This is a genomic window from Pseudomonas sp. MPDS (assembly GCF_013283895.1).
Classification (GTDB): Bacteria; Pseudomonadota; Gammaproteobacteria; order Pseudomonadales; family Pseudomonadaceae; genus Aquipseudomonas; species Aquipseudomonas rhizophila.
On record NZ_CP054128.1, the window covers coordinates 2,029,456 to 2,084,713 of the forward strand.

General features: G+C 61.5%; 54 protein-coding genes, 4 tRNA genes and 1 pseudogene (1 of these 59 cut by a window edge). 45 read left to right on the plus strand and 14 right to left on the minus strand.

Translation table 11 applies throughout. The features are described 5' to 3' along the window. From HQ912_RS08885 to HQ912_RS08915, 7 genes are all read left to right on the plus strand, one after another. Positions 1-138 carry the 3' portion of a DUF4389 domain-containing protein gene (locus HQ912_RS08885; protein ID WP_047230342.1) on the plus strand. The gene continues 210 nt to the left of window position 1, outside the view, so the window shows 138 of its 348 coding nt (coding positions 211-348); its start codon lies beyond the left edge, outside the window; it ends in the stop codon at positions 136-138. Further along, entirely contained in the window at positions 135-587 is a 453-nt protein-coding gene (gene sixA, locus HQ912_RS08890; protein WP_047230343.1) for a phosphohistidine phosphatase SixA, read from the plus strand. The genes HQ912_RS08885 and sixA overlap by 4 nt, the downstream gene beginning before the upstream one ends. A gap of 54 nt (positions 588-641) precedes the next feature. Continuing rightward, positions 642-1,085 (plus strand): hotdog fold thioesterase, encoded by a 444-nt coding sequence (locus tag HQ912_RS08895; RefSeq protein WP_047230344.1) that lies wholly within the window; start codon positions 642-644, stop codon positions 1,083-1,085. Between the two features lie 296 nt (positions 1,086-1,381). After that, on the plus strand, positions 1,382-2,176 hold the full coding sequence (locus HQ912_RS08900; RefSeq protein WP_047230345.1) for an alpha/beta fold hydrolase: 795 nt from the start codon (positions 1,382-1,384) through the stop codon (positions 2,174-2,176). After that, positions 2,173-3,024 carry an alpha/beta hydrolase gene (locus HQ912_RS08905; protein ID WP_047230346.1) on the plus strand — a complete coding sequence of 284 codons (852 nt, stop codon included), beginning with the start codon at positions 2,173-2,175 and terminating at the stop codon, positions 3,022-3,024. Before HQ912_RS08900 ends, HQ912_RS08905 begins: the two co-directional genes overlap by 4 nt. 143 nt (positions 3,025-3,167) lie before the next feature. Continuing rightward, on the plus strand, positions 3,168-3,974 hold the full coding sequence (locus tag HQ912_RS08910) for a DUF4892 domain-containing protein (RefSeq protein ID WP_047230358.1): 807 nt from the start codon (positions 3,168-3,170) through the stop codon (positions 3,972-3,974). 61 nt (positions 3,975-4,035) lie between these two features. Continuing rightward, a complete protein-coding gene (locus tag HQ912_RS08915) occupies positions 4,036-5,073 on the plus strand; it encodes an AI-2E family transporter (protein WP_173406681.1) in 1,038 nt (345 codons plus the stop codon). A gap of 117 nt (positions 5,074-5,190) precedes the next feature. On the opposite strand, the gene xopAW is transcribed toward HQ912_RS08915, so the two are convergent. The 3 genes from xopAW to HQ912_RS08930 all read right to left on the minus strand — a co-directional run bounded on the left by xopAW (position 5,191) and on the right by HQ912_RS08930 (position 7,863). Further along, positions 5,191-5,916, minus strand: a complete 726-nt coding sequence (gene xopAW, locus HQ912_RS08920) for an EF-hand domain-containing protein (RefSeq protein WP_139049443.1) — start codon at positions 5,914-5,916, stop codon at positions 5,191-5,193. Between the two features lie 145 nt (positions 5,917-6,061). Then, positions 6,062-7,105, minus strand: a complete 1,044-nt coding sequence (locus tag HQ912_RS08925) for a HAMP domain-containing sensor histidine kinase (RefSeq protein ID WP_173406682.1) — start codon at positions 7,103-7,105, stop codon at positions 6,062-6,064. Further along, the gene (locus HQ912_RS08930) at positions 7,105-7,863 is read right to left on the minus strand and encodes a response regulator (protein ID WP_047230350.1); all 759 of its coding nucleotides are present in this window, start codon (positions 7,861-7,863) and stop codon (positions 7,105-7,107) included. Before HQ912_RS08930 ends, HQ912_RS08925 begins: the two co-directional genes overlap by 1 nt. Before the next feature lie 291 nt (positions 7,864-8,154). Between HQ912_RS08930 and pyrF the strand changes: the two genes are divergently transcribed. Further along, positions 8,155-8,853, plus strand: a complete 699-nt coding sequence (gene pyrF, locus HQ912_RS08935; protein ID WP_160893102.1) for an orotidine-5'-phosphate decarboxylase — start codon at positions 8,155-8,157, stop codon at positions 8,851-8,853. 121 nt (positions 8,854-8,974) lie between these two features. Here pyrF and HQ912_RS08940 read toward each other — a convergent pair whose 3' ends face one another. Beyond that, a complete protein-coding gene (locus HQ912_RS08940; protein WP_047230351.1) occupies positions 8,975-9,979 on the minus strand; it encodes an NADP-dependent oxidoreductase in 1,005 nt (334 codons plus the stop codon). 226 nt (positions 9,980-10,205) lie between these two features. On the opposite strand from HQ912_RS08940, the gene HQ912_RS08945 reads away from it, so the two are divergent. The 4 genes and pseudogenes from HQ912_RS08945 (at position 10,206) to HQ912_RS28075 (ending at position 14,646) form a co-directional block, all read left to right on the plus strand. Beyond that, entirely contained in the window at positions 10,206-10,967 is a 762-nt protein-coding gene (locus HQ912_RS08945) for an SDR family oxidoreductase (protein WP_160893097.1), read from the plus strand. Positions 10,968-11,173: 206 nt separating this feature from the next. Further along, positions 11,174-12,571 (plus strand): PLP-dependent aminotransferase family protein, encoded by a 1,398-nt coding sequence (locus tag HQ912_RS08950; protein WP_173406683.1) that lies wholly within the window; start codon positions 11,174-11,176, stop codon positions 12,569-12,571. Positions 12,572-13,560: 989 nt separating this feature from the next. Beyond that, positions 13,561-13,785: pseudogene (locus HQ912_RS28070) on the plus strand (HAMP domain-containing protein); the annotation flags it as partial. Continuing rightward, complete coding sequence (locus HQ912_RS28075; RefSeq protein WP_371264151.1) at positions 13,783-14,646, plus strand: methyl-accepting chemotaxis protein; 864 nt, start codon at positions 13,783-13,785, stop codon at positions 14,644-14,646. The pseudogene HQ912_RS28070 and the gene HQ912_RS28075, both read left to right, overlap by 3 nt. A 79-nt stretch (positions 14,647-14,725) precedes the next feature. On the opposite strand, the gene HQ912_RS08960 is transcribed toward HQ912_RS28075, so the two are convergent. Beyond that, positions 14,726-15,484 carry a hypothetical protein gene (locus HQ912_RS08960; protein WP_076383820.1) on the minus strand — a complete coding sequence of 253 codons (759 nt, stop codon included), beginning with the start codon at positions 15,482-15,484 and terminating at the stop codon, positions 14,726-14,728. 371 nt (positions 15,485-15,855) lie between these two features. On the opposite strand from HQ912_RS08960, the gene HQ912_RS08965 reads away from it, so the two are divergent. The 4 genes from HQ912_RS08965 to HQ912_RS08980 all read left to right on the plus strand — a co-directional run bounded on the left by HQ912_RS08965 (position 15,856) and on the right by HQ912_RS08980 (position 16,269). Further along, positions 15,856-15,931, plus strand: a tRNA-Glu gene (locus HQ912_RS08965). Positions 15,932-15,933: 2 nt separating this feature from the next. Beyond that, a tRNA-Gly gene (locus tag HQ912_RS08970) sits at positions 15,934-16,009 on the plus strand. A 105-nt stretch (positions 16,010-16,114) separates the two neighbouring features. After that, positions 16,115-16,190, plus strand: a tRNA-Glu gene (locus tag HQ912_RS08975). Positions 16,191-16,193: 3 nt separating this feature from the next. After that, positions 16,194-16,269 (plus strand) — tRNA-Gly (locus HQ912_RS08980). Between the two features lie 58 nt (positions 16,270-16,327). Here the strand turns inward: HQ912_RS08980 and HQ912_RS08985 are convergent. Continuing rightward, entirely contained in the window at positions 16,328-17,197 is an 870-nt protein-coding gene (locus tag HQ912_RS08985; protein ID WP_047228158.1) for a DNA-binding response regulator, read from the minus strand. 292 nt (positions 17,198-17,489) lie between these two features. Here HQ912_RS08985 and HQ912_RS08990 point away from each other — a divergent pair, with 292 nt between their 5' ends. The 12 genes from HQ912_RS08990 to HQ912_RS09045 all read left to right on the plus strand — a co-directional run bounded on the left by HQ912_RS08990 (position 17,490) and on the right by HQ912_RS09045 (position 27,774). Next, positions 17,490-17,684: a Flp family type IVb pilin gene (locus HQ912_RS08990; RefSeq protein WP_008070254.1), complete on the plus strand. Its 195-nt coding sequence runs from the start codon at positions 17,490-17,492 to the stop codon at positions 17,682-17,684. A 156-nt stretch (positions 17,685-17,840) separates the two neighbouring features. Further along, positions 17,841-18,035, plus strand: coding sequence for a Flp family type IVb pilin (locus HQ912_RS08995; protein ID WP_047228300.1), 195 nt, complete (start codon positions 17,841-17,843; stop codon positions 18,033-18,035). 26 nt (positions 18,036-18,061) lie between these two features. Next, positions 18,062-18,592 carry a prepilin peptidase gene (locus HQ912_RS09000; RefSeq protein ID WP_047228159.1) on the plus strand — a complete coding sequence of 177 codons (531 nt, stop codon included), beginning with the start codon at positions 18,062-18,064 and terminating at the stop codon, positions 18,590-18,592. A 2-nt stretch (positions 18,593-18,594) separates the two neighbouring features. Continuing rightward, positions 18,595-19,923, plus strand: a complete 1,329-nt coding sequence (locus HQ912_RS09005; protein WP_047228160.1) for an ATPase AAA — start codon at positions 18,595-18,597, stop codon at positions 19,921-19,923. A 15-nt stretch (positions 19,924-19,938) separates the two neighbouring features. Further along, a complete protein-coding gene (gene cpaB, locus HQ912_RS09010; protein ID WP_047228161.1) occupies positions 19,939-20,751 on the plus strand; it encodes a Flp pilus assembly protein CpaB in 813 nt (270 codons plus the stop codon). Positions 20,752-20,827: 76 nt separating this feature from the next. Next, on the plus strand, positions 20,828-22,165 hold the full coding sequence (locus HQ912_RS09015; protein WP_218575714.1) for a TadE/TadG family type IV pilus assembly protein: 1,338 nt from the start codon (positions 20,828-20,830) through the stop codon (positions 22,163-22,165). An 8-nt stretch (positions 22,166-22,173) separates the two neighbouring features. Further along, complete coding sequence (locus HQ912_RS09020) at positions 22,174-22,653, plus strand: TadE/TadG family type IV pilus assembly protein (RefSeq protein WP_047228162.1); 480 nt, start codon at positions 22,174-22,176, stop codon at positions 22,651-22,653. Further along, the gene (locus tag HQ912_RS09025; RefSeq protein ID WP_173406684.1) at positions 22,653-23,147 is read left to right on the plus strand and encodes a TadE family protein; all 495 of its coding nucleotides are present in this window, start codon (positions 22,653-22,655) and stop codon (positions 23,145-23,147) included. The genes HQ912_RS09020 and HQ912_RS09025 overlap by 1 nt, the downstream gene beginning before the upstream one ends. After that, a complete protein-coding gene (locus HQ912_RS09030; protein ID WP_047228164.1) occupies positions 23,141-24,361 on the plus strand; it encodes an AAA family ATPase in 1,221 nt (406 codons plus the stop codon). Before HQ912_RS09025 ends, HQ912_RS09030 begins: the two co-directional genes overlap by 7 nt. Positions 24,362-24,364: 3 nt before the next feature. Then, positions 24,365-25,798 carry a CpaF family protein gene (locus HQ912_RS09035; RefSeq protein WP_173406685.1) on the plus strand — a complete coding sequence of 478 codons (1,434 nt, stop codon included), beginning with the start codon at positions 24,365-24,367 and terminating at the stop codon, positions 25,796-25,798. After that, positions 25,795-26,781, plus strand: a complete 987-nt coding sequence (locus tag HQ912_RS09040) for a type II secretion system F family protein (protein ID WP_047228166.1) — start codon at positions 25,795-25,797, stop codon at positions 26,779-26,781. The genes HQ912_RS09035 and HQ912_RS09040 overlap by 4 nt, the downstream gene beginning before the upstream one ends. A 27-nt stretch (positions 26,782-26,808) precedes the next feature. Next, entirely contained in the window at positions 26,809-27,774 is a 966-nt protein-coding gene (locus HQ912_RS09045) for a type II secretion system F family protein (protein ID WP_173406686.1), read from the plus strand. A gap of 585 nt (positions 27,775-28,359) precedes the next feature. Here HQ912_RS09045 and HQ912_RS09050 read toward each other — a convergent pair. The 4 genes from HQ912_RS09050 to HQ912_RS09065 form a co-directional block, all read right to left on the minus strand. After that, the gene (locus HQ912_RS09050) at positions 28,360-28,629 is read right to left on the minus strand and encodes a DUF3613 domain-containing protein (protein ID WP_092400089.1); all 270 of its coding nucleotides are present in this window, start codon (positions 28,627-28,629) and stop codon (positions 28,360-28,362) included. A gap of 22 nt (positions 28,630-28,651) precedes the next feature. Continuing rightward, entirely contained in the window at positions 28,652-29,362 is a 711-nt protein-coding gene (locus tag HQ912_RS09055; protein WP_173406687.1) for a tetratricopeptide repeat protein, read from the minus strand. Positions 29,363-29,418: 56 nt separating this feature from the next. Beyond that, positions 29,419-30,642 (minus strand): type II and III secretion system protein family protein, encoded by a 1,224-nt coding sequence (locus HQ912_RS09060; protein ID WP_047228170.1) that lies wholly within the window; start codon positions 30,640-30,642, stop codon positions 29,419-29,421. 408 nt (positions 30,643-31,050) lie between these two features. Next, positions 31,051-31,689, minus strand: a complete 639-nt coding sequence (locus HQ912_RS09065) for a LysE family translocator (RefSeq protein ID WP_173406688.1) — start codon at positions 31,687-31,689, stop codon at positions 31,051-31,053. Between the two features lie 163 nt (positions 31,690-31,852). Here HQ912_RS09065 and HQ912_RS09070 point away from each other — a divergent pair, with 163 nt between their 5' ends. Further along, positions 31,853-32,809: a LysR family transcriptional regulator gene (locus tag HQ912_RS09070; RefSeq protein WP_047228172.1), complete on the plus strand. Its 957-nt coding sequence runs from the start codon at positions 31,853-31,855 to the stop codon at positions 32,807-32,809. A 30-nt stretch (positions 32,810-32,839) separates the two neighbouring features. Here the strand turns inward: HQ912_RS09070 and HQ912_RS09075 are convergent, their stop codons facing one another. Beyond that, the gene (locus HQ912_RS09075; protein WP_047228173.1) at positions 32,840-33,247 is read right to left on the minus strand and encodes a PA2817 family protein; all 408 of its coding nucleotides are present in this window, start codon (positions 33,245-33,247) and stop codon (positions 32,840-32,842) included. A gap of 88 nt (positions 33,248-33,335) precedes the next feature. Beyond that, the gene (locus HQ912_RS09080) at positions 33,336-35,783 is read right to left on the minus strand and encodes an acyl-CoA dehydrogenase (protein ID WP_173406689.1); all 2,448 of its coding nucleotides are present in this window, start codon (positions 35,781-35,783) and stop codon (positions 33,336-33,338) included. 382 nt (positions 35,784-36,165) lie between these two features. Here HQ912_RS09080 and HQ912_RS09085 point away from each other — a divergent pair, with 382 nt between their 5' ends. The 4 genes from HQ912_RS09085 to HQ912_RS09100 all read left to right on the plus strand — a co-directional run bounded on the left by HQ912_RS09085 (position 36,166) and on the right by HQ912_RS09100 (position 39,336). Continuing rightward, entirely contained in the window at positions 36,166-36,825 is a 660-nt protein-coding gene (locus HQ912_RS09085; RefSeq protein WP_173406690.1) for a transglutaminase-like domain-containing protein, read from the plus strand. 45 nt (positions 36,826-36,870) lie between these two features. Then, positions 36,871-37,494 carry a glutathione S-transferase family protein gene (locus HQ912_RS09090; protein ID WP_047228176.1) on the plus strand — a complete coding sequence of 208 codons (624 nt, stop codon included), beginning with the start codon at positions 36,871-36,873 and terminating at the stop codon, positions 37,492-37,494. A gap of 133 nt (positions 37,495-37,627) precedes the next feature. After that, positions 37,628-38,560 carry an ABC transporter ATP-binding protein gene (locus tag HQ912_RS09095; RefSeq protein WP_047228177.1) on the plus strand — a complete coding sequence of 311 codons (933 nt, stop codon included), beginning with the start codon at positions 37,628-37,630 and terminating at the stop codon, positions 38,558-38,560. After that, the gene (locus HQ912_RS09100; protein ID WP_047228178.1) at positions 38,557-39,336 is read left to right on the plus strand and encodes an ABC transporter permease; all 780 of its coding nucleotides are present in this window, start codon (positions 38,557-38,559) and stop codon (positions 39,334-39,336) included. Before HQ912_RS09095 ends, HQ912_RS09100 begins: the two co-directional genes overlap by 4 nt. A 101-nt stretch (positions 39,337-39,437) precedes the next feature. Here HQ912_RS09100 and HQ912_RS09105 read toward each other — a convergent pair whose 3' ends face one another. Continuing rightward, positions 39,438-39,953, minus strand: a complete 516-nt coding sequence (locus tag HQ912_RS09105; protein ID WP_047228179.1) for a DUF2062 domain-containing protein — start codon at positions 39,951-39,953, stop codon at positions 39,438-39,440. Positions 39,954-40,098: 145 nt separating this feature from the next. On the opposite strand from HQ912_RS09105, the gene HQ912_RS09110 reads away from it, so the two are divergent. The 12 genes from HQ912_RS09110 to HQ912_RS09165 all read left to right on the plus strand — a co-directional run bounded on the left by HQ912_RS09110 (position 40,099) and on the right by HQ912_RS09165 (position 51,583). Then, positions 40,099-42,339, plus strand: a complete 2,241-nt coding sequence (locus HQ912_RS09110; RefSeq protein WP_173406691.1) for a DNA internalization-related competence protein ComEC/Rec2 — start codon at positions 40,099-40,101, stop codon at positions 42,337-42,339. 102 nt (positions 42,340-42,441) lie between these two features. After that, a complete protein-coding gene (locus HQ912_RS09115; RefSeq protein ID WP_160893079.1) occupies positions 42,442-43,077 on the plus strand; it encodes a MotA/TolQ/ExbB proton channel family protein in 636 nt (211 codons plus the stop codon). Continuing rightward, positions 43,074-43,502 (plus strand): ExbD/TolR family protein, encoded by a 429-nt coding sequence (locus tag HQ912_RS09120; RefSeq protein WP_047228182.1) that lies wholly within the window; start codon positions 43,074-43,076, stop codon positions 43,500-43,502. The genes HQ912_RS09115 and HQ912_RS09120 overlap by 4 nt, the downstream gene beginning before the upstream one ends. Then, a complete protein-coding gene (gene lpxK, locus HQ912_RS09125; protein WP_076383825.1) occupies positions 43,502-44,512 on the plus strand; it encodes a tetraacyldisaccharide 4'-kinase in 1,011 nt (336 codons plus the stop codon). The genes HQ912_RS09120 and lpxK overlap by 1 nt, the downstream gene beginning before the upstream one ends. 23 nt (positions 44,513-44,535) lie before the next feature. Continuing rightward, positions 44,536-44,721, plus strand: coding sequence for a Trm112 family protein (locus HQ912_RS09130; RefSeq protein ID WP_003179363.1), 186 nt, complete (start codon positions 44,536-44,538; stop codon positions 44,719-44,721). Beyond that, on the plus strand, positions 44,718-45,482 hold the full coding sequence (gene kdsB / locus HQ912_RS09135; protein ID WP_076383826.1) for a 3-deoxy-manno-octulosonate cytidylyltransferase: 765 nt from the start codon (positions 44,718-44,720) through the stop codon (positions 45,480-45,482). The genes HQ912_RS09130 and kdsB overlap by 4 nt, the downstream gene beginning before the upstream one ends. Beyond that, positions 45,482-45,946: a low molecular weight protein-tyrosine-phosphatase gene (locus HQ912_RS09140; RefSeq protein WP_092400061.1), complete on the plus strand. Its 465-nt coding sequence runs from the start codon at positions 45,482-45,484 to the stop codon at positions 45,944-45,946. Before kdsB ends, HQ912_RS09140 begins: the two co-directional genes overlap by 1 nt. Continuing rightward, positions 45,943-46,962, plus strand: a complete 1,020-nt coding sequence (gene murB, locus HQ912_RS09145; RefSeq protein WP_173406692.1) for a UDP-N-acetylmuramate dehydrogenase — start codon at positions 45,943-45,945, stop codon at positions 46,960-46,962. Before HQ912_RS09140 ends, murB begins: the two co-directional genes overlap by 4 nt. 256 nt (positions 46,963-47,218) lie before the next feature. Continuing rightward, positions 47,219-47,689, plus strand: coding sequence for a (2Fe-2S)-binding protein (locus HQ912_RS09150; RefSeq protein WP_047228187.1), 471 nt, complete (start codon positions 47,219-47,221; stop codon positions 47,687-47,689). After that, on the plus strand, positions 47,686-50,001 hold the full coding sequence (locus HQ912_RS09155) for a xanthine dehydrogenase family protein molybdopterin-binding subunit (RefSeq protein ID WP_173406693.1): 2,316 nt from the start codon (positions 47,686-47,688) through the stop codon (positions 49,999-50,001). Before HQ912_RS09150 ends, HQ912_RS09155 begins: the two co-directional genes overlap by 4 nt. Next, on the plus strand, positions 50,001-50,972 hold the full coding sequence (locus HQ912_RS09160) for an XdhC family protein (RefSeq protein WP_047228189.1): 972 nt from the start codon (positions 50,001-50,003) through the stop codon (positions 50,970-50,972). The genes HQ912_RS09155 and HQ912_RS09160 overlap by 1 nt, the downstream gene beginning before the upstream one ends. A gap of 20 nt (positions 50,973-50,992) precedes the next feature. Further along, positions 50,993-51,583, plus strand: a complete 591-nt coding sequence (locus tag HQ912_RS09165) for an NTP transferase domain-containing protein (RefSeq protein ID WP_047228190.1) — start codon at positions 50,993-50,995, stop codon at positions 51,581-51,583. A gap of 308 nt (positions 51,584-51,891) precedes the next feature. Here HQ912_RS09165 and rne read toward each other — a convergent pair whose 3' ends face one another. Further along, entirely contained in the window at positions 51,892-55,086 is a 3,195-nt protein-coding gene (gene rne / locus HQ912_RS09170) for a ribonuclease E (protein WP_173406694.1), read from the minus strand. Positions 55,087-55,258: the final 172 nt, after the last annotated feature.

Here is a 55,258-nt window from a genome sequence, read left to right on the forward strand (position 1 = left end):
CGTTTTGGCACCTTCCACAGCGACCAGAAACCCTGGCCATTCGCCGACTGGCCCACCCCGCGCACGCCGGAAGGTGAAGCGCCTCACGTGGTGGCGCCGGCTCCGCATCCGGTCCGGGACGAGGAGCCCAAGCTATGAAATTGTGGGTATTGCGTCATGGGGAAGCCGAGCCATACGGTGCCCGTCCCGACCCTGAGCGGGCGCTGACCGCTCACGGTCGCGAAGAAGCACTGCGCAGTGCCGCCGCGCTGATCGGCCAGCCGCTGAGCGCCATTTATGCCAGCCCGTACCTGCGCGCCCAACAGACCGCCCAACTGGTGCGCGAAGCCTTGGGCTTCGCGCCTGAGTTGATCACTGTTGATTGGCTCACGCCGGAAACCCGCCCGCAAAAAGTCCTGGAACAGCTGGTTGATCAGGGCGACGTGCTGCTGGTCAGTCATAACCCGCTGGTGGGCAGCCTGCTGGGCTTTCTGCAACACGGTCACCTGCAACAACCCGAACAGGTTAAAACGGCTGGCCTGGCCGAGCTGGAGGGTGACCTGCCGCTGGCCGGGGCGATGCAGCTCAAGGGCATTCAGCATCCCTGAGAGGTCTCTGGTCGCAGGGTTGAGCACAACAAAAAACATAAAGGAAGGACAACGATGAGTCTGTGGCGCACCACCCCCAACATCGAGCAACTGAACGCCGCCGGTAAAAACACCATCAGCGAAGTGCTGGACATTCGTTTCGAATCTTTCGACGACGAGTCCCTGACTGCCAGCATGGTGGTCGATCACCGCACCCACCAGCCATTCGGCCTGTTGCATGGCGGTGCATCGGTGGTGCTGGCTGAAACGGTCGGGTCCATGGCGGCCTATCTGTGCGTGGACACCAGCAAGTTCTATTGCGTGGGGCTGGAGATCAATGCCAACCACTTGCGCGCTGTGCGCAGTGGTCGGGTGACGGCCACGGCCCGGATGGTCCACCTGGGCCGCACCACCCAGGTCTGGGATATCCGCCTGACCAACGACGAAGGCAAAGTCAACTGCGTGTCGCGCCTGACCATGGCCGTGGTGCCGCTGGGTGAACAGCCGCCGGCGCGTTGAAACCCGAATGCATGTTTGTGACTGATGGGCCGCTCTTGTGGCGAGGGAGCTTGCTCCCGCGAGGCTGCGAAGCGGCCCCGCAAACCCATCGACTCGGTTAGCCTGCCATACCGCGACGCCTGGTTTTGGGCCTGCTGAGCAGGCCTGCGGGAGCAAGCTCCCTCGCCACGGGTTTACATCGCTCATACAACGCCATAGCCCAAGCCCGACTGTCATCATTGCTGTCAGTTACGGTCATTGCCGCGCCACCGGGATGTGCGGACAATCGGTTCCAGTTTCCCCATGGATCCACTGTCATGTCGCAACAGGTGTTTTTCGCCCACGCCAATGGTTTTCCCTCGGCCACTTACGGCAAGCTGTTCGCCGCGCTGGCGCCGCAGTACGAGGTCGCGCATCTGGAATTGCACGGCCATGACCCGCGTTTTCCGGCAGACGATAACTGGCACAACCTGGTGGACGAGCTCATTCATCACCTGGAACAACAACCTGAACCGGTGTGGGGCGTCGGCCATTCCCTGGGTGGCGTTCTGCATCTGCATGCCGCATTGCGCTGTCCACAGTTATATCGTGGCGTGGTAATGCTCGATTCGCCGGTGCTGACCCGCGCCGATCAGTGGGTGATCCTGGCCGCCAAGCGCCTGGGGTTCATCGATCGTCTGACTCCAGCGGGACGGACGTTGGGCCGGCGTGAAGAGTTCGCTGACCTGGAGTCGGCCCGGCAGTATTTTTCCGCCAAGACGCTGTTCCGCGGGTTTGACCCGGAATGCTTCGACGCCTACCTGCAACATGGCTTGCAGCAAGTCGGCGACCGCTTGCGGCTGCGCTTCGATCCGGCCACGGAGATCAGCATTTACCGCGGCGTGCCGCACACCAGTCCCGGCCGGGCCCGTATGCTCAAAGTGCCGCTGGCGGTGGTGCGCGGTCGGCAGAGTCGCGTGGTGATGCGCCATCACACCCGTTCGGTGGGTCGAATGCCCCATGGTGAATCCCTGAGCATGCCCGGCGGCCACATGTTTCCCCTGGAACGTCCGCAGGACACGGCCAGGTTGCTCAAGGATCTCTTTCAGCGCTGGGAAGGGCGCAGCTTATGAGTGGGGTTGAAGAAGTCCGTCTGAGCCTGCCCCACATTGAACTGGCGGCCCACCTGTTCGGGCCGGAGGATGGCCGGCCGGTCATCGCCTTGCACGGTTGGCTGGACAATGCGAACAGCTTCGCCCGGCTGGCTCCACGGCTTGAGGGCCTGCGGGTCATTGCACTGGACATGGCCGGTCACGGTCACTCCGGGCATCGCCCACCCGGTGCTGGCTATGCCCTGTGGGACTATGCCCATGATGTGCTGCAAGTCGCCGAACAACTGGGCCTGGCGCGTTTCGCCCTGCTGGGGCATTCCATGGGCGCCATCGTCTCGCTGGTGCTCGCCGGAGCCTTGCCCGACCGGGTCACGCACCTGGGGCTGATCGACGGGGTGATCCCTCCCACGGACAAAGGCGACAACGCCGCCGAGCGCATGGGCATGGCCCTGCAGGCGCAGCTGGATTTGCAACAAAAACGAAAACCGGTCTACAAAACCCTCGACCGGGCCATTGAGGCCCGCATGAAAGGCCTGGTGGCGGTCAGTCGCGAAGCCGCCGAATTGCTGGCCCAGCGCGGCCTGATGCCGGTGCCGGGAGGGTACACCTGGCGCACCGACAATCGCCTGACCTTGCCATCGCCGCTTCGCCTGACCGATGAGCAGGCCATGGCCTTCGTGGCGCGGGTCGCTTGCCCCGCGCATCTGGTGGTGGCTGCTGACGGCATGCTTGCCCGACACCCCGAGTTGCTGGAGCGTCTACCCTTCAGTCATGAACGGTTGCCCGGCGGTCATCATTTGCACCTGAACGACGAGGCTGGCGCCGCGCTTGTAGCAGACTGTTTCAATCGGTTCTTCACCGTTTCTTGACTTGCGCCTGGCAACTGTCGAGGCTGGGCGGGTTGAAAAAGGGAGACAACCATGACAGATCTCTGTTTAGCGGCCTCGCAGTGCATCGATGACACCGGCCTCACCCCAGAGACCCAGGCCATGCCGATCCGATGAAATTATCCATTCATTCACTCGCCTTGCTTACGCTGGCCTGCTTCAGCCCGGCATCGTTTGCCGCCGATGTTCCCGGCAGCCGGGACCTGGAGCGGGTGCCCCGCATGCCCGACGCGCAAATTGTCGATTACCGGCAAACCACTGACCTGGAGCGGATTTATCCCCTGGGTTCGATCCGCAAGATCAGCGGCCAGTTGCGCTTCGATGGGCAGGTCGATGCCCGTGGCAACACCACGTCGGTGACTTACGAACTGCCGCCGGAACACTCCGCCATCCAGGCCTTTACCGCTGCCCGCGAAGCCTTGCAGAAGCAGGACGCGCAACTGTTGTTCTGGTGCCAGGCTCGTGATTGCGGCGAAAGCAGCCTGTGGGCCAACGAAGTGTTCGGCAATGCCAAGCTCTATGGTGCCGATAACGGTCAGTCTTATCTGCTGCTGCGCCTGGCGCCGCCCGCGGATAACACACTGATTGCGCTGTATGGCATTACTCGCGGCAATCGTAAGGCTTACCTGCATGTCGAGCAGTTCGAGGCAAACGCCTCGCTGGGGAACCTGCTGCCCACATCGGCCACGCTGTTGCGCCAGCTCAAGGACACCGGCGTGCTGGACTTGCCGCGTCTGGTCGGCGAACCGGACGAAACCTGGTTGCGCCTGCTATCCCGGGCGCTGAACCTGGACACGGGTCTTCGAGTCACTGTCGCCGGACCCCAGGCCGAGGCCTGGCGGCAAGCATTGATCGATCAGGGGGTCCGGGCGGCGCGAATGGAGGCCGCCAGGGGCGATGCGGCGGGCCTGCATCTTGAGCTGCTGCGTTAAGCTGTCTCGGGTGACGTGCTCACGCCGTCAGCCCGGCCCTGTTTTTATTTCGAGACCTGACATGCTCAATAACGATCGGCTGTTGGTGCAGATCCTGCTCCTGGTGTTGTTCGGTGCAAGCTTCTGGGTGATGGCTCCGTTCTGGTCGGCGCTGTTCTGGGGCGCGGTGCTGGCGTTTGCCAGTTGGCCGCTGATGCGCCTGTTGACCCGCTGGGTCAATGGTCGTGAGTCGCTGGCGGCGGCTTTGCTGACCGTAGGCTGGATGGTGCTGGTGGCGGTGCCGCTGGTGTGGCTGGGCTTCAACCTGGCTGATCATGTACGCGACGCCACGGCATTTATCAAGAACGTGCAGGTCGATGGCCTGCCTGATCCCCCGGTATGGCTGGCGGGCTTACCGCTGGTGGGGGGGCGGTTGGTGGGCATCTGGAACAGCATCGATCAGCAAGGTGCAGCCATGATGGTGTCCGTCAGGCCGTACCTGGGTCAGGTCGGCAACTGGCTGCTGGCTCGCAGTGCCCAAATCGGCGGTGGCATTCTCGAACTGACCCTGAGCATTGTGTTCGTGTTCTTTTTTTACCGTGACGGCCCGCGCCTGGCGGTGTTCGTGCACGGGTTGCTGGAGCGTCTGATCGGCGACCGTGCCGGTTACTACATCGAACTGGTGGCCGGTACGGTGCAGCGTGTGGTCAACGGCGTGATCGGCACCGCGGCGGCCCAGGCGGTGCTGGCGCTGATTGGTTTCCTGATCGCTGGCGTACCGGGGGCATTGGTGCTGGGCATCGTCACCTTCCTGCTCAGCCTGATTCCCATGGGGCCGCCCATGGTCTGGATCCCCGCCACGGCGTGGCTGGTGTGGAAGGGCGAATACGGGATGGCGGTGTTCCTGGGGATCTGGGGCACCTTCATCATCAGCGGTGTGGACAACGTGCTCAAACCCTACCTGATCAGCCGTGGCGGAAACCTGCCGTTGGTGATCGTATTGCTGGGGGTGTTCGGTGGCTTGATTGCCTTCGGCTTCATCGGACTGTTCATTGGCCCGACCCTGCTGGCGGTGGCCTACAGCTTGCTGACGGACTGGAGCAAGAGCCAGGCGCGATAACCTCACTCCTGAGACCAGCAGCAACCTTTTTGTAGTGAGGGGATAGATCCCCTCGCCACCAATGGGCTTCGATCCAGCAGGCAAGCCTGGCTCTGAAAAACCAGGCTTGCCGGTCAATCACGTCGCCACGTTCAGGTATTTCCCCACGGGGGCGACATCATCCAGCGAGTATTGTCGACTGAGGTTGGCGATCATCCTGTTCAGCGCTTCACTGACATTGGTCTGGTCGGTGGAGCTGTCGCTGGTGCGGTTGGCCTGTACCGCGCTGGTCAGTTCGCTGGTGCCGGTGTTGCTCTGACCATCGGCGTCGAGCTGGCTGAACAACGCCTCACTGGAGGCCTGTTGTGGCGGTGGCGGGGGGAGGCTGGCGGCGAGTTCGTCGAGGCTGACGGTACCGTCTTCATTCTCGTCCAGGGCCGAGAACAGTTCCTGGCTGTCGGCAGTGCTGCCGGCGCTCGCCAGACCATTGCTCAGCTCCTCGCTACTTACCTCGCCATCACCGTCGGCGTCCAGGGCGCTGAGCAGCGCATCGGCCAGTTCGGTCGTCGGCGCCTGGTCCCGTGGCGGCGGAGGCGGTGGCGCCATCGCGGCTATCTCATCACTGCTCAGGTCGCCGCTACTGTCGCTGTCCAGGTCGCTGAAATTGTCGCTCAGGCTGACCAGGATGCCGTCGTCACTCTTCTGCGACAGGGCCGTGCTCAATTCTTCCTGATCGACCGAGCCGTCGGCGTTGCTGTCGAGTTTGCTGAGCAGCTCCTTTTGAAACTGCTGGCTGCGGGCACTGCTGGTCGCGGTACTGCTGGTGCTGGTATAGGGCGAGTAACTGCTGACGCTACCGATCATGGGCGCTCTCCTTGGGCTGGAATGCCGGTGGGTGCACCGGCTTATGCAGCGTCGGCGGGGCAGTTGTCGTGGGTGTGTGGAGTTTGTACCGGCGGGTGTACAAACTCAGCCCCCGACGCGGCTCCCACATGGGATTGAGGTGGTTTCAGGCGCGGGGCAAACGGATCACCGCCGTCAATCCGCCCCCTGGCGTTTCTTCCAGGCTCAATTGCCCGCCCAAGCGTTCGGCGGCTTCCCTGGCGATGGTCATGCCCAGGCCGACACCGCCGGAGTTGCGGTTGCGTGAGCCTTCCAGGCGATAGAAGGGCTCGAACACTGCTTCGCGTTTATCCGCCGCAATCCCGGGGCCGTGGTCAATCACCCGAATCACTACCTGGTCGCGCTGGTCTTGCAGCGTAATCAACGCATGTCCGGCGTAGCGCAAGGCATTGTCCATGAGGTTGTTGATACACGAGCGCAACGCCATCGGCTGCACCTGTAACGGCGCGCAACCACCGCTGGCTTGCACGTCGGCACCCTGGTCCTGGGCGTTTTCGCTCAGCGATTCCACCAACGCCTGCACGTCCATCCATTGCAGCGCTTCGCTGGTGCGTTGCTCGTGCAGGTAGGTGAGGGTGGCGTCGAGCATGCCAATCATATCGTTCAGGTCCTGACGCATCTGGCCCTGCAGCTTGATGTCATCGATCTGTTCCAGGCGCAGCTTGAGCCGTGAAAGCGGAGTGCGCAGGTCATGGGATACCGCACCGAGCATGCGCGAACGCTGCTGCACCTGCTCGCGAATTCGCTGTTGCATGAGGTTGAACGTATGGGCAGCCTGGCGGGCCTCCCTAGGGCCGGTTTCTTCCAACGGTGGGCTGTCGAGGTTTTCGCTCAGGCGTTCGGCGGCATCGCTCAGGCGCTGGATAGGCAGGGTCAGCAGTTTGGCGCCGTACCAGGCGGCGACGATCAGGCACACAAACTGAAACGTCAGCGGTACCACCGGCCCACCGAACCATGGGCGCGCAGGGCGGTTGGGTGGGGGCCCCGTGGGCCCAGGGTGCTGGCCTTGCCGGGAAAATTCGGGGGGTGGCCCCAAAGGCGGTTTGTCGTATTGAGAAAACCAGACAAAGGCCAACAGGTGCGCCAGGACGATCGCCAGTAACAGCACGCCAAACAGGCGGCCGAACAAGGTGTCGAGGCGCAAGCGCATCAGCCGATGTCCCGGGCGTCGAACAGGTAGCCTTCGCCGCGCACGGTCTTGATCAGTTGCGGCGCCTTGGGGTCGTCACCCAGCTTTTGGCGCAGGCGCGAAACCAGCAGATCGATGCTGCGGTCGAACGCCTCGATGGAGCGCCCACGGGCGGCGTCCAGCAACTGTTCGCGGCTCAGTACCCGGCGCGGTCGTTCGATGAACACCCACAACAGCCGGAACTCGGCGTTGGACAGCGGCACCACCAGTCCGTCGGCGGAGATCAACTGGCGCAGTACGCTGTTGAGTCGCCAGTTATCGAAGCGAATATTGGCCCGTTGCTCGGTGCGGTCGTCGCGTACCCGGCGCAGGATCGTCTGGATCCGCGCCACCAGTTCCCTGGGTTCGAACGGCTTGGCCATGTAATCGTCGGCGCCCAGTTCCAGGCCGATGATGCGGTCGGTGGGCTCGCACCGGGCGGTGAGCATCAGGATCGGGATGTCCGATTCGGCGCGCAGCCAGCGACACAATTGCAAGCCGTCTTCGCCCGGCAGCATCAGGTCGAGCACAACCACGTCGAAATGCTCGGCCTGCATCGCCCGACGCATGGCCGCGCCATCGTTCACGCCGCTGGCGCGTATGTTGAAACGGGCCAGGTAATCGATCAGCAGCTCGCGGATCGGCACATCGTCATCGACGATCAACGCCCGGGTACTCCAGCGCTTGTCATCGTCGGGCGCTTTTTGATCGTCAGAATTTGCAACAGGGGTGTTCTGCATGGATGCATCATCTGCCAGATAGGCTGCCAACCGCAAAGAAGGCGGCGAGGTTGAGGCTTCAGCATAGGCTTCGTGCCGCTAGGCGTGAAGCGCTGAAAGGACGGGGGTGCGGCGCCAGACGGTAGCGTGCCGGCGTGTTGTGCGCGTGTCATGAGTGTATCGACTTCGACACAAAGGCCGGCATCGTCCATGCTGTCCGGGCGCGATGAGGATTTACCGATCATCGGGTCCCGCACGGGCGCTGGTTCCGCTACAATGCGCGCCGATTTCGACTTGCCTGAGAGCCCACTCATGTCCGCCTGCCAGACGCCCATCATCGTTGCCTTGGATTTCCCTACCCGTGACGCCGCCCTGAAGCTGGCCGACCAGTTGGACCCCAAGCTGTGCCGGGTCAAAGTCGGCAAGGAGCTGTTCACCAGTTGCGCTTCGGAAATTGTCGGGACCCTGCGTGACAAGGGTTTTGAAGTATTCCTGGATTTGAAATTCCACGATATTCCCAATACCACCGCCATGGCCGTCAAGGCGGCCGCCGAAATGGGGGTGTGGATGGTCAACGTGCATTGCTCCGGCGGCCTGCGCATGATGGCGGCCTGCCGTGAAGTGCTGGATCAGCGCAGCGGGCCGAAGCCGTTGCTGATCGGCGTGACCGTGCTGACCAGCATGGAGCGCGAGGACTTGGCCGGTATCGGCCTGGATATCGAGCCTCAGGAACAGGTGCTGCGCCTGGCGGCGCTGGCGCAGAAGGCTGGCCTGGACGGTCTGGTCTGCTCGGCCCTGGAGGCCAGCGCCCTGAAAGCGGCGCACCCGTCGCTGCAACTGGTGACGCCGGGGATTCGTCCGGCGGGCAGCGCCCAGGACGATCAACGCCGCATCCTGACCCCGCGTCAGGCACTGGATGCCGGTTCCGACTACCTGGTGATCGGCCGACCGATCAGCCAGGCGGCTGATCCGGCCAAGGCACTGGCGGCGGTAGTCGCCGAACTGGCCTGATCAGACCTGAAGATCCCTTGTGGGAGCGGGCTTGCTCGCGAAAGCGGTGTGTCAGTTGGCAAAAATGGCGCCTGACAATCCGCCTTCGCGAGCAAGCCCGCTCCCACAGGTGTTTTTGTGACTAGACCTTCAATACCAACTTCCCGAAATTCTCCCCACTGAACAATTTGGTCAGCGTCTCGGGGAATGTCTCCAGTCCTTCAACGATGTCTTCCTTGCTCTTGAGCTGCCCCTTGGCCATCCAGCCGGCCATTTCCTGCCCGGCGGCGGCGAACTGAGAGGCGTAGTCCATGACCACGAAGCCTTCCATGCGCGCCCGGTTGACCAGCAGCGACAGGTAGTTGGCCGGGCCTTTCACCGCTTCTTTGTTGTTGTACTGGCTGATCGCACCGCAGATCACTACGCGGGCCTTGAGGTTCAAGCGGCTGAGCACCGCATCGAGGATGTCGCCGCCGACGTTATCGAAGTACACATCCACGCCTTTGGGGCATTCGCGCTTGAGACCGGCATGGACGTCTTCATTCTTGTAGTCGATGGCACCATCGAAGCCCAGTTCATCGATCAGGAATTTGCATTTGTCGGCCCCGCCGGCGATGCCCACCACGCGGCAACCTTTGATCTTGGCGATCTGCCCGGCGATGCTGCCCACCGCACCGGCGGCACCCGAGAGCACTACTGTCTCGCCGGCCTTGGGCGCGCCCACGTCCAGCAGGGCGAAATAGGCGGTCATGCCGGTCATGCCCAATGCTGACAAGTAGCGCGGTAATGGCGCCAGTTTCGGATCGACCTTGTAGAAACCACGCGGCTCGCCGAGGAAATAATCCTGCACACCCAGCGCACCGTTGACGTAGTCACCGACCGCGAAGGCCGGGTTGTTCGAGGCGACTACCTGGCCTACGCCCAAGGCGCGCATCACTTCTCCAATGCCTACCGGCGGGATGTAAGACTTGCCTTCGTTCATCCAGCCGCGCATGGCCGGATCCAGGGACAGATATTCGTTCTTCACCAGAATCTGGCCGGCTGCCGGCTCGCCGACCGGTACTTGCTGATAGGTGAAAGTCTCGCGGGTCGCAGCGCCTACCGGGCGTTTGGCGAGCAGGAACTGGCGATTGGTCTGGGCAGTCATGGCTGGCACTCAAGATGAATGAAGCCTTGTTGATAGACCTTCGAAGCGTTTGTCGCAAGGTTTGCTGATGCAGCGAATGCAGTTCGATCGAGCCCAGTGATAATGGCGCCGGGGCCGTTATCACTGGCGCCCATGAATACTCAAACGGTAATTGGATAGTGCTGCCGCATCGTCCGGACCTGTGACTAGACTGGCGTCATCTCCCGCACTCTTCGAGGATTTGACAATGAGCATGACGTTTTCCGGACAGGTCGCCGTGGTCACGGGCGCAGCCGCGGGCATTGGCCGTGCGACGGCCCAGGCATTCGCGGCTGAGGGCCTGAAAGTGGTGGCGGCCGACCTGGACGAGGCGGGTGGCGAGGGCACAGTGCAGTCGATTCGTGAGGCGGGCGGTGAAGCGCTGTTCGTGCGCTGCGACGTAACGCTGGAAAGCGACGTGCAGAACCTGATGAGCGAAGTAATCAATGCCTATGGCCGGCTTGATTACGCCTTCAATAACGCCGGGATCGAAATCGAAAAGGGCAAGCTGGCCGACGGCACCCTCGATGAGTTCGACGCCATCATGGGCGTCAATGTGAAGGGCGTCTGGCTGTGCATGAAGTATCAATTGCCGTTGCTGCTGGCCCAAGGGGGCGGTGCCATCGTCAATACCGCCTCGGTGGCGGGGCTGGGGGCGGCGCCGAAGATGAGCATTTATGCAGCGTCCAAGCACGCGGTGATCGGCCTGACCAAATCGGCGGCGATTGAATACGCCAAGAAGAAAATCCGCGTGAACGCGGTTTGCCCGGCGGTAATCGACACCGACATGTTCCGTCGTGCCTATGAAGCGGATCCGAAAAAAGGTGAGTTCGCCAACGCCATGCACCCGGTAGGACGCATCGGCAAGGTCGAGGAGATCGCCAGCGCGGTGCTGTATTTGTGCAGCGATGGCGCTGCATTCACCACCGGTCATTCATTGGCGGTGGACGGCGGCGTCACGGCTTTCTGAAGAACGTTGTATTTAGCGTGTAGGACTAGGCCCGCACTTGTTGTGGGCTTTTTCTTTGGGGGTTAAAAATGCCCCGTGTCAGCCCCTGAATGTGTTTCAAAGGGTGAGAATCGACCGTTTTGGTGACGTTGTCGTACATCGTCCAGAGACGGCCTGTGCTTAACTGTTTCCAGAGATAAAACAGTTGCTTAGGAGCTTGGTTACTCATGGAGTTGAGAATCGACCGGCAGGCCCTGGTGCCTGTCGTGCAGCAAATTGTCGACGCGCTGGCCGGCTGGATTCGACAGGATGCGGTGCAACCGGGAACCCGACTGCCCTCCATTCGCCAATTGGCCCGGGAGAATCTGCTCAGTCAGTCCAGTGTCAACGAGGCGTGTGAACGCCTGGTGGCCCAAGGGGTGTTGGCGGCGCGCCATGGTTCGGGTTTTTTTGTCGCGCCGCCTCCGTCGTCCAGCTACGAGCCCTCCGACAAAGACTGGCTGGAAGACGTGCAGATCACCCAAGACAGCGTACCCCAGAACTCGCAGTGGGAGCTGAAGCTCGGCTGTGGAGGGCTGCCCGAGAGTTGGCGCGAAAGCGATGATCTGGGCTACGCGATCCGTCAGGTCACCCGCACCGATATGGCAGGGCTGTTCAGTTACAGTACGCCGATGGGGCTGCCCGCTCTGCGGGAGCAACTGTCCAGGCGCCTGAAACAATTCAATATCCACGCCGATAAAAACCTGATCCTGACCACCACGGGCGCGACCCACGGTCTGGACCTGATTGTGCGCACACTGCTTGAGCCTGGATGCTGCGTTGTGGTGGAGAGTCCGGGGTATTCGAAGCTGTTCGACCTGCTCAGGTTTCATGGCATCGACATGATCGAACTGCCCAGGACTCCGCGCGGCCCGGACGTCGATGCACTCCAATGTCTCTTGGCGACGCATCGGCCCAGCGCTCTGTTCGTCAACAGCGCCTGCCACAACCCGACCGGCAGCAGCCTGGCCCCGGCCGTGGCCCAGCAACTGCTGCAACTGGCGAAAAAACACGCCATGTTGGTGGTCGAAGACGATGTCTATGCCGACTTCCAGAACTCAACCCGGACCCGACTGGCAGCGCTGGATACCGACGTGGTGTACGTGGGCAGCTTCTCGAAAACCCTGAGCAGCTCATTGCGAGTCGGTTTCGTCGTGGCCGGATCGTCTGTCATCGCACGCTTGAGGGACGTCAAGGGCATTACCAGCATGGGCAGTTCACGCTTCTGTGAGTCAGTGCTGGCCAATCTTCTGGCCAGCGGCGCCTATCGCAAACTGGTCCAGCGTCAGCGCCAGCGTTTGAGTGCCGACATGGCAGCGGTGTTGCAGGTGCTGGAGGATGCGGATTGGGAAGTGTTTGGCAGGCCGGCCGGCGGGCTGTTCATTTGGGCGCGTCCACCGTTATGCGACTACGCTGCATTGCAGCGCTTGGCCAAGCGGTTCGGTGTGGTGCTTTCGTCTCGTACAGCGTTCAGCCCGTCGGGTGCTGTCAGCGACTGGCTGCGGATCAACGTGGCCCACGCCTGCGATTCGAGGGCCCAGGCATTCTTCCGCGCGGCGGCTCTGGATCGACCTCAATTGTCCTGAAAACGACGGCGCTGTAGCTTTTTGCCATTATTCCGACGCCAGCATCTTGTGTTACAGGGCATCTCGTTGCGAATCTGCAATCAACACACACTGGCAGAGGACTGGGCGCAATGATTTCGGCCGTGCAAAGACGTTTTGCCAACCTGGGTATGGCAAAGAAACTGGGCCTGGGGTTTGTCCTGGTGCTGCTGCTTACCGCCGTGGTGGCGGCCATCGGTGTCTGGTCCCTGCAGACCATCAGCTATCGTTTCGATGGCCTGAAACAGATGTCATCCCTCAATAGCGGCTTGCTCAAGGTCCGCCTGCTTGAGCAGGAATACGCCTTGCGCTCGGACCCGAAAACGGTCGATGCCTTGCGGCTGGGCGTGGACGGACTGATTGCCCAGGCCAACGAGCTCAAGGCGCAATCGGCGGCCAACGTGCCGGTGATGAACGACGTGGAGCAAGCCTTGGCGGCTTATCGCAAGGCGTTCGACGAATTCGTCGAGTTGAGCCAGAGCAAGGATCTGGCACTGGAAATGGCCAGTTGGTCAGTGTCCAGCGTTGCCAATAACCTGGATGTGCTGCAAGCGGGCCTGGCAGATGATGGCGCTTATACCCTGAAAGAGTCCGAAGGCAAGGAGGGCGGCGAGTTCATTGAGCAAGCCAATCAGGTCAGCGAAGTGTCTCGGTTGATGTTGCAGGCCATGAACGAAGCGCGGGTACGCCTGGATCAAAGCCGCAAAGGCTCTGAAGAGGGCGGCCAGGGCACTATCGAACAGGCCGAGCAAGCCATGAAGCAGGCCGAGGTGCTCAAGACCGCCGTCAAGGACCCGGGATACCAGACCGTGCTTAACGAAGTGGCCGGGCATATCGCTGGTTTCAACGAAAAACTCGCTGAATACACCGGCCTGCTGGCCCAGGAGAAAATCGTCTACCAGCAACTGCACGAGCGTGCCTCCCAGGTAGTGGAGCGGGTTGACCAGGCTTACACCGCCGAGGACGGTGCCATGCAGACGGAACTGAAGAAGAATTCGCTGCTGATCATCGGCTCGTCGGCCCTGGCGCTGCTGGTGGGACTGATTGCGGCCTGGGTCATTACCCGGTTGATCGTCGGGCCGTTGCGCAGCGTCATCCGTGTTGCACAGCAGATTGCCTCGGGCGACTTGAGTGCAACGGTGCAGGTGACGCGCCAGGATGAGATCGGTCAACTGATGCTCGCCATGCAACAGATGGGGGCGGGCCTGAGCAGTATCGTCAGCGGTTTGCAGGCCGGTATCGAACAGTTGGCCAACTCCGCCCAATCGCTGTCGGCCGTGACCGAGCAGACCAACCTGGAGGTCAGCAGCCAGAAGGAGGAGACCGAACAGGTCGCCACGGCCATGAACCAGATGACCGCCACCGTGCACGACGTGGCGCGCAATGCCGAAGAGGCGGCCCAAGCGGCCCAGACCGCCGACGATAAGGTTGAAAGCGGTCAGCAGGTGGTGCGTCAGAGCATGGTGCGCATTGAACAATTGGCCGACTCGGCCACTTCAGCCAGCAGCAGTATCGAAAGCCTCAGCGCTGAGATCCAGAACATTGGCACGGTGTTGAGCGTGATCAAGAGCGTGGCTGAGCAGACCAACTTGCTGGCGCTCAATGCGGCCATCGAAGCGGCCAGGGCCGGTGAGCAGGGCAGGGGCTTTGCGGTGGTGGCCGATGAAGTGCGGGCCTTGGCCAAGCGCACGCAACAGTCCACCGAGGAAATCGAACGCCTGGTGAGCGCCTTGCGCTCAGCAGCCCAGACCTCCGTGCAGCAGATCCAGAGCAGTGGCGAGCTGGTGAAGATGGCGGTCAGTGATGCCCTGCAAACCGAAAGCGCCCTGGGGAGCATTGCGGCGGCGGTGTCGCTGATCCAGCAGATGAATCAGCAAATTGCGGCGGCGGCCGAGCAACAGAGTTCGGTGGCTGAAGAGATCAACCGCAGTGTCACCAGCATCCGCGCCAGTGCCGATCAATCTTCCCTGGCGATGCAGGGCAATGCCGCGTCGAGCATTGAGCTGGCGCAGCTAGGGGTTGAGCTCAAGGGGATGGTGGGGCATTTCAGGCTGTGAGCTGTCGACGGACCCTGTGTAGCGAGGGGATAAATCACCTCGCTACACAGGAGTCAGGCTTGAGAGCCTAACCCGAATATCAGTCGTAAACCTTCTTCTTCTTCCACTCGTCGTTTACTTCGGCGTCCTTCAGCCCTTCGGTCAACTGGTTGACTTCGCCTTCGACTGGCTGGGTGCTGGCCAGAACCATGGCATTGGCGCGGGCCAGGAGTTTTTCCAGGTAGTCCAGTTGTTCGGCATAGACCTGCGGTTCCTGTTGCTTGCGCAGGTACTGCACACCCCGTTCGAACGCCAGGCGGGCCTGCCCCGGTTGTTCTTGCTGCAAGGCGTGTTGGCCGAGATTATTGAAGAACTCGATGTGCAACAGCACCAGGATGTGTCGCACTTCGCGGATCCAGCGCTTGGCTTCGTTGGGCGGCAGGAAGCCATCCTGGGCGGCGCGGGTAATCTGACCGTGAAGGGCCTCGAGCAGAAACCGCACATCCTTGGCCTTGGCTTCGGTCTGGATCGGTGCCGGTGGGTTGTTCACCGGAATCGATTCACCCTGGGCGGCGAGTGCATTCAGTTCGTCCAGGCGCGCCTTGACCGCCGTATTGGTTTTCTCCAGGTTCAGCAGGCGCTGGCAGACGTTGATCTCAAGACGCGTGATCAACAGCTTCAGGGCCGGGGTCATCAATTGTCCGGGAAAGGTTTCAGTGAGCTCGCCACAACGACGCAAGCGGTCGTTGAGTTCAATCTTGGTACGGGCCTTTTCCAGCTTGTTGTTTTCCACCACATGGTTCATGTAGCCAATGGCGATCAACAGTGCGATCCCGGCTACGACGAGCAGGGTGATCATGAGTGGTGTCACCGGTAAGACCTCTTTATTGGGGTTCGCATATCAAGAGTGTAGTGGCTTGGCTTTTAAGCGCATAGGCCTGTGCGATGCGATTAGACAGGCGTGGCACTGCGTATGGAAGTGCGGCGAATATGGATGCACATTGCCACTATTTGTCGGACACGACTATAACGTCTTGGCGGATGACAGAATATAGGCGCCAGAGACCGGACGGGCAAAATGTGCGAACAGCCCCTAAACCGGGCGAAGTCATTGATTTAAATAAATTTATATCTGGGGGTTGACGACCCAGCAATCCATCCATAGAATGCGCGCCACTTACAGCGTAAAGCACTTAGCCAAACGCGATAAGCAGTGAATGTTGTACGTGTGTCCCCTTCGTCTAGTGGCCTAGGACACCGCCCTTTCACGGCGGTAACAGGGGTTCGAGTCCCCTAGGGGACGCCAATGCGGGAATAGCTCAGTTGGTAGAGCACGACCTTGCCAAGGTCGGGGTCGCGAGTTCGAGTCTCGTTTCCCGCTCCAATTTTAAACAGCGTTGCCTTCGGGCAGGGCTGAGTGAAACCAGAATCGATATCTTCGGGTGCGGATCTGGGCACTGGAACACACACCATGTGTTCCGGGCAGCGTGTCCCCTTCGTCTAGTGGCCTAGGACACCGCCCTTTCACGGCGGTAACAGGGGTTCGAGTCCCCTAGGGGACGCCATTTGCGGGAATAGCTCAGTTGGTAGAGCACGACCTTGCCAAGGTCGGGGTCGCGAGTTCGAGTCTCGTTTCCCGCTCCAAATTCAAAAAAACGCCGCTCATTGAGCGGCGTTTTTTTCGTCCGTGAAAAAGCGCGCTTCAATCTTCGAGGCTCTCCACCAGGCTCTCAAGTGCGTCTGCACGCTCGTTTTCCGGCAGATCGGGAGCGGGAATCATTGTTCGCATCTGCCGCGCCAGGCGGTATTCACTGGGTGTGCAGTTGGCGTACTGCTTGAAGGCGCGGGCGAAATAGGAGGGATCCTTGAACCCGGCCTCATAGCCGATGCTGGTGATAGGCATCTGGCTATTGTCGAGCAGTTCCTTGGCAAAGCTCATGCGTTTGTTCAGTACGTAATCGGTGAAGCCAAGTCCGTTGGCTTCCTTGAACACGCGGCTGAAGCGAAACGTGGTCATACCGCATCGCTTGGCCAGGTCCCGCTGATCGATGCTGTCGCGAAAATGCTGGTCGATGTACAGCATGATATGGCTCAGGGCCTGGTGTTTCTGGTGCCCCGAGGTCAGGCGGATGCTGTCTGGCAGGGTGGGCGCGTGGTCGATCAACGAAGTCTTGCGCGGGCCACAGGTGTGGCGGCGTAACTCGCATAATTGCACCAGGGCAGTCAGGTAGCGCTTCCTCTCTGTAGCTGACAGGGGCAGTACCATGTATTCCCACACACTCGAGCGCATGGCCCAGACCGCCAGTTCTTCGGAGTGCTGCACGGTGAACATGGTGATGGGAGTGGCAGGGACGGTGCGTTTGATCTCCAGCAACCGCCTCAGGCCCGGCGTATCCGGGCGATCGAAATGGATGCAGATCATGTCCGCCTGTTCCCCGCCGGGCAGCAGGGCATCTTTTGCCTGGGTGCAGTCGCAAGTGTCCTCGAACTGGCTGACAAGTTCCGGGGTGGACCGATCGTGAGTCAGATCGAACCACAACAGCTTTGGCTTTCTAGTCAGATTCGATGGCATGTGCTTACCACTCAGCGTTGCGACTGCCCTTAAGCTAGCAGTATTGCCAATGTGCCATCACTTCGCCGAATAATTTTTTATAAAAAGCCGGTTTTTTAAGCGCCGTATGCTCAGAAGGCCAGAGCGCGAATCGTTGCGAGTTGCAATCGCAAGGCATGCCTGGCTCCCTCCGCAAAATAATCCTAGCGATGTGCAAAATCCTCCTAACGGCTATCCCCACCCGCTGACTAGGGTTGCATCAGGCAGTTGCAAATGTACTGCCTCTGAAAACAACCCTGATGAGGTGCGCAAAATGACTCTTCAAACAATCAAGGCTTCGGTGCTGAAGTTCGCCAAAGATGAAGACGGCCTGACCATTGTGGAATACGCCGTGGCCGGTGGGTTGATTACGGTGTTGGTGGCCGCCGCCTTCGTTCTTCTGGGCGGTGCCGTGAATACCAAGATCCGCGCGCTGTGCCAGGCCGTCAACGGCAACGTTGCCTGCTGATAGCGATAACTGCGCGGGGACACGGCAGCTTTCAAGGAAGCCTCGCTTGCGACTCTTTTGCTGTGAGTACAACGATTCATTCAAATGGACTTGGCGTTGTCCCCGACAACTCAGTTCATGGCGTTACAACCTTTATTCAAAGGTGAGGTGAAAAAAATGACTCTGCACACAATAAGAACTTCGATCAGCCGGTTCGCCAAAGATGAAGATGGCCTGACCATTGTTGAATACGCCGTCGCGGGAGGTTTGATCACGGTGTTGGTGGCGGCAGCCTTCGTTCTTCTGGGCGGCGCGGTGGACACCAAGATCCGTGCGCTGTGCCAGGCCGTCAACGGCAACGTGGCCTGCTAACGATAACTGCAACAGGGAGACGCGCCATGTCCATGGAATTGCTGGTGTCGACGGTGCTGCTGCTAGGACTGCTGGGTGTGGCGGTGGTGAGCGATTTGCTTCGCCACCGCATCCCCAACACGCTGGTCCTGTTGGGCCTGGCCTTGGGTTTGGCCGGTCAGACTTATACAGGCGGGATCAGCGGAACGGGCGACAGCCTGCTGGGCATGCTGGTCTGTTTTGCGCTGTTTTTGCCCATGTATGCGGTGGGTGGCATGGCCGCCGGAGACGTCAAGTTGATGGCCATGGTGGGCAGTTTCCTGCCGGTTCATTACGCATTGTGGGCTGCGCTGTTCAGCCTGATTGCTGGTGGCGTGTGCGGTTTTCTGATCGTGCTGGCCCGCGGTCAGTTGCTCCAGACCCTCCAGCGTTACTGGCTGATTGTGCGGGCCCAGGCTTACCTGGCACCTACCGCGGATGAAGTGGCCGGCAAACCTTTTCCTTATTCGATCGCGATCCTGATCGGCACCTTGAACAGCGTCTACTGGCAGCTGATTGCCGATGGCTGGGGAGTCTAGTCATGCACGTCATCAACGATAGTGATGCCTACCCCAGTGAACGGGAAGCGGTGCAACGCCTGGCACCTCAGCCATGCACGATTCAAGACACCGGCCTGACCGACAGTTTTCTCGGCGAGCTGGTCTGCAAGCATCTGCACGACGCCGGTGTGTTGGACCTGCCGCGGCTGGTGGAACGCCTGGCGCTGACCGGCGCGGTACTGGAAGAAGTCCTGGCGTTCCTGCGCAAGGACGGTCGTGTCGAAGTGCTCGGCCAGCTCGGGCAAACAAGTGTGCAGGCCTTGCGTTACGGCCTGACCGAACGTGGCCGCAGTGCCGCCCGCGATGCCCTGTCTCGCAGTGGCTATATCGGTGCGGCACCTTTTCCGGTGAGTAGCTATCGGTCCCTGATCAAGATCCAGACCATTCACCATGGGCGTATCACCGCCACCGACATGCAACGGGCCCTGGCCGGCATGGTGCTGTCGCAAGGCATGCTCGATCAGTTGGGCGTGGCACTGAATTCAGGGCGGGCGATCATGATTTACGGCCCGGCGGGCACGGGTAAGACCTATGTCAGCAGTCGTCTTATCCGGCTGTTCGCCGAGGCCATCTGGGTGCCCCATGCCATCGTCATCAATGAGTCGGTGATCGAGATCTATGACCCGCAAGTGCATCAGCGCCTGGATGACAAGAGTCAATCGAACAATCTGATGCTCAATGAAGGCATCGACCGTCGGCTGCTGTGCTGCAAACGCCCGATTGTCATCACGGGCGGCGAGTTGAACATGGAGCAGCTGGACGTTCGCTATGACCCCTTTACTCGCCAATACCAGGCCGCGTTGCAGCTCAAGGCCAGCAACGGCCTGTTCATCATCGATGACATGGGACGCCAGCGCATGGCCCCGGCCGAATTGCTCAATCGCTGGATCGTGCCGATGGAAGAGAAGCGCGACTTCATCAACCTGGGCGGTGGTCGCCATTGCGAGTTGCCGTTCGATCTGGTCCTGGTGTTTTCCACCAACCTCAACCCCCTGGAACTGGCTGACGAGGCCTTTCTGCGCCGCATCGGCTACAAGGTGCAGTTCGGTTACCTCAAGCCCGAAGAATACGAGCGCATCTGGCGCCAGGAGTGCGAACGCCTGGGCATTCCCCATGACCCGCTGCTGGTGCGCTATGTGCTGCAGCAGCTTTATGCCGGCGAGGGCATGCCGCTGGTGCCTTGCCATCCCCGTGACCTGTTGAACATGGCGCTCGACCGCCAGCGTTACCTGGGCGGTTCCGGGCCCCTGTTGCCGCAAGAGCTGGAATGGGCCTGGCACAACTACTTCGTTCAGCTCGACTTCCTTTGAATCGGAGATACCGACATGAGCTCTCGTACGCTTTCGCTGATTGGCGTTTCCCTGGTAATGGGCCTGGGTGCCGCATGGATGGCTGACTCCTGGCTGAGCGCACGACTTAACGCCAAACCCGATGACCACTTGCGAAGTGTGGTGGTCGCCACCGTACCAATTCCCTTCGGGCAAATGGTCGAGGCCCAACAGGTCACGACCGTGCGCATGCCCATGGATACGATCCCGGACGATGCCTTTGACTCCAGCGAACAGGCCGTGGGCAAGATCGCAACGTTCGACATTCTGCGCGGTGACATCGTGCGGGGCGCGCGTCTGAGTGAGCACCTGGGTGGCAGCACCCTGGCGTCCCTGATCGATCCTGACAAACGCGCCATATCGGTACGGGTCGATGATGTGGTCGGTGTGGGTGGGTTCCTGTTGCCGGGGAACCGGGTCGACGTGCTGGCAACCAAGACCACCAGCGCCGGCAGTAACAACGCCGTGTCCCGGACCATTCTTGAAAACCTGCGGGTGCTGGCGGTGGATCAGACGGCGGGCACCGACAAGACCCAGCCGGTGGTGGTAAGGGCCGTGACGCTGGAAATGTCGGCCACTGAAGCGGAGGCCCTGGTGACTGCGCAGACCGAAGGCAAGTTGCAACTGGCCTTGCGTAACCCGCTGAACCTGGAGAAAAAAACCGTGGTCGTGGCGCCCCCTCCGGCTCCGGTGATGGCGGTGGCGACTGCTGCGGTGCCAAAGCCCGTAGTGCAGCGCAGCCCCAAAGCGCAGGCCAGCGGGATCACGGTGATCCGTGGAGTTGAAAGCAGCGTCGTCAACGTTCACTGAAACGCGTAGAAAAATGCCTGGTCCCTTCGGCCATGGCGATGCCGATCCTCACGTGTCGGCAAACGAGGGCTCGATCATGAATCCCAGTATCCGGCAGCCTGTCACTGCGACGCCTCGGCGCCAGGAAGGAGCAGTGAGTGTATTGATGGTGATCGCGTTAATGGCGATTTCCATGATGGCGGCATTGGCCCTGGATGGCGGACACATGCTGCTGAACAAGACCCGTCTGCAAAATGCCGTGGATGCCGCGGCCCTGAGCGGCGCCAAGACCCTGAGCCAGGTGACGGGAGGGCTCAACATGGCCAGCACGACTCGGGCCGCTGCCCTGGACACGCTGACACGCAATGCCGACGCTGCGGGCAACGCTGAACTGGCAACCGCTGTCGCCGGCAACCCGGCTGCGTTCGCCGCAGTGGAGTTGGCCAGCAGCGTTTATGGCCCGTTCTCCTATCCCGGGCCGGCGGATGCCAAATACGTGCGAGTGTCTGTGTCCAGCTATCGGTTGAGCGGTTTTTTCTGGAGTTTCGTTCAAACGATGGGCAGTGCCGGCCTGGGCAACAAGGCCGTGGCGGCGATCGCCACCGCAGGCCCCAGCCCGACGGCTCCGTGTGATCTGGCGCCCTTGATGGTCTGCGGCGACACCAGCCAATACGACCCGGCTGCCGGGAATTTCTGGAGTTACCGCTTTGGCGACCTGACGGTGCTGAAGACGGCCGCGGGCAACACGTCGCCCATTGGCCCGGGCAATTTCCAACTGCTCGATTTCGGCTCCGGCGGCAGTGCTGTGCGCGAAGACCTGGCGGGCGGCGGTTCGGTCTGCCGCAGTGTCGGGGACAACGTCCAGACCGCACCGGGCAACAAAGCCGGCCCGACTTCCCAGGGCTTGAACACGCGATTCGGTATCTATAACGGTCCGGTCAGTTCTTCGGACTATCCACCCGACCTGGTCACCACTTCGAGCAACCCGGCGATGACCTATAACGATTCGCTCTCCCAGGCGCAATACAAAGGACAGCCCATTACTTCGAGCAGCGGTGATCTCTCGGCCGGCGGCGAGGCAATACTGGACTACAACGACTGGCGAACAGCGGTTGCCGCCTGTGTGGCCGGAGCTGGCAATGGCTGTGAGAGCAACGGGGTTTTCGAACGGCGGATGCTCAAGATCGTGATCGGTGATTGCACCGGCAAACTGAGCGGTTCTACCTCGATTCCCGTCCTGGGTTTTGGCTGCTATTTCGTCGTGCAACCGGTGAATGGCGGAGGTTCGGACTCCATCATCTTTGGCCAGTTCGTCCAGGAATGCGAAGGCGATAATGTGCCCGGCCCCACGCCGGTCAGCGATACCGGGCCGCAGGTCATTCAGCTCTACAAAACCTATCTCAACGGCAGCGGCACTCCGAGCACCGACTCGTAGGAGGCGTCATGAGACTTGCCCATTTCAAACCCGCGCAGGCCCAGCAAGGCGTGGCGCTGGTGGAATTCACCCTGGTGCTGCCGTTGTTGTTGCTGCTGTTGCTGGCTTTTGGCGAGTTCGGCCGCATGCTCTTCCAATACAACGTGCTGCTACAGGCCAGCCGTGATGCCAATCGATTCGTCGCCAGCCAGGCCTGGAATACCACCCTGGGCACCATTGCCCTGAACAACACGCTGCAGACCCAGACGAAAAACGTCGCGGTGTATGGCACCCCGAGCCAGGCCGGCACCGCTGTGGTGGCCGGGTTGACCACGGCTAACGTGGAGGTCGCGGCGGTGGGGGCTGACCATGTGCGTGTCACCATCACCTACACCTTTTGCCCGGTGATTGGAGCGGGCAATTGCGGCGGAACAATTCCCGGTTTTTTCGGCAGTGCCATTGCGCTGGGAATCCCACTGGTCGCGACCACCGTCATGAGGGCGTTGTGATGAACAACAAGCACATGAAAGGCACCTATATCGTGGAGTTCGCCTTCGTTGGCCTGCTGGTGTTCATCCTGCTGTTTGGCGTGGTGGAGATGGGCCGGCTGTATTTCACCGCCAATGCCTTGGATGAGGCCGCGCGGCGCGGCGCGCGTCTGGCGGCGGTGTGCAACATCAACGATCCGGTGGTGTTGCGCCGGGCCATCTTCAACGCCGCGACGGACGCAGGCACCAGCCAACTGATCAGCAGTCTCGCCACCTCGAACCTGGCGCTGACCTATCTGGATGTGAACGGCGCGGTGGTGGCGAACCCCGCCGACACGGTCAGCGCCAACGGCTTCCGCGCTATCCGTTACGTCCAGTTGAGCGTGCAGAACTTCGTTTTCAATCTGTTCATTCCTGGGTTTGGCGTGCCCATTACCTTGCCCACATTCAGGGCGACCTTGCCACGCGAAAGCCTTGGGCGTCATTCCGATTCCGGGGAGATCACACCATGCTGAATACCAGGGAAACTCCACTGTCGACCGTCACCGGCAAAGCCGGGCTGCGGTTACTGATCAGCAGCCGTGACGCTTCGTCCCTGCGCGACTTGCAATGCGTCTGCCAGCGCATGCCTTGCCTGGAAGTGAGCACGCGCCTGGTGAGCAACGGCCATGTCGATCCGCTCTATGGCCTGGAGCGAATGCCCGATCTGCTGTTGTTGCGGGTCAGTCACTTGTGGCGCGAAGAGCTGGCGGCGTTGCTGCAGCGGCCTGCCCATGAGCGTCCACCGATGCTGGTGTGCGGTCTGATGGGCGAGCAGGAAGGCATGCGGCTGGCAATGCAGGCCGGTGCCCGGGACGTGCTGCCCGAGCCTTTCGCCGAGACGGAACTGGTGGCCGCCCTGAATCGTCTGGTTGCGGAGGTCCGTGTCGGCCACGGCGCCGAAGGCAAGTTGGTCGCCGTGATCGGCGCCAAGGGTGGTTCCGGTGCAACGCTGGTGGCCTGCAACCTGGCCCAGCAACTCAGCGCCCAGGCAGGTACCACTCTGCTGCTGGATATGGACCTGCAATTTGGCAGCGTGACCCACTATCTGGATGTGGCCCAGTCCCATAGCCATCTGCAAGTGCTGCAACAGGTCGAGGACCTGGACAGTATCGCCCTGCGGGGTTTTTGCAGCCACTTCAGTCCGACCCTGCACGTGCTGGGTGGCCGTAGCGGCGAGTTGTGCCTGCCACAGGACGCCCAGCCGGAACAACTCGACGCCTTGTTGCAATTGGCCCGTGCCAGCTATGACTGGGTGGTAGTGGACCTGCCGCGTCAGATCGACCACCTCACCGGCTCTGTGCTGGAGCAGGTCGACCGGGTCTACGTGGTGGTTCAACAAAGCGTCAGCCATCTGCGCGATGCCAGCGCCCTGGTGCGGATTCTTCGCGAGGACCTGGGCGTGCGCGGGGACCAGTTGCAGGTGGTGGTCAACCGCTATGACAAGGCGGCTGCGGTCAGCCTCAAGGATGTCGCAGAAGCCCTGCGGTGCACCAATCTGTCGAAATTACCCAATGACTTCAACCTGGTCAGCCAGAGTCAGAACACTGGCGTGCCGTTGGGGCTGCATGCGCCGAGGGCGGCCATCACCGTTGCCCTGCGCGATTTGACCGAAGACCTGGTCGGTCACCAGATGGCCGCAGACAAAGGCCTGCTCAAACGTGCCTTCAACCGTTTTTTCGGGGGATGACCCATGATCAGCGACTTCCGCAACCGCTTGCGTAAACAGTCCGGTAAACCGGCCATTGAACTGGCTGGCGACAGCCTGCCGGATCCGACAGAGCAATTGATGGCCTGGGAACATGCCATCCCCGACGTGCTCTACGAAACCCGTAGTCAGGTCACCCCGGTGGAAGCCCAATGGCGGGAAAAAATCTACCAGCAACTGCTCAAGGTCATGGACCTGTCCTTGCTCGACTCCCTCGAGCAGGCCGAGGCGGCGAGGCAGATACGCGATATCTGCCAGCGTTTGCTCGATGAGCATTCGGCGCCGGTAAGCTCCGCCAGCCGTCAGTTGATCATCAAGCAGATCACCGACGAAGTGCTCGGGCTGGGGCCTTTGGAGCCGTTGCTGGCCGACCATAGCGTGTCCGACATCCTGGTCAACGGTTTTGCCTCGGTCTATGTCGAGCGCTTCGGCAAGCTGCAAAGAACCGACGTGCGCTTTCGCGACGACCAGCATCTGCTGAACATCATTGATCGCATCGTCTCCAGCCTGGGCCGGCGTATCGACGAGTCGTCCCCTTTGGTGGACGCCCGGCTCAAGGACGGCTCGCGGGTCAACGCAATCATCCCGCCACTGGCCATCGACGGTCCGAGCATGTCGATCCGTCGTTTTGCCGTGGACCTGCTCAACACTGACAGCCTGATCCAGGTGGGCACCATGACCCCAGCCATTGCCTTGTTGCTCAAGGCGATTGTCCGTGGGCGCTTGAATGTGCTGATTTCCGGCGGCACCGGCAGTGGCAAGACCACCATGCTCAACGTGCTGTCCAGTTTCATCCCCCACAACGAACGCATCGTTACCATCGAGGACTCGGCCGAACTGCAACTGCAGCAACCTCACGTGGTGCGCCTGGAAACCCGTCCTTCAAACATCGAGGGGCGCGGCGAGGTCAGCCAGCGGGAACTGGTGCGCAACAGCCTGCGGATGCGTCCGGACCGCATTGTCATCGGCGAAGTGCGCGGCGCCGAAGCGCTGGACATGCTCACCGCCATGAACACCGGCCACGATGGCTCGTTGACCACAATCCACGCCAATACCGCGCGCGATGCCTTGGGGCGAATCGAGAACATGGTGTCGATGACCGGCGCGACTTTTCCGATCAAGGCCATGCGTCAACAAATTGCCTCTGCCATCGATGTGGTGATCCAGCTGGAGCGTCAAGAAGACGGCAAACGTCGTGTGGTGAGCATGCAAGAGATCAACGGCATGGAAGGGGAGATCATCACCATGACCGAAATTTTCTCTTTCGCGCGCCAAGGCATTGGGGAAAACGGCGAGGTGCTGGGAGATTATCGGCCCAGCGGCATGATCCCGGCCTTTCGCGACGTGTTGGCCAGGCGCGGCATCGAGTTGCCGCTGACCCTGTTCCGCCCTGAGTGGATGGAGGCTCGGACGTCATGAACAACATCCCCAGTGAGTTCATCCTGATTTTTCTCGCCATGGTGTTCATCGCCGTCTTCCTCCTGTCCCAGGGCGTGGTGGTGCCGGTGTTCGGCGAGGCCGGCAAAATGCGCAAGCGCATCCGTGGGCGCCTGCATGTGCTGGAGAAAGCCAACCATCTGCCCAACATGCAGACCGTGTTGCGGCAGAAGTACCTGACGCGCTTGTCGCCCCTGGAAGCCCGGCTTGAACAATTGCCGTTCATGGCCAACCTGACCCAGTTGATCGAGCAGGCCGGCCACGAATACCGAGCCTATCGGGTAATGGCGCTCGGCCTGGCCCTGGGCGTAGCGGCCGGTGCCGTGGTGTTGATGTTCTGGCCGGTGTGGTGGATGGCGCTGCTGGCGGCCTTTGCGGTGACCTGGCTGCCGGTGCTGAAGATCATGCGTGATCGTAGCAAGCGCTTCGCCGCCTTCGAGGAAGGCTTGCCGGATGCGCTGGACGCCATGTGCCGGGCCTTGCGCGCCGGGCACCCGTTCAACGAAACCCTGCGCCTGGTTGCCGAGGAGCACAGGGGGCCGGTCGCCCAGGAGTTCGGCATGACCTTCGCCGACATCAACTATGGCAACGATGTGCGCCGGGCCATGCTCGGGCTGTTGGAGCGCATGCCGAGCATGACGGTGATGATGCTGGTGACCTCCATACTTATCCACCGCGAAACCGGCGGCAATCTGACCGAAGTGCTGGAGCGCCTGAGCCGCTTGATCCGCGGGCGCTTCCGCTTCCAGCGCAAGATCCGGACCTTGTCGGCGGAAGGGCGCATGTCGGCCTGGGTGCTGGTGGCGATCCCTTTCGTGCTGGCGATCGCCATTGTGCTCACCAGCCCCAGCTACATGCCGGTGCTGATCAACGACCCTATAGGCCACAAGCTGATCATGTTCGCGTTCGGCGCCATGTTGCTGGGGATTCTCTGGATCCGAAAAATCATCCGGATCCAGGTTTAAGCGCCCTTGCGGCGAGAGGTATCAGTCATGGATTTTCTGCTCGGGTTGTTCAGTCGGTTTACGGGAAACGAGGAGGCGGCACGGCTGTTGTTCATCGCCGTGATCGGTCTCAGTACGGTACTGGCGGTCGTCGCCATGATCTTGCTGATGCTCGGCCTGCAGGACCCGGTGCAACGGCGTCTGGCGCTGATCAAGCGGGGATATTCCGGCAGCACGCAAGGGCAGGAGGCGCCAAGTAACCTGCAACTCTTGCTGGAGCGGGTCGGCCAGCGGTTCGCAGCGACTGACCCGGCCCAGGCCAGCGCCACCCTGACCCTGCTCACACACGCCGGCTACCGTTCCGCGTCGGCGGTGCAGATGTACTGGGCCGTGCGCCTGATGCTGCCGTTGCTGCTGCTTGGCGTTACGTTACTGCTGCTGCCGCTGATCAAGGTGTCCTTGATTGTCGGTTTGCTGGTGGCGACCTTGATGGCGGGTATCGGATGGTTGCTGCCGGCGCTGTACGTCGGCAAGCGCAAGCAGGCGCGACAAGCGCGGCTGCGGGCGGCATTTCCCGATGCGCTGGACCTGATGGTGGTGTGCGTCGAGTCAGGCCTGGCTCTGCCCACCACCATAGAACGGGTGGCCGAAGAGATGTCGGTCAGCCAGGTTGAGCTGGCCGAAGAGCTGGCCCTGGTGAACGCGCAGATCCGCGCGGGTATCACCAGCACCGACGCTCTCAAGCAACTGGCCCTGCGCACCGGCCTGGATGATATCCAGGGCCTGGTCAGCCTGTTGGCCCAGAGCATCCGCTTCGGCACCAGCGTGGCCGATACCCTGCGTATCTACGCCGATGAGTTTCGTGACCGGCGCACCCAGGCGGCCGAGGAAATGGGGGCCAAAATCGGTACCAAGCTGATCTTTCCGCTGATCTTCTGCCTCTGGCCAAGCTTCTTCCTGGTCGCCATCGGCCCCGCCATGATTGGCGTGTTCAGGGCCTTTGGAAATATGTAGAGGGGCATACGGTCCCGGTTGTACAAGCCTGTGGCGAGGGAGCCTGCTCCCGCTCGAGCAGCGCTGCAGCCCCGGTTTGCGGCTGCTGCGCAGCCCAGCGGGAGCAAGCTCCCTCGCCACGATAGTGACAGTCTGAAAGCCAGCACTCAGCCAGGGGTTATTTTTGATCGTTCCCACGCTCTGCGTGGGAATGCATCCCGTGACGCTCTGCGTCACCTTCCAGAAGCGGAACGCGGAGCGTCCCTGGCGACATTCCCACGCAGAAGCGTGGGAACGATCGAAGTCCATACCCAACCGAACTCCAACGCCCGTGGCGAGAGGGTTGATCCCCGCTGGGCCGCTTAGCGGTCCTGAAACCGGGGATTGGCGTCTCACCCATTGGCCGGACCTGCGCAAGACTCAGTTTGCATGGGCGGTTGTTTCCTGAAGGGCTGCGCAGTCCCGCGGGGATAGGGTCTCGCGCCACAAACAGGCGCGTTCAGCTTTATGCAAGGCAGAGCAAAAGATCGCAGCCTTCGACAATGCCTACATCCGATCCGGTGTAGGCATTGTCGAAGGCTGCGATCTTTTGTTTTCCACTGTGTTTCAGTTGCTGCTGGTGATTTCCCCACCCGAGTCCTGTTCGAAGAATTCCGGGATCGGGTAATTGAAGCTATTGAGCCAGCGCTGCATGGCCAATTCCCGTTCGGTGGCCGAGGCGGTTTGCAGGTGAGTTGAGGCCACCACCCCGCGAATCTGCAGCTGCATCCAGCTCTCCGTGCCCTGTTGCGCAGCCGAAGAGGGGCCGGGTTCAATGGCCCAGGCTGTGGTGGACAGGCAAGTCATGCACACGATCAACAGTTGTCTGGTTTTCATCTCTTGGACTCCTCGTAAGGCGCTACTTGACCGCATCGGATGAGGCGTCGGCCACATCGGTCAGACGGTTCGCGGGGGATGTCGCCCCGGCAGGGGCCGAGCCTCTGATTTTTTCCGCCCGGGCTTGAGCATCTGCCACTTGTTTGGGGCTCAGGTTGGCCATGTTTGCCAGTTCGGCTGCCTGCTTCCAGTTGTCCTGGTAAATCAGCAGCGTCACCATGTTGAAGGCGGCCAGCGAGTCTGACTGTCTGAGCTCCATGGCGGTCATGAACTCGAAGCGGGCTTCAGGGATCCGTCGCTGATTGAGATAGACAACTCCCAGGTCATTGCGGATTTTTCCTTCGGTGGGGGACATTTTCACAGCGCGCTCAAGGTGTTCGGTGGCGCCAGCATGATCATGCCTGGCGGCAGCCAACTGGCCGAGGCCATGCTCGCCATCAGCGGCCAGGCAAGTGCCGAGCAGGCTCTGGTACAACGGCTCTGCCTCGTTACGTCCCATCAGACGCAGCACTCGCGCCTTGCGCAGGCGGACCTGGACCAGATCCTCCGGCAGACCTTCGAGGTTCGCCAGGCTGGCATACAAACGTCCGTCATTGGCCATGTCATCGGCCAGGTTCAGCGCCAGTTCCTGATCGGAGCCTGGCTTGATGCAACTGGTCGGACGTGAAGCCACGCCGTTGCTGGCGCAGCCGACCAGCAGCACCGTTGCGGCTATCGCGATCACCGCTTTCATTGAATGTCCCCTCGTATCAGGTTGAACACGTGGACGCTTGCACCTCAGGCCCCGGCTCATTGGGACAGCCCGTTACGGTTGTCGAACTCGCCGTTTTCAAGGAAGTACATGCGGTAGAAGTTCGGGTCGTAATTGCGCAGCTGTTCGCCCGGCAACGTCGGCAGTTGTGCGTCGGCGGCCAACGGTTGGACCAAGTGCGGCGTGACGATCATCAGCAGCTCGCGTTCTTCGCGATTGATGGAGTTATCGCGAAAGAACGCACCGAGAATCGGAACATCGCCCAACCCCGGTAATTTGTTCACCTGAGAGGCATTGCGCGTGCTGATCAGGCCGCTGATGACAAAGCTTTCGCCATCGGCCAGGGCAATACTGGTATCGGTACGGCGTACGGTGAGCGCCGGAACCAGCGTGCCAGCGATGTTCACCGCGTTGGTGAAATCCAGTTCACTGACTTCCGGCGCCACCTTGAGCATGATGCGGTTGGTTCCGACGACGGTGGGCGTCAAGGTCAGACGGATACCGAATTCCTTGTACTCGATGGACACGTTGTCGCTGCCGGCACTGGGCACCGGGATCGGCACTTCGCCGCCGGCCAGGAAGCTCGCGCTCTGCCCGCTCAGGGCCACCAGGCTCGGCCGCGCCAGGGTGTAGGCAAAGCCACTGCCTTCCAGCGCATTGATCATCAGCAGGGTTTGTCCGGTGGCAAAGGACAGGTTGAACATGTCGTTGTTGACCGGCAATGAAGGCCGCACCACGCCACCGATGGTGGGCAGGGTTCTCGGCGCGCCGAACAGGAAGTTGCCACGGCTGCCGAAAATAGAGGTTGAAGCTTCCTTGAGCTTGGTCCGACTGACTTCGACGAAACGGATGTCAGTCTGCACCTGGGCAAGCAGCATGGGGTCTTCGGAGGGTACGCTCGCGGCGCTGGTCAGTGCCGAGGTGGCTCTGCCTTTGACGAAGATCATGCTCTGGCGGGGGATTTTTGAGCAGGCCGTCCAGACCATCAGGCTGGTGGCCCCGGGCGCCAGGCCCGTAAGGATGAAGGCATCGCTGCCGCTGGGTTGCACGTCGGCAATTTTCGGGTCGCCCACTGCCAGCTTCGTTACGGGGGCCAGGATACGCAATTCGTTCTGAAGCCCTTGGCCAACCTCGAAGGTCGCCGGCAAATTGTCCAACTGAGCACAATTTGCCGTTGCGGCCTGGGCCGCTTCCAGGCCAAGGCCCATCCAGAACAGACCATGGATCAAGTGCTTTAAAGCGGGCGGGGTACGATAGCTCATGAAGTGATCCTCGACAGAGAGGCCGTCCCTAGGCTTAACAAATGCCTCGGATCACTTAAGGGGCCCGGGCTGCCCCTTGTATTGCACCAGACCATTGAGCGGCGGTGGTGAGCGCCTCGTCGCTACAAGCGAGCGAGCGCGTCCCACCGGCCTGACTGAATGGCAGGCAGCTTTCGAAAAAACTGTTTGAGCCCCGCGATACCGGGGTGACGAGCAGGGTGACCGGTGTTGATCGGGTCGCCCTAGGGGGTGATTTATTCACCGCCGTGCCCGCTTCTTTTTGAAGGTAGTTCATGCATGGCAAAGCGCCACGCCATAAACGAAAAAAACGACTAAAAAGTGACGGGAGGGAAATTCTCGGCAAAGTCGCCGTCAATAATTTGTCTTTTGTGCGATTTCGGGACGTATTTACAGCGAAAGGATCAACCGCCCGGCAAACAGAATCAGGATGACGCCCATGGTCCGTTCGAACCAATGACCCATGCGCATGAACACTTCCCGTACCCGGGCGCTGGAAAAAAACAACGCGACGACGACAAACCACAGGGCATTCACCAGGCACATCCAGACCCCGTACAACGCCTGGATCTGCAGCGGTGTGGTGGTGCTGATCAGGGTGGTGAAGATGGCCAGGAAAAACAGCGTGGCTTTCGGGTTGGTGGCGTTGGTCAGAAACCCGGTGACAAACGCTTTGAATGGCGTTTGCCGGGCAGCGTTTTGATCGATGGGGTGTTCACCTTCAAGCGTGGATTTGGGTCTGCTGCGCAGCAGGCTGACGCCCAGGTAAAGAATGTAGGCACCGCCCACCACTTTGGCGACCATCAGCAACCAGGGGAAGGTGTGCATCAGCGCACCCACCCCGAGCAAGGTGTAGATCACATGCACCGAGATACCGGCGCCTATGCCCAACGCTGTGCAGATCCCGATCCAGCGGCCAAAACGGACGCTTTGGCGGATCGTCACGGCGAAATCAGGGCCGGGTGCGACCACCGCAAGAAAATGAACGGTGGCCAGGGCCAGGAATTCGCCCAGGTAGCTCGATAGCATTTCAACTCCGAACGGTCAGGGGCGAGGCATCGCGGCGCTAACCGATTAAAAAGAGAAAAGGCTCAGGTGCGGATATTCCATACCCGCATCGGAATGTGTGCGGGATTATAAGTTGTGTGTAAATTGATGATAATCCGTTCAAATTTCACAGAGCTTTTGCTCCATGAGCACAAATCAATCACTGGCCTTGCTCGCCGAAATGGCCATTTTCGTCAAGGTCGTGGAGACCGGCAGTTTCTCCGAAGCGGCCAGGCAATCAGGCGTGTCACCGTCGGCTGTCAGCCGAAGCATCTCGCGTCTGGAAAAAGCCTTGGCGACCCGATTGCTGCAACGCACCACCCGCAAGCTGCGCTTGAGCGATGGCGGGGAAGAAGTGTTCAAGCGTTGTCGGGAAATGGTCGCCGCCGCCCGATCGGTGATGGAAATCAGTGGCCAGTTCGCCCATGAAGCCGAGGGGCGGATCCGGGTCAGCGTGCCCAAGGCGGTGGGGCGCTTTGTCATTCATCCCCACATAGCCGAGTTCTTGCGTCGTTACCCCAAGGTCGATGTGGAGTTACTGCTGGAGGATCGACAGGTCGATCTGATCGACGATCACGTTGACCTGGCGCTGCGGATCACCGACCAGCCGCCGGTCGGGCTGGTGGGACGTCAGTTGTTGACCATTGACCACCTGCTCTGCGCCACGCCGCGCTACCTGGCCGAGCACGGCATCCCCGAGCATCCCCACGACCTGCTGGAGCACAGCTGCATCTACCTGGGAGAAACCCCACACGACGCTCGCTGGAAATTCAGGAAAGGCACCAGGTCCGTCCACGTGGGCGTGCGTGGACGTTATGCCGCCAATCATACGGGCGTGCGGCTGGAGGCTGTCTTGCAGCACATTGGCATCGGCAGCTTGCCGTATTTCACCGCCCATCATGCGCTGGAGCAAGGCTTGATCGTGCAGGTGCTGGCGGATTGGACGTTCCTGGCCTCTTACCAGGGTGGTTTGTGGCTGCTGCATTCGCCTACCCGTTACCTGCCACCAAAGTTGCGGGTGTTCATTGATTATCTGGTGGAATGCCTGGAGAAGGAGCCTACTTTGAACAAGGCGGGCCACAAAAAAGGCCCGCCGGATTAACCGTGCGGGCCTTTGCATGACTGATCGCAATCAGTGCTTGCTGTCCTGATCCGACATCGCCAGCAATTGCTTTTCCTGGTTCCAGTCGAAGGGTTCGTCGTTTTGCTCGGCTTCGAAACGACGTTCTTCCAGAGCCTGGTACAAGGCGATTTCTTCGTCGGGCATGTAATGCAGGCAGTCACCGGCGAAGTACCACAGCAGGTCACGAGGCACCAGGTGGGCGATCTGTGGATAACGGACGATGACCTGGCACATCAGGTCCTGGCCCAGGTACTGGCTTTCGATCGGATCAACGGGCAACTGCGCGCGCAATTCGTCGAAGCGCTCCAGAAACAGGGCATGGCTTTCTTCGGGAACCTGGTCTGCCTCACCCACGGCGACCAGGATGCTGCGCAAGTGGTCAAGCAAGACAAGGTGATCGGCAACGACGTTGGACACGAGATAAGTCCTCAAGAGCAAAACGGGCGCAGGAGTATAAAGCGCTTGCGCCCGTTTTTACATGGCACAGAGCACAGGGTCGCCAGGATCAGCGGACCTTGTCCTCGGCGAGCGTGAGTTCCTCCTTGTCGAAATCATCCACGTCGATCACTTTACGTCGGGCCGCTTCGGCCTCGCGCAGGGTCTGGGCTTCGCCGGCCTGTAGCACGCCGGCTTCAAGGGCTGCGTCGATGACCTGTTCGCCTGGAGCGGGGTTGAGCTGACCCTGTTTGAGCGCGCCGTGCAGTTTCTTGTGCAGCGGGTGGGCCGCGGCGAGCAGGTCGCAAGCGTGCTGCAGCGCACCCACCGGATCGTCGACCGATTGCGGGCGATAGCAACCCTGTAGCAGCTCCTCGAGGGTCGGGTCGCCCTTGCCCCGGCCGATCACTGCAGCCACTTCAGCGTCCAGCCTGTCGCTCGGACCTTTGTGGCGGCGGCCGAAGGGGAATACCAGCACGCGTAACAGGCCACCCAGCACCCGGTTCGGGAAGTTGTCCAGCAGTTCGTCCAGGGCCCGCTCAGCCTGGCCCAGGCTTTCTTCCATGGCCCAGGTGAACAGCGGTTCCATATGGTCCGGCGAGTCCAGGTCGTGGTAGCGCTTGAGCGCGGCGGAGGCGAGGTAGAGGTTGCTCAATACATCCCCAAGGCGCGCCGACAAGCGTTCGCGACGTTTGAGTTCACCGCCCAGCAGCATCATGCTCAGGTCCGCCAGCAGGGCGAATGCCGCCGCCTGCCGGTTGAGGGCGCGGAAATAACCCTGGCTCAAGGCGTTGCCGGGGGCTCTTTCGAAACGCCCCAGGCCCAGGTTCAGTACCAGGGTGCTGGCGGCGTTGCTGATGGCAAAACCGATGTGTTTGAGTAGCAACCCGTCGAATTCGATCAGCGCCTGGTCTTTGTCTTCACGCGTGGCCAAGGCCATTTCCTTGAGCACGAACGGATGGCAGCGAATCGCACCCTGGCCGAAGATCATCAGGTTACGTGACAGGATATTCGCGCCTTCGACCGTGATGAAGATCGGTGCACCTTGCCAACTGCGTCCCAAGTAGTTGTTGGGCCCCATGATGATGCCCTTGCCGCCGTGTACGTCCATGGCGTGGCTGATGCATTCGCGACCGCGCTCGGTCAGGTGGTATTTGAGGATGGCCGACAGCACCGAAGGTTTTTCTCCCAGGTCCACCGCGTTGGCGGTCAGCATACGGGCGGCGTCCATCATCCAGGCGTTGCCACCGATACGGGCCATGGCCTCCTGAATACCTTCGAAGGCCGACAATGGTACGTTGAACTGCTCGCGTACCTGGGTGTACTGGCCGGTCACCAGGCTGGTGAACTTCGCCGCCCCGGTGCCCACAGCCGGCAGGGAAATCGACCGACCGACCGACAGGCAGTTCATCAGCATCATCCAGCCCTTGCCGAGCATGGGCTGGCCGCCGATGAGAAAGTCCAGCGGGATGAACACGTCCTTGCCCCAGTTCGGTCCGTTCATGAAAGCGGCGCCAAGGGGCAGGTGACGACGGCCGATATTGACGCCAGGGGTGTCGGTGGGAATCAGGGCGAGGCTGATGCCCAGGTCTTCTTCATCCCCCAGCAGGTGATCGGGGTCATAGGCCTTGAAGGCCAGGCCGAGGAGGGTGGCCACCGGTCCCAAGGTGATGTAGCGCTTTTCCCAGTTCAGGCGCAGGCCCAGGGTTTCCTGACCTTCCCATTCGCCCTTGCAGATGATGCCGGTGTCGGGCATCGCCCCGGCGTCGGAGCCAGCCAGTGGCCCGGTCAGGGCGAAGCAGGGAATATCGTCGCCACGGGCCAGCCGTGGCAGGTAGTGGTTGCGTTGTTCGTCGGTGCCGTAGTGCAGCAACAGTTCGGCCGGGCCGAGGGAGTTGGGGACCATCACGGTGGAAGCCAGATCGCCGCTACGGGTGGCCAGTTTCATCGCCACCTGGGAGTGGGCATAGGCGGAGAAGCCCTTGCCTCCATATTCCTTGGGAATGATCAGCGCAAAGAACCCGTGCTCCTTGATGTGTGCCCAGGCGGCGGGTGGCAGGTCCATGGCCTGACCGATCTGCCAGTCGCTGACCATGGCGCAGAGTTCTTCGGTGGGGCCGTCGAGGAAAGCCTGTTCCTCCTCGGTCAGTTGCACCTTGGGATAGGCCAGCAGCGTGTCCCAGTCCGGCCGGCCACTGAACAGTTCACCGTCCCACCACACCGTACCGGCGTCGATGGCGTCGCGCTCGGTTTCTGACATGGGGGGCAGGGTCTTCTGGAACCAGTTGAACATCGGCGCGCTGAAATACTTGCGGCGCAGGTCCGGCAGCAGCAGTGGAGCCGCGACGGCGGCGAGCGCGATCCAGAAGATCAGCATCAGCCAACCGGGAGCGGGGCTGAACAGGCTCATGGCCAGCAGGTAGGCTGCGATGATGCCCAGCGCGGGCAGCGGGGCGGTACGCCGATGCGCCAGCCAGGCTTTCCCGACAACCAGAACCAGTATCCACAACAACAGCATATGTAATCCTCCGTGAACCAGGGCAAAACCGACCCTCAGAGCTTAGACGGCATCTGCAAAACCGGCGGTCGGCGCGATGTGATTGATTTCGTGGGAAACCCTGGATGCATTGCGCCAGTCTGGTTGGCAACATCCGTGGGAAATCGTTCGTTAACAAAGTGAGAAAGCGCCATTGTTTGGCGTAAACGCCGTTATTACCGAGGGTGGGCTTTGGATAGACTCGAAGCAAGCCCTATAGGCGCTGCCGAAGGTGCGGGCCGCGTTCGGACGATCTCTTGATCTGTCTATCTTTCTCTCAGGGCTCGATGGTCCGGGAAAGATCGCCGCCTCGTTGCACTCGGCAGCTCCTACGGACGCAGGCGTTTTCCGTGAGGTCCTGACCATGCAGCAATACCTGAACCCCAGCCGCTTCATCGACAGCGATCACCCTGCGGTCATTGAGTTCGCCGAAACTCATCGCGGCACTGATCGCGACCCGCAGGCACAAGCAATCAGCCTGTATTACGCGGTGCGCGAGGCCGTGCGCTACAACCCCTATACCTTCAGCCGCGATCCGCAGACCCTGCGTGGCAGTTACGCACTGGCCTGCGGTGAAAGCTATTGTGTGCCCAAGGCGACCTTGCTGGCCGCTTGCGCCCGCCATTGTGGTATCCCGGCGCGCATCGGCCTGGCGGATGTGCGTAATCACTTGTCCACTGCACGCCTGCTGGAGTTGCTCAAGAGTGACGTGTTCGCCATGCACGGTTATACCGAGTTCTATCTGAACGAGCGCTGGGTCAAGGCCACGCCGGCCTTCAATCAAGGCTTGTGTGAGTTGTTCGATGTGGCCCCCCTGGAATTCGATGGCCGCGAGGACAGCGTTTTCCACCCGTTCAATCGACAGGGCGCCAAGCTGATGGAGTACGTCACCGACCACGGCCAATTCGCCGATGTGCCCGAAGCGTTCTTCTTCGAGCACCTGGAAAAATGCTACCCGCACCTGTTCGGCGAGCAACTGCCGCCCCTGCTTGGCGACATGCAGGACGATTTGAGTCGCGGCTGATCCGGCGTATGCTGCTGCGGCATTTATCCATCGGAGCAAGCCGTGATGCTGAAGATCTGGGGTCGGAAAAACTCATCGAATGTGCGCAAGGCGCTGTGGTGCGCCGAGGAGCTGGGGCTGGCCTACGAGGCCATCGACGCAGGGGGTGCGTTCGGCGTGGTGGACACGCCCGAGTATCGCGCCAAGAACCCCAACGGCCGTGTCCCGATGATCGAAGATGACGGTTTCGTGCTCTGGGAGTCCAACACCATCGTGCGTTATCTGGCGTCTCGCCATGCTCCGGGTTCGGCCTGGTATCCGGCAGACCCCCAGGCTCGCGCCAGGGCTGAAAAATGGATGGACTGGACCACCTCCTCGTTTGCCGATCCGTTTCGCACCGTGTTCTGGGGCGTCTTGCGCACTCCCGCCGAGCAGCAGGACTGGGCGGCCATCCATGCGGCGATCAAGGTCTGCGATGGTTTGTTGGCGATGGCGGACCAGACGTTGAGCGAGCAACCCTACCTCTCCGGGGATGAAATCGGCATGGGCGATATTCCCTTGGGCAGTTTCATTTATGCCTGGTTCGAGATGCCCATCGAGCGGGCTGCGCTGCCTCATCTACAGGCCTGGTACGCCCGGCTGCAGCAGCGTCCGGCGTATCGCAAGGCGGTCATGACCGCGTTGACTTAATACTTACTATCGACACGCTTGACTGTACTTGTGCGGCGACGCCACGCACCATTGCCTTCGTGCGCCGTGGTTGTATTGCTCGCCGTGCGCCCTTATCTAATTGTTTCTTCCCCTTCTTGGTGCGTAATCCGATATGAGTTCCGCTCTGTCCATCCGGCAGCTAACCAAAACCTACGGCAACGGTTTCCAGGCCTTGAGTGGTATCGATCTGGACGTCGCCGAAGGTGATTTTTTCGCCTTGCTCGGCCCCAATGGTGCCGGCAAATCCACCACCATCGGCATTCTTTCAACCCTGGTGAACAAAACCAGCGGTACGGTGAATATCTTCGGTCATGATCTGGACCGTGAGCCCGCCGCTCTCAAGCGCTGCATCGGCGTGGTGCCCCAGGAGTTCAATTTCAACCAGTTCGAAAAGACCTTCGACATCGTCGTGACCCAGGCGGGTTACTACGGTATCCCGCCTAAGATCGCCAATGAGCGCGCCGAGAAATATCTGACTCAACTGGGTTTGTGGGACAAGCGTGATGTGCCGTCCCGTTCATTGTCCGGCGGCATGAAGCGGCGCCTGATGATTGCCCGTGCCCTGGTCCATGAGCCGCGCCTGCTGATTCTCGACGAGCCGACCGCGGGCGTCGACATCGAGTTGCGTCGGTCGATGTGGACCTTTCTGACCGAGCTGAACCAGAAAGGCATCACCATCATCCTCACCACCCATTACCTGGAAGAGGCCGAGCAGCTGTGCCGCAACATCGGCATCATCGACCACGGCACCATCGTCGAGAACACCAGCATGCGACAGTTGCTCAGCCAACTGCATGTGGAGACGTTCCTGCTGGACCTGAAGAACGATCTGAAGGCCGCGCCGCAACTGATCGGCTATCCGGCCCGGCTGGTGGACCACCACACGCTGGAAGTCCAGGTGGATAAAACCGTCGGTATTACCGGCTTGTTCTCCCAACTGGCGCTGCAAAACATTGAAGTGCAGAGCCTGCGCAACAAAACCAATCGCCTCGAGGAGTTGTTCGTGTCTCTGGTGGAGAAAAATCTGGCGAAGGTGGCTGTATGAGTTCCGAACTGCGACCCAACCTCATCGCCCTCAATACCATCGTTTATCGCGAAGTCCGACGCTTCATGCGGATCTGGCCGCAGACCCTGCTGCCGCCGGCCATCACCATGGTTTTGTACTTCGTGATTTTCGGCAACCTGATCGGTCGGCAGATCGGCGACATGGGGGGCTTCACGTACATGGACTACATCGTACCGGGGCTGATCATGATGTCGGTGATCACCAACTCCTACGGTAACGTGGTCTCGAGTTTCTTCGGCAGCAAATTCCAGCGCTCGATCGAGGAACTGATGGTCTCGCCGGTTTCGCCCCATACGATCCTGATCGGCTACACCCTGGGCGGTGTATTGCGCGGGTTGGCGGTGGGCTTGATCGTGACCTTGCTGTCACTGTTCTTCACCGATCTGCAAGTGCACCATTTGGGCGTGACGATATTGGTGGTGGTGTTCACCGCCACGATCTTTTCGCTGCTGGGGTTCATCAATGCCGTGTTTGCGCGCAACTTCGATGACATTTCCATCATCCCGACGTTCGTGCTCACGCCACTGACTTACCTGGGCGGAGTGTTCTACTCGATCTCCCTGCTGCCACCGTTCTGGCAGACCGTGTCCCTGGCCAACCCGGTGCTGCACATGGTCAACGCGTTCCGCTACGGCATCCTTGGGGTGTCGGACATCCGGATCAGCGTCGCGATCACCTTCATGCTGGTGGCAACCGTGGTGCTCTATGTGGGATGTGCACGGCTGTTGGTCAGTGGGCGAGGGATGCGTACTTAGAACTCGGCAGGTGTGCTGACTGGTATACCGCTATCGCGAGCAGGCTCGCTCTCACATCGAAATGCAAAAATGCCTCCCTTCACTGGAGGCCTTTTTGCATTTCACATCCGGCTTTTCTTGCGCCGTTTCCATTGCCGCGCCACCCACCAGCGCCAATAGATCATGGTCATGAAATAGGCGAGGGCGCCGAGCACCAGGCCCGTCACCACCGACCCCAGCAGAAACGGCTGCCACAAGGTAGACAACTGGGTGGTGATCCATTCCCAGGTCAGTTCATCCGGTAACGTGCGGGCAGGCACATCCATCAACCAGGCCCCGGTCTGGTAGGTGCAGAAAAACACGGCGGGCATGGTGATGGGGTTGGTCAGCCAGACCAGGCTCACCGCAATCGGTATGTTGCCGCGTACGGTGATGGCCAGTGCCGCGGCCAGCAGCATCTGCAAAGGAATCGGCAAAAAGGCGGCGAACAGACCAACGGCCATGGCGCGTGCCACGGAGTGTCGGTTGAGGTGCCAAAGGTTGGGGTCGTGCAGCAAGGAACCGAGAAAACGTAAGGACTTATGTTCCCGAATACTCGCTGGGTCAGGCATGTAACGTTTGAAAAGGCGCCGGGGCATAAGGCTTCTCGGTCGGTTCAAAGCGGTGAGGCCGCAAGTATGTCCGCATTCTACGGCTGACTGATTCAGACTTTGTGACAATTGTTAACGCGCACCGTGCCGTAGACCGACTATGCCTGAAGAGAAGACTCTCAAGGACAGGCTTATGCGCACAGGGATGGTCGCGCTTGCACTCGGGCTGCTGACCCCGGTTTTTTGCCCGGCGCTGCCGCCGCTGTGGCTGATTGCGGTCATGCCTGTGCTGGCGCTGATGGTTTTGCCGTTTCGAACTCATCCGCTGGGTTTTTTCCTGATCGGGCTGGCTTGGGCGTGTCTGTCGGCGCAACTGGCCCTGGACGATCGGTTGCCTGCCGCGCTGGATGGAGAAACCCGCTGGCTCGAAGGGCGCGTCGTCGGTTTACCGCAATATAACGAAGGTGTGGTGCGCTTTGAACTGACCGATGCCCATTCCCGCCGCACACGGCTGCCGTCGTCGATGCGCCTGGCCTGGTTCGGTGGACCGCCTGTGAGCAGCGGCGAACGTTGGCGATTGGCGGTAAAGCTCAAACGCCCCACCGGGCTACTGAACCCCCATGGCTTCGATTACCAGGCCTGGCTGTTGAGCCGCGGCATCGGCGCGACTGGCACGGTCAAGGACGGTCATCTCCGGCAACCTGCCCAAGGTGCCTGGCGCGACGGCGTGCGTCAGGCGCTGGCGCAAGTCGACGCCCAGGGCCGCTCCGGGGCGCTGGCGGCATTGGTCCTGGGGGACGGAGCTGGGCTGAGTCGTGATGACTGGCAGGTACTGCAAGACACCGGTACGGTCCATCTGCTGGTGATCTCCGGGCAGCACATCGGCCTGCTTGCCGCACTGGTGTACCTGCTGGTGGCAGGTGCGGCGCGCTATGGCATGTGGCCGGTGCGTCTGCCGTGGCTACCTTGGGCCTGCGCTCTGGCCTTTATCGCAGCCTTGGGTTACGGCTTGCTCGCCGGCTTCGAGGTGCCGGTGCGGCGCGCTTGCGCGATGATCGGCCTGGTGCTGCTGTGGCGTTTGCGTTACCGGCATCCGGACCCCTGGTGGGCGTGGCTGCTGGCTTTCAATGGGGTGCTGGTGTTCGATCCATTGGCCAGCCTGCGGCCAGGGTTCTGGCTGTCGTTCGCCGCGGTGGCGATCCTGATGTTTACTTTCGGCGCACGCTTGGGGCCCTGGCGCTGGTGGCAAACCTGGACCCGTGCCCAATGGCTGGTGGCAGTCGGACTGTGCCCGATCCTGTTGATATTGGGTTTGCCGATCAGCCTCAGCGGGCCTCTGGTGAACCTGGTGGCGGTGCCTTGGGTCAGCCTGCTGGTGTTGCCGCCGGCGCTGCTCGGTACGGCGTTGTTGCCGATGCCGTTCGTGGGTGAAGGGCTGCTTTGGATCGCCGGCGGGTTGCTCGATCTGCTCTTCAAGGGGCTGGCGCTGGTGGCCGGGCGAATACCCGCATGGGTGCCTGCGGCTATCCCCCTGTGGGTGTGGTGCATGGCCGCTCTGGGGGCTTTGTTACTGTTGCTGCCCAAAGGCGTGCCACTGCGGGTACTGGGATGGCCCATGGTACTGCTGGTGGTTTTCCCTCCGAGGGAGGATGTGCCTCCGGGGCAGGCCGAAATCTGGCAACTGGACGTGGGTCAAGGGTTGGCGGTGCTGGTACGCACCCGTCATCATGCCTTGCTTTACGACGCGGGGCCGCGCTTTGGCGAGGCCGACGCGGGTGAGCGCGTGGTGCTGCCGACCCTGCGCAAGCTGGGTGTCGCCGGGTTGGACCTGATGCTGCTCAGCCATGCCGACGCCGATCATGCCGGCGGCGCCCAAGCCGTGCGCAATGGCTTGCCAACGGTCCGGGTGGTCAGTGGCGACCCCGCCGCGTTGCCTGCCACCCTGCAGGCAGAGGCGTGCGACAGTGGCGCGCGCTGGGAGTGGGACGGGGTCAGGTTCGAGCTGTGGCAATGGTCATCTGCCCTTGAAAGCAACCAGCGGTCCTGCGTTCTGCTGGTCGAGGCTGGCGATGAGCGGTTGTTGCTCACCGGCGACATCGATAGCCATGCCGAGCGCGCGTTGCTCGACGGGCCCCTGGCCGTGCCGGTCCAGTGGCTGGCGGCGCCCCATCACGGTAGCCGCAGTTCATCGTCGATGTTGCTGTTGTCGCGGCTCAAACCCCATTCGGTGTTGATCTCCCGCGGCCAGGGCAATGCGTTCGGCCATCCTCATCCGCGGGTGCTGGCTCGCTATCGCCGCTTGGGCATGGCGATCTACGACAGTGCCGAACAGGGTGCCATTCGTCTGCAACTGGGGGCTTTCGAAGCACCGCGCCTTCAGGCCGGCCAACGGCGCTACTGGCGCGACCCGCCGTCTGCGGGACCATGGCCGTAACCTTGATCCGGGTCATCCTCGACGACGGTGTTATCGGCGGGGCGGGCCTGCAAGGCGAGTCTGTATGATAAAGTGGCGCACTTTTTCGAGGGGGCTGTCACTGTGTGGGAATTGGTCAAATCCGGCGGCTGGATGATGTTGCCGATCATTCTGAGTTCCATCGTGGCGCTGGGAATCGTTGCCGAACGCCTGTGGACCCTGCGGGCCAGCCGCGTGACCCCGGAGCATTTGCTCGGGCAAGTCTGGGTCTGGATCAAGGACAAGAAACTGAACAAGGAGCGGCTCAAGGAGCTGCGGGCCAGCTCACCGCTGGGTGAAATCCTCGCCGCGGGGCTGGCAAATTCCAAGCATGGTCGCGAGATCATGAAGGAATGCATCGAAGAAGCCGCCGCCCGGGTCATCCATGAGCTGGAACGCTACATCAATGCCCTGGGCACAATTGCCGCCATGGCCCCGTTGCTGGGCCTGTTGGGCACGGTGCTGGGCATGATCGATATTTTCAGTTCGTTCACCGGCGCCGGCATGACCGCCAATGCCTCGGTGCTGGCAGGGGGGATTTCCAAGGCCTTGATCACCACGGCCGCCGGGTTGATGGTGGGGATTCCTTCGGTGTTTTTCCATCGCTTCCTGCAACGGCGCATCGATGAGTTGGTGGTGGGCATGGAGCAGGAGGCCATCAAGCTGGTCGAGGTGGTGCAAGGCGACCGTGACGTGGACCTGGCCGAGGGCAAGAAGTGAAATTCCGCCGCAAACCACGGGAAACCGTCGAGATCAACCTTGCGTCGCTGATTGACGTGGTGTTCATCCTGCTGCTGTTTTTCGTCGTGACCACCACCTTCACCCGGGAAACCCAGCTCAAGGTGGAACTGCCGGAAGCGGTCAGCGGCTCGCCTGCCGAAGACCAGCAACTCAAGAACCTGGAAGTCACGATCAGTGCCGAAGGGACGTTTTCGGTGAACAATCAGTTGCTGCCCAAGAGCGACCTGGCGAGTCTGATCGATGCGCTGCAGAAGGAGTCCGGCGGCGACACCAGCTTGCCGCTGTCCATCAGCGCCGACGGCAAGACCCCACATCAATCCGTCATCACCGCCATGGACGCGGCCGGCAAGCTCGGCTTCAGCCATCTGCGCATGACCACCGTCGAGGCGGCGCCGGCACCCTGATGGCCATGTCCGATCGATTGCTCGCCGCCTGGTACGAAGGTCACCCGGCCCTGACGCTGTTGCGGCCACTGGAGTGGTTGTACCGTCGGGTGGTGATGGGCAAACGCGAGCGTTTTCTGGCGGGCGAGGGTGAGATTTACCAACCGCCCGTGCCGCTGGTGGTCGTGGGGAACATCACGGTTGGCGGCACCGGCAAGACCCCATTGATCCTGTGGATGATTGAGCATTGCCAGCGCCGTGGCCTGCGGGTCGGCGTGGTAAGCCGGGGTTATGGCGCCAAACCACCCCATTTGCCCTGGCGAGTCGAAGCCGGGCAGGGCGCCGACATCGCGGGTGATGAGCCACTGCTGATTGTCCAGCGTAGCGGCGTGCCATTGATGATCGATCCGGATCGCAGCCGGGCGGTCCAGGCGCTGCTGGAGACTCAACCGCTGGACCTGATCCTGTCCGACGACGGCATGCAACATTACCGCCTGGCTCGGGATCTTGAATTGGTGCTGATCGACAACGCCCGCGGCCTGGGCAATCGACGTTGTCTGCCTGCCGGTCCGCTGCGTGAACCCGTGGAGCGTCTGCAATCGGTCGATGCCGTGCTATTCAACGGCGCCAGCGCCGACCGCGAAGACGGCTTTGCCTTCGAGCTGCGACCCACGGCCCTGGTGAACCTGGCCAGCGGCGAACGGCGTCCACTGGACCATTTCCCGCCCGGCCAGGCCCTGCATGCCGTGGCCGGGATCGGCAATCCCCGGCGTTTCTTCAACACCCTCGAAACGCTACACTGGCGACCTATACCGCACGGGTTTGCCGACCACGCCCAATACAGCGCCCAGGCATTGAATTTCACGCCGTCGTTGCCGGTGGTCATGACGGAAAAGGACGCGGTCAAATGCCGTGCCTTCGCCGAGCCCCACTGGTGGTACCTGGCGGTGGATGCCGCGCCGTCGCCCGCCTTCGCGGACTGGTTCGATACCCAGTTGATGCGCCTGTTGCCGGATCGGCTTTTGCCTTAAACCATTTATCCAGGGAAATGTTCATGGACACCAAACTGCTCGACATTCTGGCCTGCCCGGTCTGCAAAGGCCCCCTCAAGCTCAGCGCCGACAAAACCGAGCTGATCAGCAAAGGCGCCGGCCTAGCCTATCCGATTCGCGATGGCATTCCGGTGATGCTCGAAAGCGAGGCCCGTACCCTGACCACCGACGAGCGCCTGGATAAATGACCGCAGCCTTTACCGTTGTCATTCCGTCGCGCTTTGCCTCGACGCGCCTGCCCGGCAAACCGTTGCTGTTGATCGCCGGCAAGCCGATGATCCAGCACGTATGGGAACAGGCCTGCAAAAGCAGCGCCCAGCGCGTGGTAGTGGCGACCGACGATGCGCGCATCGTGGAGGCCTGCAAGGGCTTTGGCGCCGAAGTGGTGCTGACTCGCGAGGATCACAACTCCGGAACCGATCGTCTGGCGGAAGTCGCCGCCAAGCTGGGCCTGGAACCCGACGCCATCGTGGTCAATGTGCAGGGCGATGAACCGTTGATCCCGTCCAGTGTGATCGATCAGGTTGCAAACAATCTGGCAGCCCATCCCGAAGCGCGCATGGCCACCCTGGCCGAGCCGATAGAGGATGTGCAAACCCTGTTCAACCCCAACGTGGTCAAGGTCGTCAGCGATCTCAATGGCCTGGCGCTGACCTTCAGCCGCGCCACCTTGCCCTGGGCCCGTGATGCATTCGCGCAAAGTCGGGACGTCATGCCTGACGGCGTACCGTACCGCCGCCACATCGGCATCTACGCTTACCGCGCCGGTTTCCTCCAGGATTTCGTCGCCTGGGGCCCGTGCTGGCTGGAAAACACCGAATCCCTGGAGCAACTGCGTGCCCTGTGGCACGGCGTGCGAATCCATGTCGCCGATGCGCTGATTGCTCCGCCGACCGGCGTCGACACCGTGGAAGACCTCGAGCGCGTTCGTCGCCTGCTGGAGGCCTGATGCGGGTTCTGTTTGTCTGCCTCGGCAACATCTGCCGATCACCCACCGCCGAAGGCATCCTGCGGCACAAGCTGCGCGAGGCCGGGCTGGCCGAGCAGGTGGAAGTCGCCTCCGCCGGTACCGGTGACTGGCACGTCGGCAAGGCCCCGGACAAGCGCAGCCAGGCTGCGGCCCTACGACGCGGCTATGACCTGTCGGCCCAGCGTGCCCGCCAGGTCAGCCGGGCCGATTTCGCCACTTATGACCTGATCCTGGCGATGGACGGCAGCAACCTGCGCAATCTAAAAGCCCTGCAACCGAGCAACGGCAGGGCCGAACTGGATCTGTTCCTGCGCCGCTACGAGGCTGAACTCGATGACGTGCCGGACCCGTACTACGACGGCGAACAGGGTTTCGAGCAAGTGCTGGACCTGATCGAGCGTGCCACGGACCGCCTGGTGATCGAATTGAAGGGGCGGCTATGACCTTGCAGGTGCGGGCCGGCGTCAGCCTCAAGCCGTTCAACAGCTTTGGCGTGGACGTCACCGCCCGGTTATTCGCCGAAGCTCACAGCGACGCCGATGTCCGCCAGGCGCTGGCCTATGCCAGCGCCAATGACGTGCCGTTGCTGGTGATCGGTGGCGGCAGCAACCTGCTGCTGACCGGTGATATCGACGCGCTGGTGTTGCGCATGGCCAGCCAAGGGATTCGTCTGCTCAGCGATGATGGCGAGCGGGTGCTGATCGAAGCCGAAGCAGGCGAACCGTGGCACCCCTTCGTCCAGTACACGCTGGCGCAAGGCTGGTCGGGGCTGGAGAACTTCAGCCTGATCCCAGGCACGGTGGGGGCCGCACCGATGCAAAACATCGGTGCCTACGGTGTGGAGATCAAGGATGTGTTCGCCGGCCTGACCGCCCTGGATCGGCAAACCGGCGAGCTGCACGATTTCACCCTGGAAGAATGCCGTTTCGCCTACCGCGACAGCCTGTTCAAGCAGCAAGCGGGTCGTTGGCTGATCCTGCGGGTGCGCTTTGCCCTCAGTCGCGCCGCGCATCTGCACCTGGAGTACGGCCCGGTCCGCCAGCGGTTGACCGAACTGGGCATCGAACAGGCGACTCCCTCGGATGTCAGCCGGGCCATCTGCAGCATCCGCAGTGAAAAGCTCCCTGACCCGGCGGTGCTGGGCAATGCCGGCAGTTTCTTCAAGAACCCGCTGGTGCCGGCTTCGCACGTCGCGCAACTCAAGCTTCAATACCCGGATCTGGTGGCTTATCCACAACCCCAAGGGCAGATGAAAATTGCCGCCGGTTGGTTGATCGAGCGGGCCGGCTGGAAGGGCTTTCGCGAAGGCGACGCGGGGGTGCATAAGTTGCAGGCGTTGGTGCTGGTCAACTACGGCTGCGCCACCGGGCCGCAATTGCTGGATCTGGCCCTGCGTATCCAGAAAGACATTGCCGAGCGTTTTCAGGTCAATCTGGAAATGGAGCCCAATCGGTACTGAACCTGGCTTTCACCGAGCGCCCTGCACAACCTCGCACAAGGATCATTTGTGCAGGATTGTGCAGGGCGTTTTGCTTAATCCTGGGTTAATTTAGTGAGCTAACGATGCGACCATCGCATCATTGAAGGCCCGGTGCAGACGTCTGCGTGTTTGCACAAGAGAGCCCGATTAGCCTGAGTCAGTCTGCGCCAACCGAACCGTTGTCCAAACGGCAGATTGCTCGACCCCATAATTCGATCACCGTGCGGGCGTGCCCATGATTACCTTGAAACTCAATGGAAAAGATCACCAACTGGATGTGACCGAGGACATGCCGCTGCTCTGGGCCATCCGAGATGTGGCCGGTTACAACGGCACCAAATTCGGCTGCGGCATGGGCCTGTGCGGCGCCTGTACCATTCACATCGACGGCGCCCCGGCGCGCAGTTGCATCACCCCGATTGGCTCGGTGAAAGGCCAGAACGTCACCACCATCGATGCCCTTCATGTCGACCCGGTCGGGCAAATTGTCCAGAAGGCCTGGCTCGATACCGCCGTGGCCCAGTGCGGCTACTGTCAGGGTGGGCAGATCATGTCCGCGACCGCCTTGCTCAAGACCAATCCCAACCCGAGCGATGAGCAGATCGAAGAGGCCATGGTCGGCAACATCTGCCGTTGCGGCACTTATAACCGGATCAAGACTGCGATCCGCCAGGCTTCCACCCACCTGAAGGAGGCCAAGGCATGAGCCGCTTGCCCAATGATTTTGTGCTGAGCAACCTCAGCCGCCGTGGTTTCCTCAAAGGCGCGAGCGCCACGGGTGTGTTGGTGCTGGCCGCCAGTTGGGGCCTGCCGGACGCTTTTGCCGAGGACAAGAAGTTCGGCGGTGAGGGCATGCCCAATGGTGTGATCGACGACCCGCAGGTGTACGTGAGCATCGCCACCGATGGCAGCGTGACGGTGATCTGCAACCGTTCGGAAATGGGCCAGGGGGTGCGCACCAGCCTGACCATGGTGGTGGCCGATGAACTGGACGCTGACTGGGCGCAGGTCAAGGTGCGGCAGGCACCGGCGGATGAGGTGCGCTTCGGCAACCAGGACACCGATGGCTCGCGCAGTATGCGCCACTGGTACGAACCAATGCGTCGTTGCGGGGCCGCTGCCCGGACCATGCTGGAGCTGGCCGCCGCTGCCCAGTGGAATGTCCCGGCGAGTGAGTGTCGTGCTCAATTGCACAAAGTCGTGCACCAGCCTTCCGGTCGGGAACTGGGGTATGGCGCGTTGGCCGCCGCGGCCAGTGCCTTGCCAGTTCCCGCCCGTGACAGCCTGCGCCTCAAGCAACCTTCGGAGTTTCGCTACATCGGTAAGGAGTCGAGCCGGGCCATCGATGGCGAAGACGTCGTCAACGGTCGTGCCGTGTTCGGCGCCGATGTACATTTCGATGGCATGCTCTATGCCGTCGTGGCTCGCCCGCCAGTCTATGGTGGCAAGGTCAAGCGCGTGGACAGCAGCGCGGCGCTGAAAGTACCGGGTGTGGTCAAGGTGCTGGAGATCGAAGGACGTCCGTTGCCCTCCGAGTTCCAGCCTCTGGGCGGCGTGGCGGTAGTGGCGAAAAACACCTGGGCGGCGATCAAGGGCCGCGAGGCGCTGAAAATCGAGTGGGATGACGGCCCGAATGCCGGCTATGACTCCGTCGCCTATCGCAAGGAACTGGAAGCCGCGGCCCTCAAGCCCGGGAAAGTCTTGCGCAACACTGGCGATCTGGACGACGCGCTGGCCAAGGCTGACGCAACCCTGGAGGCGTCCTATTACCTGCCGCACCTGTCGCAGTCGCCGATGGAGCCGATGGTCGCCGTCGCCCGGTTCAAGGATGGCCAGTGCGAAGCCTGGGCACCGAGCCAGGCGCCGCAGGTCACCCGTGAACGCGTCGCCGAACGGTTGGGGATCCCTTTCGACAAGGTTACCGTGCACATCACGCTGCTGGGCGGTGGTTTCGGGCGCAAGTCCAAGCCCGATTTCGTCCTCGAGGCGGCCGTGTTGGCCAAGGAGTTTCCAGGCCAGGCGGTGCGGGTGCAATGGACCCGCGAAGATGACATCCATCATTCGTATTTCCACACCGTATCGGCCGAATACCTCAAGGCTGGCCTGAACCAGGACGGGATGCCGTCCGGCTGGCTGCATCGCACCGTAGCCCCGAGCATTACCGCACTGTTTGCACCGGGCATGACCCACGAAGCGCCGTTCGAAGTGGGCATGGGCGTGACCAACATGGCCTACGCAATTCCCAACATGCGCCTGGAGAACCCCGAAGCGGTGGCCCATACGAGGGTTGGCTGGTACCGCTCGGTGTCGAATATTCCCCACGGTTTTGCGATTCAGAGTTTCATCGACGAATTGGCCCACAAGGCCGGCCAGGATCCACTGGCGTATCACGTCAAATTGCTTGGCCCGGACCGTAAGATCGATCCGCGCACCTTGAATGAAGAATGGAACTACGGCGAATCCCCCGAGCTTTATCCCATCGATACGGCGCGGATCCGCACCGTGCTGGAAACCGCCGCCAAGGCCGCCGGGTGGGGCCGCAAACTGCCCAAGGGCCGTGGCCTGGGGCTGGCGGTGCACTACAGCTTCGTCACCTATGTGGCGGCAGCGCTGGAGGTGGAGGTCAAGGACGATGGTACGTTGATCGTGCACAAGGCCGATATTGCCGTGGACTGCGGCCCGCAGATCAACCCCGAGCGTATCCGTTCCCAGTTCGAAGGCGCCTGCGTCATGGGCCTGGGCAATGCGGTGGTGGGGGAGATCAGCTTCAAGGACGGCAAGGTCCAGCAAGACAACTTCCACATGTACGAAGTGGCGCGCATGTCCTTGGCTCCCAAGGAGGTCGCGGTGCACTTGGTCACGCCGCCGGGCGAGGTGCCGTTGGGCGGTGTGGGTGAACCGGGTGTGCCGCCGATTGCGCCGGCGCTGTGCAACGCGATTTTCGCCGCCACCGGCAAGCGCATCCGCGAGCTGCCCGTGCGTTATCAGTTGCAGGGCTGGCAGCAGGCCAAAACCTGATGGACAGCGTTGATCTGAACGTCCTGCGCAGCGTGCTTGAGTGGCGCCGCGCCGGGCAGCGGGTGGTGTTGTTCACCGTGGTCCAGACTTGGGGCACGGCGCCGAGGCCGCCGGGGGCGATGCTGGCCCTGCGTGAAGACGGCGTGGTGATTGGCTCGGTATCGGGCGGTTGTGTCGAGGATGACCTGATCGCCCGGCTGCACGACGGGCGTATTCCGGCGGACGGTCCGCCGGTGCAGCTCATCACCTATGGCGTGACTCGTGAGGAGGCGGCGCGCTTCGGCCTGCCGTGCGGCGGTACCTTGCGCCTGACCGAAGAACGGGTCGGCGATCCGCAATGGGTCGCGCAACTGCTGGAGCGCTGCGATGGCCATGAGATTGTCGCCCGTGAGCTGACCGTCGCCACAGGCGAAGTGCTGCTGACGCCGGCCAGCAAAACCGACGCGCTGGTATTCGACGGTCAAGTCCTGCGGGCCATCTACGGCCCGCGCTGGCGGCTGCTGTTGATCGGCGCGGGGCAACTGTCGCGTTATGTGGCAGAAATGGCCCGGTTGCTGGATTTCGAGGTGTTGATCTGCGATCCGCGCAAGGAATTTGTCTACGGTTGGGAAGAGCAGCATGGCCGCTTCGTTTCCGGCATGCCCGACGAAGCGGTGTTGAGCATCCAGACCGACGAGCGCACCGCCATTGTCGCCCTGACCCATGATCCACGATTGGACGATATGGCGCTGCTCACGGCCCTGGACTCCAAGGCGTTTTATGTCGGGGCCCTGGGCTCTCGGGTGAACAGCCAGAAGCGCCGGGATAACCTGGCTCAGCTAGGCTTGTCTGCACAGGCTATCGAACGGCTGCATGGGCCGATCGGTTTGCACATCGGCAGCCATACGCCGGCGGAAATTGCCTTGTCTTTGCTGGCTGAAATCGTGGCGATCAAGAATGGCGTCGAGTTGCGTCAGAAAAAGCCGCTGTAATCGGCGGGCGAGGAGACGGGATGACTGAATCGATTGGCGTGATCATTCTCGCGGCAGGATCGGGCAGCCGTTTCCGTCAGGTTGCAGGCCAGGACAAAGATAAGCTGCTGGCCGATTGCACGGGGCGTGACGGCGCTGTCCGATCGGTCATCGAGCAGGTGCTGGTGAACTTGCCGCCTTCTCTGGAAAAACGCGTGCTGGTGACCCGTGAGGACCGTCCACAGGCTATTCGCATGGCCCAGGCTTACGGGTGCGATTTTGTACAACTGGACTCGCCTGGCCTGGGTGACAGTATCGCTGCGGGTGTCCAGGCTTGCCCGGACCTGGATGGCTGGTTGATCGTGCTCGGTGATATGCCGTTCATCCTGCCGTCAAGCATCGAGCAGGTAGTGGCGCAGATCAGCGAAGATGGCATCAGTGTGCCGGTCCTGGCGGGTGAGTATGGGCATCCCGTGGGGTTTGGTCGTGCGTTTGGCCCGCAATTGATGGCATTGACCGCTGATCGCGGCGCCAAGGGGTTGTTTACCGGGGCGCGGGTGGTCGAGGTGGCAGTGGACGATCCTGGGGTGGTTTGGGATGTGGACGTGCCTGAAGCGCTGATCTTCAAGTAACAGCCGACGCGGATTCCTGTGGGGCAGGCAACATTGATGCAAGCCGGGCCCGCGCTATCGCGAGCAGGCTCGCTCCCACACTGAATTTCGATGGTCGCCAGATTTATGCCCGCCGCCAATCTCCTGTGGGAGCGAGCCTGCTCGCGATAGCGCTGCGTCAGCTTGCATCAAGGGTGGACGCCGGGCCATGTTCGCCAGCAAGCCCGCTCCACACCTTCCAGCTTCCAACACTCATGTAACTAAGTCTGAAGACATAAAAAAGCCCCGCCTGGCGTCAAGCAGGCGGGGCTTTTTACTGGGCGGTGGAATCAGGCGTGAGGTTTAGGCTCGTGCTCTTTTTCCAGGGCTTCAGTGTGGCGAGGTGCGACTTCTTCAGCGGAGTGCTGAGGTTCGTCGATCACCGGCGCCGATTCAGCGGGAGCGGGTTCGCTGGTGGTTTCAGCGACCGGGGCAGGGGCTGCCTCGATTGCTTGCTCCACGGGTGCTGGCTCAGCGGCAGGCGCTTGAGCAGCGGCAGCGGCAGCTTGTTCGGCTTCCTTCTGCAGACGCTCGGCTTCACGCTTGCGACGACGCACTTCACGCGGATCGTTCGGAGCACGACCGTTGGGGGTCAGGGCGCTGGCAGGGGCAGGCGCCTCCACCTCTACCGGGGCTGGAGCTTCGGCAACCACAGGCGCTTGAACCGCTGGAGCTGGCTCGACCACGACCGGCTCGGCTGCTTTCACTGCTTCTGCTGCCGGCTCGGCTTCGACGACGGCTGGCTCGGCGTGCCAGTTGAACGCGGTCTGTTCTTCGCGAACCGGCTCCGGCGCTTTTTCCTCGATCACAGCTTCGATCACAGGTTCAGCGGCAACCACAGGTTGCTCGATGACAGGTGCAGGCTCGGAAACTGCTTCTGCCTGAGGCTCGGCTTCACGAACCGGGGCGAGTTCCACTTCTGGCGAAGCGGTGGTTTCTACCGGGGTAGTGGCTTCGACCACAGGCGCTTCAACCGGTGCGTTTTCCACCACGGCGGTAGCGCGCTCGGCCTGTTCGTGAGCCTCGGCTTCAGCGGGGGCGCTGATCGAGCTGCTGGCAACCGCGGCGGTGACGGCCAGGCCGGCGGCCAGGTCGGCAGCGCTTGGCGCTTCGGCGTTCTCGGCGGATTCGGAGGCTTCCGAACCTTCGATCACATTGCCGTTGGCGTCGCGTTGACGCTCACGACGGTTGCTGCGGCGACGCTGCCCACGGGAGCGGCGGCGTGGACGATCGCCTTCGGCGTTGTCCTGACCGTCTTCCTGCAGTTGCTCTTCGCTGTTCAGTACTTCCTCTTCGCTGGCAACGGCAGCCTGCTCGGCGCGTGGTTGACGCTCTTCACGTGGCGGACGCGGTGCGCGCTCTTCGCGAGGCTGACGGGCCGGACGCTCTTCAGCGGTGGCGGCAGCAGCGGCGGGAGCGGCATCCAGCGGTTCGCGCAGCTCGCGAACACGTTCTTCACGCTCGCCACGTGGCTTGCGATCTTCACGAGGCGCGCGGGGTTGGCGCTCTTCACGCGGCGGACGCGGCGCGCGTTCTTCGCGGGCTACGGCTGGCGCTTCCTCGCGGGCTTCGCGAGGCTGGCGTTCTTCACGTGGCTCACGTGGTGCGCGCTCTTCACGCGGCGCACGTTCTTCACGGGGTTTACGCTCCTCGTCACGACGACCGTTGCGGTTGCGGGTCTGCTGACGACCATTGCGACGTTCTTCGTTGCGGGCTGGACGCTCGGTAGCCGCTGGCTTGGCGACAACGGTCGGCGCAGCCGGCTCTTCCTTGGTGGCGAACAGGCTGACCAGGGATTTCACCAGGCCTTTGAACAGGCTTGGTTCAGGTGCGGCGGCAGGTGCCGGTGCCGGCGCGGCTGCTTCGGTCGGAACCGGTGCATTGGCGCGGGCTGGAGCCGTCTTGACCGCAGCTTCCTGGCGAACCAGGGTGCGAGTGGCGGCAGCCGGCTGCACTTCTTCCACTTCGGCAGCGGCAGCAGCGATTTCGTAGCTGGACTGATTGGTGTGGGCTTCCGGGCTGTCATCACGCAGGCGCTGCACTTCGAAGTGCGGCGTCTCGAGGTGATCGTTCGGCAGGATGACGATACGGGCGCGGGTGCGCAGTTCGATCTTGGTGATCGAGTTGCGTTTTTCGTTGAGCAGGAACGCAGCCACCGGGATCGGCACCTGGGCGCGAACTTCGGCGGTGCGGTCTTTCAGGGCTTCTTCTTCGATCAGGCGCAGGATCGCCAGGGACAGCGACTCGACGTCACGGATGATGCCGGTGCCGTTGCAACGCGGGCAGACGATGCCGCTGCTCTCGCCCAAAGAAGGACGCAGGCGCTGACGGGACATTTCCAGCAGGCCGAAGCGCGAGATGCGACCGACCTGTACGCGGGCGCGGTCGGCTTCCAGGCATTCACGGACCTTCTCTTCCACGGCGCGCTGGTTCTTGGCCGGGGTCATGTCGATGAAGTCGATGACGATCAGGCCGCCGATGTCGCGCAGGCGCAACTGACGGGCGATTTCTTCGGCGGCTTCAAGGTTGGTCTGCAGGGCGGTTTCTTCGATGTCGCTGCCTTTGGTGGCGCGCGCCGAGTTGATGTCGATGGACACCAGGGCTTCGGTCGGATCGATGACGATGGAGCCGCCGGACGGCAGTTCGACGACGCGCTGGAACGCGGTCTCGATCTGGCTTTCGATCTGGAAACGGTTGAACAGCGGAACGCTGTCTTCGTAGAGTTTGATCTTGCTGGCGTACTGCGGCATGACCTGGCGGATGAAGGTCAGGGCTTCGTCCTGGGCTTCAACGCTGTCGATCAACACTTCGCCGATGTCCTGGCGCAGGTAATCGCGGATCGCGCGGATGATGACATTGCTTTCCTGATAGATCAGGAACGGCGCGGAGCGATCCAGCGAGGCTTCCTTGATGGCGGTCCACAGTTGCAGCAGGTAGTCGAGGTCCCACTGCATTTCTTCGCTGCTGCGGCCAAGGCCGGCGGTGCGAACGATCAGGCCCATGTCGGCTGGGGCAACCAGGCCGTTGAGGGCTTCGCGCAGTTCATTGCGCTCTTCGCCTTCGATGCGGCGGGAGATACCACCGGCGCGAGGGTTGTTCGGCATCAGGACCAGGTAACGGCCCGCCAGGCTGATGAAGGTGGTCAGGGCTGCGCCCTTGTTGCCACGCTCTTCTTTTTCGACCTGGACGATGACTTCCTGGCCTTCGCTCAGGACGTCCTTGATGTTGACGCGGCCTTCAGGGGCCTTCTTGAAGTATTCGCGGGAGATTTCTTTGAGGGGCAGGAAGCCGTGGCGCTCGGAGCCGAAATCGACAAAGGCAGCCTCAAGGCTTGGTTCGATGCGAGTAATCCGGCCTTTATAGATGTTGGCCTTCTTCTGCTCGCGTGCACCGGATTCGATATCCAGGTCGTAGAGGCGCTGGCCGTCTACCAGTGCAACACGCAACTCTTCGGGTTGAGTTGCGTTAATCAGCATTCTTTTCATGTAGTACCGTCGGTTTCCGGGCTGCCGGAAACGGCGTTCGGCACACACGACTTCTCACGGTCGGTGTCAGGTGCGTCATGGAAGTGGCCGGGCCATTCCAGTGTCCAGCGAGTTCGACCCAATGATGGCGAAGTCGCGACGGACGCGTCCTGCTTGCTGGCTGTTCAAGCAC

What these genes read in the sequence shown, in the direction of transcription:
- HQ912_RS28075 (WP_371264151.1), top strand. Translation starts at nt 13,783, where the DNA reads ATGGGGGCGGGCCTGAGCAGTATCGTCAGCGGTTTGCAGGCCGGTATC.
- HQ912_RS08995 (WP_047228300.1), top strand. Translation starts at nt 17,841, where the DNA reads ATGACTCTGCACACAATAAGAACTTCGATCAGCCGGTTCGCCAAAGAT.
- HQ912_RS09045 (WP_173406686.1), top strand. Translation starts at nt 26,809, where the DNA reads ATGGATTTTCTGCTCGGGTTGTTCAGTCGGTTTACGGGAAACGAGGAG.
- HQ912_RS09140 (WP_092400061.1), top strand. Translation starts at nt 45,482, where the DNA reads ATGCGGGTTCTGTTTGTCTGCCTCGGCAACATCTGCCGATCACCCACC.
- HQ912_RS09055 (WP_173406687.1), bottom strand. Translation starts at nt 29,362, where the DNA reads ATGAAAGCGGTGATCGCGATAGCCGCAACGGTGCTGCTGGTCGGCTGC.
- lpxK (WP_076383825.1), top strand. Translation starts at nt 43,502, where the DNA reads ATGGCCATGTCCGATCGATTGCTCGCCGCCTGGTACGAAGGTCACCCG.
- HQ912_RS09160 (WP_047228189.1), top strand. Translation starts at nt 50,001, where the DNA reads ATGGACAGCGTTGATCTGAACGTCCTGCGCAGCGTGCTTGAGTGGCGC.
- HQ912_RS08900 (WP_047230345.1), top strand. Translation starts at nt 1,382, where the DNA reads ATGTCGCAACAGGTGTTTTTCGCCCACGCCAATGGTTTTCCCTCGGCC.
- HQ912_RS09025 (WP_173406684.1), top strand. Translation starts at nt 22,653, where the DNA reads ATGAACAACAAGCACATGAAAGGCACCTATATCGTGGAGTTCGCCTTC.
- HQ912_RS09085 (WP_173406690.1), top strand. Translation starts at nt 36,166, where the DNA reads ATGCAGCAATACCTGAACCCCAGCCGCTTCATCGACAGCGATCACCCT.
- HQ912_RS08925 (WP_173406682.1), bottom strand. Translation starts at nt 7,105, where the DNA reads ATGCGCTTGCGCCTCGACACCTTGTTCGGCCGCCTGTTTGGCGTGCTG.
- HQ912_RS08960 (WP_076383820.1), bottom strand. Translation starts at nt 15,484, where the DNA reads ATGATCACCCTGCTCGTCGTAGCCGGGATCGCACTGTTGATCGCCATT.
- HQ912_RS08930 (WP_047230350.1), bottom strand. Translation starts at nt 7,863, where the DNA reads ATGCAGAACACCCCTGTTGCAAATTCTGACGATCAAAAAGCGCCCGAC.
- HQ912_RS08945 (WP_160893097.1), top strand. Translation starts at nt 10,206, where the DNA reads ATGAGCATGACGTTTTCCGGACAGGTCGCCGTGGTCACGGGCGCAGCC.
- HQ912_RS08915 (WP_173406681.1), top strand. Translation starts at nt 4,036, where the DNA reads ATGCTCAATAACGATCGGCTGTTGGTGCAGATCCTGCTCCTGGTGTTG.
- kdsB (WP_076383826.1), top strand. Translation starts at nt 44,718, where the DNA reads ATGACCGCAGCCTTTACCGTTGTCATTCCGTCGCGCTTTGCCTCGACG.
- HQ912_RS09065 (WP_173406688.1), bottom strand. Translation starts at nt 31,689, where the DNA reads ATGCTATCGAGCTACCTGGGCGAATTCCTGGCCCTGGCCACCGTTCAT.
- HQ912_RS09155 (WP_173406693.1), top strand. Translation starts at nt 47,686, where the DNA reads ATGAGCCGCTTGCCCAATGATTTTGTGCTGAGCAACCTCAGCCGCCGT.
- HQ912_RS08950 (WP_173406683.1), top strand. Translation starts at nt 11,174, where the DNA reads ATGGAGTTGAGAATCGACCGGCAGGCCCTGGTGCCTGTCGTGCAGCAA.
- HQ912_RS09050 (WP_092400089.1), bottom strand. Translation starts at nt 28,629, where the DNA reads ATGAAAACCAGACAACTGTTGATCGTGTGCATGACTTGCCTGTCCACC.
- HQ912_RS09165 (WP_047228190.1), top strand. Translation starts at nt 50,993, where the DNA reads ATGACTGAATCGATTGGCGTGATCATTCTCGCGGCAGGATCGGGCAGC.
- HQ912_RS09100 (WP_047228178.1), top strand. Translation starts at nt 38,557, where the DNA reads ATGAGTTCCGAACTGCGACCCAACCTCATCGCCCTCAATACCATCGTT.
- HQ912_RS09130 (WP_003179363.1), top strand. Translation starts at nt 44,536, where the DNA reads ATGGACACCAAACTGCTCGACATTCTGGCCTGCCCGGTCTGCAAAGGC.
- pyrF (WP_160893102.1), top strand. Translation starts at nt 8,155, where the DNA reads ATGTCCGCCTGCCAGACGCCCATCATCGTTGCCTTGGATTTCCCTACC.
- HQ912_RS08990 (WP_008070254.1), top strand. Translation starts at nt 17,490, where the DNA reads ATGACTCTTCAAACAATCAAGGCTTCGGTGCTGAAGTTCGCCAAAGAT.
- HQ912_RS08985 (WP_047228158.1), bottom strand. Translation starts at nt 17,197, where the DNA reads ATGCCATCGAATCTGACTAGAAAGCCAAAGCTGTTGTGGTTCGATCTG.
- HQ912_RS09070 (WP_047228172.1), top strand. Translation starts at nt 31,853, where the DNA reads ATGAGCACAAATCAATCACTGGCCTTGCTCGCCGAAATGGCCATTTTC.
- HQ912_RS09090 (WP_047228176.1), top strand. Translation starts at nt 36,871, where the DNA reads ATGCTGAAGATCTGGGGTCGGAAAAACTCATCGAATGTGCGCAAGGCG.
- HQ912_RS08895 (WP_047230344.1), top strand. Translation starts at nt 642, where the DNA reads ATGAGTCTGTGGCGCACCACCCCCAACATCGAGCAACTGAACGCCGCC.
- HQ912_RS09110 (WP_173406691.1), top strand. Translation starts at nt 40,099, where the DNA reads ATGCGCACAGGGATGGTCGCGCTTGCACTCGGGCTGCTGACCCCGGTT.
- sixA (WP_047230343.1), top strand. Translation starts at nt 135, where the DNA reads ATGAAATTGTGGGTATTGCGTCATGGGGAAGCCGAGCCATACGGTGCC.
- HQ912_RS09005 (WP_047228160.1), top strand. Translation starts at nt 18,595, where the DNA reads ATGCACGTCATCAACGATAGTGATGCCTACCCCAGTGAACGGGAAGCG.
- HQ912_RS09060 (WP_047228170.1), bottom strand. Translation starts at nt 30,642, where the DNA reads ATGAGCTATCGTACCCCGCCCGCTTTAAAGCACTTGATCCATGGTCTG.
- HQ912_RS09080 (WP_173406689.1), bottom strand. Translation starts at nt 35,783, where the DNA reads ATGCTGTTGTTGTGGATACTGGTTCTGGTTGTCGGGAAAGCCTGGCTG.
- HQ912_RS09015 (WP_218575714.1), top strand. Translation starts at nt 20,828, where the DNA reads ATGAATCCCAGTATCCGGCAGCCTGTCACTGCGACGCCTCGGCGCCAG.
- xopAW (WP_139049443.1), bottom strand. Translation starts at nt 5,916, where the DNA reads ATGATCGGTAGCGTCAGCAGTTACTCGCCCTATACCAGCACCAGCAGT.
- HQ912_RS09095 (WP_047228177.1), top strand. Translation starts at nt 37,628, where the DNA reads ATGAGTTCCGCTCTGTCCATCCGGCAGCTAACCAAAACCTACGGCAAC.
- cpaB (WP_047228161.1), top strand. Translation starts at nt 19,939, where the DNA reads ATGAGCTCTCGTACGCTTTCGCTGATTGGCGTTTCCCTGGTAATGGGC.
- murB (WP_173406692.1), top strand. Translation starts at nt 45,943, where the DNA reads ATGACCTTGCAGGTGCGGGCCGGCGTCAGCCTCAAGCCGTTCAACAGC.
- HQ912_RS09150 (WP_047228187.1), top strand. Translation starts at nt 47,219, where the DNA reads ATGATTACCTTGAAACTCAATGGAAAAGATCACCAACTGGATGTGACC.
- HQ912_RS09020 (WP_047228162.1), top strand. Translation starts at nt 22,174, where the DNA reads ATGAGACTTGCCCATTTCAAACCCGCGCAGGCCCAGCAAGGCGTGGCG.
- HQ912_RS09000 (WP_047228159.1), top strand. Translation starts at nt 18,062, where the DNA reads ATGTCCATGGAATTGCTGGTGTCGACGGTGCTGCTGCTAGGACTGCTG.
- HQ912_RS09035 (WP_173406685.1), top strand. Translation starts at nt 24,365, where the DNA reads ATGATCAGCGACTTCCGCAACCGCTTGCGTAAACAGTCCGGTAAACCG.
- HQ912_RS08940 (WP_047230351.1), bottom strand. Translation starts at nt 9,979, where the DNA reads ATGACTGCCCAGACCAATCGCCAGTTCCTGCTCGCCAAACGCCCGGTA.
- HQ912_RS09030 (WP_047228164.1), top strand. Translation starts at nt 23,141, where the DNA reads ATGCTGAATACCAGGGAAACTCCACTGTCGACCGTCACCGGCAAAGCC.
- HQ912_RS08905 (WP_047230346.1), top strand. Translation starts at nt 2,173, where the DNA reads ATGAGTGGGGTTGAAGAAGTCCGTCTGAGCCTGCCCCACATTGAACTG.
- HQ912_RS09040 (WP_047228166.1), top strand. Translation starts at nt 25,795, where the DNA reads ATGAACAACATCCCCAGTGAGTTCATCCTGATTTTTCTCGCCATGGTG.
- rne (WP_173406694.1), bottom strand. Translation starts at nt 55,086, where the DNA reads ATGAAAAGAATGCTGATTAACGCAACTCAACCCGAAGAGTTGCGTGTT.
- HQ912_RS09105 (WP_047228179.1), bottom strand. Translation starts at nt 39,953, where the DNA reads ATGCCCCGGCGCCTTTTCAAACGTTACATGCCTGACCCAGCGAGTATT.